Source organism: Mesorhizobium sp. M7A.F.Ca.CA.001.04.2.1, assembly GCF_003998485.1.
GTDB lineage: Bacteria > Pseudomonadota > Alphaproteobacteria > Rhizobiales > Rhizobiaceae > Mesorhizobium > Mesorhizobium ciceri.
The window spans coordinates 57,672-115,342 of record NZ_RZQT01000003.1; the positions used below are offsets into that span (position 1 = coordinate 57,672).

Annotated in this window: 50 protein-coding genes (2 of these 50 cut by a window edge); 21 read left to right on the forward strand and 29 right to left on the reverse strand. The window is 63.1% G+C overall.

Translation table 11 applies throughout. From position 1 onward, the window contains the following. The 3 genes in view from EN955_RS01865 to EN955_RS01875 are tightly spaced (at most 8 nt apart) and all read left to right on the forward strand, a layout consistent with a single transcriptional unit that may run on beyond the window. A protein-coding gene (locus tag EN955_RS01865; RefSeq protein WP_024501837.1) for a lasso peptide isopeptide bond-forming cyclase crosses the window boundary here: on the forward strand, positions 1–26 show its final stretch. It extends 1,897 nt beyond the left edge of the window; only the last 26 of its 1,923 coding nucleotides appear in the window; its start codon lies beyond the left edge, outside the window; its stop codon occupies positions 24–26. Continuing rightward, positions 23–1,009, forward strand: coding sequence for a serine kinase (locus tag EN955_RS01870; protein WP_024501838.1), 987 nt, complete (start codon positions 23–25; stop codon positions 1,007–1,009). The genes EN955_RS01865 and EN955_RS01870 overlap by 4 nt, the downstream gene beginning before the upstream one ends. A gap of 8 nt (positions 1,010–1,017) precedes the next feature. Next, positions 1,018–2,862, forward strand: a complete 1,845-nt coding sequence (locus tag EN955_RS01875; protein WP_024501839.1) for an ABC transporter ATP-binding protein — start codon at positions 1,018–1,020, stop codon at positions 2,860–2,862. Positions 2,863–2,970: 108 nt separating this feature from the next. Here the strand turns inward: EN955_RS01875 and EN955_RS01880 are convergent, their stop codons facing one another. Beyond that, positions 2,971–3,246: an exopolysaccharide production repressor ExoX protein gene (locus tag EN955_RS01880; protein ID WP_013528119.1), complete on the reverse strand. Its 276-nt coding sequence runs from the start codon at positions 3,244–3,246 to the stop codon at positions 2,971–2,973. 601 nt (positions 3,247–3,847) lie between these two features. Between EN955_RS01880 and EN955_RS01885 the strand changes: the two genes are divergently transcribed. Both EN955_RS01885 and EN955_RS01890 read left to right on the forward strand, forming a co-directional pair. After that, positions 3,848–4,525 (forward strand): sugar transferase, encoded by a 678-nt coding sequence (locus EN955_RS01885; protein ID WP_013528120.1) that lies wholly within the window; start codon positions 3,848–3,850, stop codon positions 4,523–4,525. A gap of 100 nt (positions 4,526–4,625) precedes the next feature. Beyond that, positions 4,626–5,891 (forward strand): polysaccharide biosynthesis/export family protein, encoded by a 1,266-nt coding sequence (locus EN955_RS01890; protein WP_024501840.1) that lies wholly within the window; start codon positions 4,626–4,628, stop codon positions 5,889–5,891. Positions 5,892–6,012: 121 nt separating this feature from the next. Here the strand turns inward: EN955_RS01890 and EN955_RS01895 are convergent, their stop codons facing one another. From EN955_RS01895 to EN955_RS01925, 7 genes are all read right to left on the reverse strand, one after another. Further along, positions 6,013–7,323 carry an O-antigen ligase gene (locus EN955_RS01895; RefSeq protein WP_024501841.1) on the reverse strand — a complete coding sequence of 437 codons (1,311 nt, stop codon included), beginning with the start codon at positions 7,321–7,323 and terminating at the stop codon, positions 6,013–6,015. 255 nt (positions 7,324–7,578) lie between these two features. Further along, entirely contained in the window at positions 7,579–8,685 is a 1,107-nt protein-coding gene (locus EN955_RS01900) for an acyltransferase (protein ID WP_024501842.1), read from the reverse strand. Further along, positions 8,682–9,752, reverse strand: a complete 1,071-nt coding sequence (locus tag EN955_RS01905; RefSeq protein WP_081714202.1) for an SGNH/GDSL hydrolase family protein — start codon at positions 9,750–9,752, stop codon at positions 8,682–8,684. Before EN955_RS01905 ends, EN955_RS01900 begins: the two co-directional genes overlap by 4 nt. 226 nt (positions 9,753–9,978) lie before the next feature. Next, entirely contained in the window at positions 9,979–10,806 is an 828-nt protein-coding gene (locus tag EN955_RS01910) for an SDR family NAD(P)-dependent oxidoreductase (RefSeq protein WP_024501844.1), read from the reverse strand. 87 nt (positions 10,807–10,893) lie between these two features. Continuing rightward, complete coding sequence (locus EN955_RS01915) at positions 10,894–11,388, reverse strand: acetone carboxylase subunit gamma (RefSeq protein WP_024501845.1); 495 nt, start codon at positions 11,386–11,388, stop codon at positions 10,894–10,896. After that, entirely contained in the window at positions 11,385–13,589 is a 2,205-nt protein-coding gene (locus EN955_RS01920; RefSeq protein WP_024501846.1) for a hydantoinase B/oxoprolinase family protein, read from the reverse strand. The genes EN955_RS01915 and EN955_RS01920 overlap by 4 nt, the downstream gene beginning before the upstream one ends. Positions 13,590–13,601: 12 nt before the next feature. Continuing rightward, positions 13,602–15,761: a hydantoinase/oxoprolinase family protein gene (locus tag EN955_RS01925; RefSeq protein WP_024501847.1), complete on the reverse strand. Its 2,160-nt coding sequence runs from the start codon at positions 15,759–15,761 to the stop codon at positions 13,602–13,604. A gap of 112 nt (positions 15,762–15,873) precedes the next feature. On the opposite strand from EN955_RS01925, the gene EN955_RS01930 reads away from it, so the two are divergent. Beyond that, positions 15,874–16,653 carry a LuxR C-terminal-related transcriptional regulator gene (locus EN955_RS01930; protein WP_024501848.1) on the forward strand — a complete coding sequence of 260 codons (780 nt, stop codon included), beginning with the start codon at positions 15,874–15,876 and terminating at the stop codon, positions 16,651–16,653. A 48-nt stretch (positions 16,654–16,701) separates the two neighbouring features. Here EN955_RS01930 and EN955_RS01935 read toward each other — a convergent pair whose 3' ends face one another. Next, the gene (locus EN955_RS01935) at positions 16,702–17,001 is read right to left on the reverse strand and encodes a type II toxin-antitoxin system RelE/ParE family toxin (RefSeq protein WP_024501849.1); all 300 of its coding nucleotides are present in this window, start codon (positions 16,999–17,001) and stop codon (positions 16,702–16,704) included. Then, positions 16,998–17,276: a type II toxin-antitoxin system ParD family antitoxin gene (locus EN955_RS01940; RefSeq protein ID WP_024501850.1), complete on the reverse strand. Its 279-nt coding sequence runs from the start codon at positions 17,274–17,276 to the stop codon at positions 16,998–17,000. Before EN955_RS01940 ends, EN955_RS01935 begins: the two co-directional genes overlap by 4 nt. 335 nt (positions 17,277–17,611) lie before the next feature. Between EN955_RS01940 and EN955_RS01945 the strand changes: the two genes are divergently transcribed. The 3 genes from EN955_RS01945 (at position 17,612) to EN955_RS01955 (ending at position 22,782) form a co-directional block, all read left to right on the forward strand. Beyond that, on the forward strand, positions 17,612–19,786 hold the full coding sequence (locus EN955_RS01945; protein ID WP_024501851.1) for an alpha-ketoacid dehydrogenase subunit alpha/beta: 2,175 nt from the start codon (positions 17,612–17,614) through the stop codon (positions 19,784–19,786). Between the two features lie 84 nt (positions 19,787–19,870). After that, positions 19,871–21,433 (forward strand): ABC transporter substrate-binding protein, encoded by a 1,563-nt coding sequence (locus EN955_RS01950; RefSeq protein WP_024501852.1) that lies wholly within the window; start codon positions 19,871–19,873, stop codon positions 21,431–21,433. A 119-nt stretch (positions 21,434–21,552) separates the two neighbouring features. Continuing rightward, entirely contained in the window at positions 21,553–22,782 is a 1,230-nt protein-coding gene (locus EN955_RS01955) for an aminotransferase class III-fold pyridoxal phosphate-dependent enzyme (RefSeq protein WP_081714203.1), read from the forward strand. Between the two features lie 33 nt (positions 22,783–22,815). Here EN955_RS01955 and EN955_RS01960 read toward each other — a convergent pair whose 3' ends face one another. After that, entirely contained in the window at positions 22,816–23,553 is a 738-nt protein-coding gene (locus tag EN955_RS01960) for a GntR family transcriptional regulator (RefSeq protein ID WP_024501854.1), read from the reverse strand. Positions 23,554–23,684: 131 nt separating this feature from the next. Between EN955_RS01960 and otnK the strand changes: the two genes are divergently transcribed. Both otnK and EN955_RS01970 read left to right on the forward strand, forming a co-directional pair. Next, positions 23,685–25,037 carry a 3-oxo-tetronate kinase gene (gene otnK / locus EN955_RS01965; RefSeq protein WP_024501855.1) on the forward strand — a complete coding sequence of 451 codons (1,353 nt, stop codon included), beginning with the start codon at positions 23,685–23,687 and terminating at the stop codon, positions 25,035–25,037. Then, on the forward strand, positions 25,037–25,675 hold the full coding sequence (locus EN955_RS01970) for a class II aldolase/adducin family protein (RefSeq protein WP_024501856.1): 639 nt from the start codon (positions 25,037–25,039) through the stop codon (positions 25,673–25,675). The genes otnK and EN955_RS01970 overlap by 1 nt, the downstream gene beginning before the upstream one ends. 163 nt (positions 25,676–25,838) lie before the next feature. Here EN955_RS01970 and EN955_RS01975 read toward each other — a convergent pair whose 3' ends face one another. From EN955_RS01975 to EN955_RS01995, 5 genes are read right to left on the reverse strand one after another with little or no spacing between them, the layout of a single operon-like run. Beyond that, entirely contained in the window at positions 25,839–27,110 is a 1,272-nt protein-coding gene (locus EN955_RS01975; protein WP_013528134.1) for a CaiB/BaiF CoA-transferase family protein, read from the reverse strand. Positions 27,111–27,145: 35 nt separating this feature from the next. After that, entirely contained in the window at positions 27,146–28,177 is a 1,032-nt protein-coding gene (locus tag EN955_RS01980; protein ID WP_024501857.1) for a dipeptide ABC transporter ATP-binding protein, read from the reverse strand. Beyond that, a complete protein-coding gene (locus EN955_RS01985) occupies positions 28,174–29,250 on the reverse strand; it encodes an ABC transporter ATP-binding protein (RefSeq protein WP_081714204.1) in 1,077 nt (358 codons plus the stop codon). The genes EN955_RS01980 and EN955_RS01985 overlap by 4 nt, the downstream gene beginning before the upstream one ends. 3 nt (positions 29,251–29,253) lie before the next feature. After that, positions 29,254–30,099, reverse strand: coding sequence for an ABC transporter permease (locus EN955_RS01990; protein WP_024501859.1), 846 nt, complete (start codon positions 30,097–30,099; stop codon positions 29,254–29,256). Beyond that, on the reverse strand, positions 30,096–31,109 hold the full coding sequence (locus EN955_RS01995) for an ABC transporter permease (protein WP_024501860.1): 1,014 nt from the start codon (positions 31,107–31,109) through the stop codon (positions 30,096–30,098). Before EN955_RS01995 ends, EN955_RS01990 begins: the two co-directional genes overlap by 4 nt. 186 nt (positions 31,110–31,295) lie before the next feature. Here EN955_RS01995 and EN955_RS02000 point away from each other — a divergent pair, with 186 nt between their 5' ends. The 4 genes from EN955_RS02000 (at position 31,296) to EN955_RS02015 (ending at position 36,009) form a co-directional block, all read left to right on the forward strand. After that, entirely contained in the window at positions 31,296–32,105 is an 810-nt protein-coding gene (locus EN955_RS02000) for an IclR family transcriptional regulator (RefSeq protein ID WP_024501861.1), read from the forward strand. A gap of 136 nt (positions 32,106–32,241) precedes the next feature. Next, the gene (locus EN955_RS02005) at positions 32,242–32,994 is read left to right on the forward strand and encodes an SDR family NAD(P)-dependent oxidoreductase (protein WP_024501862.1); all 753 of its coding nucleotides are present in this window, start codon (positions 32,242–32,244) and stop codon (positions 32,992–32,994) included. A gap of 143 nt (positions 32,995–33,137) precedes the next feature. Then, positions 33,138–34,487, forward strand: a complete 1,350-nt coding sequence (locus EN955_RS02010; RefSeq protein WP_024501863.1) for a glucoamylase family protein — start codon at positions 33,138–33,140, stop codon at positions 34,485–34,487. Continuing rightward, positions 34,477–36,009, forward strand: coding sequence for a mercuric reductase (locus EN955_RS02015; protein WP_024501864.1), 1,533 nt, complete (start codon positions 34,477–34,479; stop codon positions 36,007–36,009). The genes EN955_RS02010 and EN955_RS02015 overlap by 11 nt, the downstream gene beginning before the upstream one ends. A 185-nt stretch (positions 36,010–36,194) precedes the next feature. Here the strand turns inward: EN955_RS02015 and EN955_RS02025 are convergent, their stop codons facing one another. The 3 genes from EN955_RS02025 to EN955_RS02035 form a co-directional block, all read right to left on the reverse strand. Continuing rightward, positions 36,195–37,169, reverse strand: coding sequence for a hypothetical protein (locus tag EN955_RS02025; RefSeq protein ID WP_024501865.1), 975 nt, complete (start codon positions 37,167–37,169; stop codon positions 36,195–36,197). A 211-nt stretch (positions 37,170–37,380) separates the two neighbouring features. Next, complete coding sequence (locus tag EN955_RS02030; protein ID WP_013528144.1) at positions 37,381–37,956, reverse strand: DUF1349 domain-containing protein; 576 nt, start codon at positions 37,954–37,956, stop codon at positions 37,381–37,383. A 91-nt stretch (positions 37,957–38,047) separates the two neighbouring features. Further along, positions 38,048–39,487 (reverse strand): aldehyde dehydrogenase family protein, encoded by a 1,440-nt coding sequence (locus EN955_RS02035; protein ID WP_024501866.1) that lies wholly within the window; start codon positions 39,485–39,487, stop codon positions 38,048–38,050. A gap of 269 nt (positions 39,488–39,756) precedes the next feature. Between EN955_RS02035 and EN955_RS02040 the strand changes: the two genes are divergently transcribed. The 6 genes from EN955_RS02040 to EN955_RS02065 all read left to right on the forward strand — a co-directional run bounded on the left by EN955_RS02040 (position 39,757) and on the right by EN955_RS02065 (position 48,116). Then, entirely contained in the window at positions 39,757–40,416 is a 660-nt protein-coding gene (locus EN955_RS02040; protein ID WP_024501867.1) for a TetR/AcrR family transcriptional regulator, read from the forward strand. A 210-nt stretch (positions 40,417–40,626) separates the two neighbouring features. Further along, a complete protein-coding gene (locus tag EN955_RS02045; RefSeq protein ID WP_024501868.1) occupies positions 40,627–43,080 on the forward strand; it encodes an FAD-dependent oxidoreductase in 2,454 nt (817 codons plus the stop codon). Positions 43,081–43,120: 40 nt separating this feature from the next. After that, a complete protein-coding gene (locus tag EN955_RS02050) occupies positions 43,121–44,374 on the forward strand; it encodes a sarcosine oxidase subunit beta family protein (protein ID WP_024501869.1) in 1,254 nt (417 codons plus the stop codon). Between the two features lie 70 nt (positions 44,375–44,444). Continuing rightward, positions 44,445–44,711, forward strand: coding sequence for a sarcosine oxidase subunit delta (locus EN955_RS02055; protein ID WP_024501870.1), 267 nt, complete (start codon positions 44,445–44,447; stop codon positions 44,709–44,711). Continuing rightward, a complete protein-coding gene (locus tag EN955_RS02060; protein WP_024501871.1) occupies positions 44,708–47,584 on the forward strand; it encodes a sarcosine oxidase subunit alpha family protein in 2,877 nt (958 codons plus the stop codon). The genes EN955_RS02055 and EN955_RS02060 overlap by 4 nt, the downstream gene beginning before the upstream one ends. After that, entirely contained in the window at positions 47,577–48,116 is a 540-nt protein-coding gene (locus EN955_RS02065; RefSeq protein WP_024501872.1) for a hypothetical protein, read from the forward strand. The genes EN955_RS02060 and EN955_RS02065 overlap by 8 nt, the downstream gene beginning before the upstream one ends. A gap of 14 nt (positions 48,117–48,130) precedes the next feature. On the opposite strand, the gene EN955_RS02070 is transcribed toward EN955_RS02065, so the two are convergent. The 10 genes from EN955_RS02070 to EN955_RS02115 form a co-directional block, all read right to left on the reverse strand. Further along, positions 48,131–48,616 carry a hypothetical protein gene (locus tag EN955_RS02070; protein WP_024501873.1) on the reverse strand — a complete coding sequence of 162 codons (486 nt, stop codon included), beginning with the start codon at positions 48,614–48,616 and terminating at the stop codon, positions 48,131–48,133. Between the two features lie 118 nt (positions 48,617–48,734). After that, complete coding sequence (msuE, locus tag EN955_RS02075) at positions 48,735–49,295, reverse strand: FMN reductase (protein ID WP_024501874.1); 561 nt, start codon at positions 49,293–49,295, stop codon at positions 48,735–48,737. Between the two features lie 63 nt (positions 49,296–49,358). Beyond that, entirely contained in the window at positions 49,359–50,606 is a 1,248-nt protein-coding gene (locus tag EN955_RS02080; protein ID WP_024501875.1) for an SfnB family sulfur acquisition oxidoreductase, read from the reverse strand. Positions 50,607–50,630: 24 nt separating this feature from the next. Then, positions 50,631–51,437 carry an ABC transporter ATP-binding protein gene (locus EN955_RS02085; RefSeq protein ID WP_024501876.1) on the reverse strand — a complete coding sequence of 269 codons (807 nt, stop codon included), beginning with the start codon at positions 51,435–51,437 and terminating at the stop codon, positions 50,631–50,633. Positions 51,438–51,516: 79 nt separating this feature from the next. Next, positions 51,517–52,854: an ABC transporter substrate-binding protein gene (locus EN955_RS02090; RefSeq protein WP_024501877.1), complete on the reverse strand. Its 1,338-nt coding sequence runs from the start codon at positions 52,852–52,854 to the stop codon at positions 51,517–51,519. A 64-nt stretch (positions 52,855–52,918) separates the two neighbouring features. Further along, entirely contained in the window at positions 52,919–53,959 is a 1,041-nt protein-coding gene (locus EN955_RS02095) for a branched-chain amino acid ABC transporter permease (protein WP_024501878.1), read from the reverse strand. Positions 53,960–53,962: 3 nt separating this feature from the next. Beyond that, positions 53,963–54,862, reverse strand: coding sequence for a branched-chain amino acid ABC transporter permease (locus tag EN955_RS02100; protein ID WP_032898718.1), 900 nt, complete (start codon positions 54,860–54,862; stop codon positions 53,963–53,965). After that, positions 54,859–55,794 (reverse strand): ABC transporter ATP-binding protein, encoded by a 936-nt coding sequence (locus EN955_RS02105; RefSeq protein WP_024501880.1) that lies wholly within the window; start codon positions 55,792–55,794, stop codon positions 54,859–54,861. The genes EN955_RS02100 and EN955_RS02105 overlap by 4 nt, the downstream gene beginning before the upstream one ends. Before the next feature lie 112 nt (positions 55,795–55,906). Continuing rightward, entirely contained in the window at positions 55,907–57,007 is a 1,101-nt protein-coding gene (sfnG, locus tag EN955_RS02110; RefSeq protein WP_013528160.1) for a dimethylsulfone monooxygenase SfnG, read from the reverse strand. Between the two features lie 160 nt (positions 57,008–57,167). Next, positions 57,168–57,671, reverse strand: the 3' end of a protein-coding gene (locus EN955_RS02115) for an FAD/NAD(P)-binding protein (protein ID WP_024501881.1). It continues 957 nt past the right edge of the window; 504 of the gene's 1,461 nt are visible here — the last part of the coding sequence; its start codon lies off the right edge, out of view; it ends in the stop codon at positions 57,168–57,170.

A 57,671-nucleotide genomic window follows, 5' to 3' on the forward strand; every position in this document is an offset into this window, starting at 1 on the left:
TCCAGCATGGCGGGAGCCCCGCATGATGCCGCGCAACGAGCCGCTCGCTCTATGCAATGATGATGCCTTTTCGCATGGCCGGGCCAAGCGAGAACGCCGCTTCTACCGGGCCTACGGCCTGACCATCGCGTCGGAGGTGACGTTGCCCGAACTGCAGCCGGCGGCGCCGGGGGCGGCGGATGTCGTGATTGCCGTCGGCGCGATCGACCTGCCAAAGCCCTCGCCCGAAGCCGCGACCGACTTTCGCTTCGAGCCGGACCGGCAATATCTGGCGTGGCATGCCGTGGGCGCGTTCCTGATCACCGATTCCAGCCGTATCGACATCGAACCGGCGCCCGGCGTCGACGACGCGCTGCTCGCGTTTCCGCTGCTTGGTCCGGTCATGGCGCTGCTCTTGCACCGGCGCGGCCTGCTTGTCCTGCATGCCAGTGCCATCGCCGCCGCCGGCACGAGCGCCATCTTCATGGGTGATAAGGGAGCCGGCAAGTCGACGACCGCAAGTGCGATGATCCGGGCCGGGCATCGACTGCTTACCGATGACGTGGTGGCGCTGGACCTCGCCAATCCGAGTGAGCCAATGACCGTTCCGGGCTTTCCGCAGATCAAGCTGGCGGCCGACGCCGCGGCGGCGATCTCGCTTGGGGAAGCGGAAGTGCGGCCGCAAGTGCATGCGGCGATCGACAAGATGCAGCATCGCCTGAACGGTGGCTTTTCGGGCGACGAGGTGCCGGCGACCAGGATCTATATCCTCGAGCGCGGCGAAAGGGCTGACATCACGCCCTTGCCCGCCATTGCCGCCCTGCCGGCCATCATCAAATTCTCCTATGTGACGCGCTTCGGCCGCGCGGCCCTGCCCGGCGACTTCGCGACGGCGCATCTTCGGCAATGTTCATGGATTGCCAACCACATCGGCGTGTACCGGCTGGAAGTCCCGACGGGCCTGGACAGGATCGGCGAAGCCGTGGAACTGATCGAAAAGGATCTGTCGGCTGGCAGCCGGCGGTTGTGAGCGCAACCATGTCGAAGCCCCCAATCCTTCGCCTGTCGCTGTTTCGAGAAATTGCCGCCTTCGGCGCCACCATTGCCCGGATCGGCGGCCGGCGAACGTGGACGGCGCTGTTCTTCCTCATCCTCGGCAGCCTGACCGAGGGCATTTCGATCCTGCTGCTCGTCCCGCTGCTGCATCTGGTCGGACGTGCCGACCAGGATTTCGCTGTTCGGCTGCCCAACGATGATTTCGTGCGCTGGCTGGTGCCTGATGGCACGCTGCAACTGACGACCGTGCTTTGCGCGCTGGTCGGGCTTGTTGCGGCGCAGGCGGCGTTCAATCGCTTCAAGTCGGTCTACATGGCCAAATTGCTGTTCGATTTCATCAATCGCGTTCGCATGAACCTGTTCGAAAGCATCGGCAAGGCGCGCTGGGGCGTTTTTACACGCATGCGCAGTTCCGATCTCGATCATGCCCTGACCGGCGACATCGACCGCGTCCAGGGCGCGGCTTTCTCACTGCTGATGCTGGTGCAGATCGCCGTTCTTCTGGCCGGCTATCTCCTGGTTTCCGTGTTTATCTCGCCGGTCATGACGCTGTTTGCCGTGGTCATCGGCATCCTGATGTTCGTGGCGCTGCGGCCCTTCCGGGCACGGGCCACTGCCTTCGGCCGTGTGCTGACCGCCAATCGCCAGGACCAGTACCGGACAGTCTCGGAATTTCTCGGCGGCATCAAGGTGGCCAAGAGCCTGAACGTCGAGGACAGCTATTTCGCGCAGCTGCGGTCGACGCTTGAGAGGATGAAGGCCGACAACATCGACTATGTGCGCAACAGCACCATCGGCACTGCTGTATTCCAGGTGGCGAGCGTCGTGGGCCTGAGCCTGTTCATCTATGTGGCTTTGGTCCGCTTCAACCTGTCGCTGGCCGAGATCGTCGTCCTGCTCCTGGTCTTCATGCGTATCGCGCCGCGCTTCATGGACATGCAGACGCAGGCCCAGCAAGTGCTGATCAACCTGCCCGCCTTTACGGCAATGCGCAGCCTGCAGGCACGTTTCGACGCCGAACGCGAACCCGGCCATACCGAGTTCGCCGACGCCGGGACACTCTCCCTCAATACGGGATTGAATATTCGCGGCGTGTCCTTCGCCTACGGAGATGCTGTCGACAAGGCGGTGGTGAGCGGCATTACCTTCGGCCTGCCGGCCGGCAAGGTCACCGCCCTGATCGGGCCGTCCGGATCGGGCAAGAGCACGATCGCCGACATGCTGCTTGGCCTGCTGGAGCCCACCACTGGCAAGATGCTTGTCGATGGCGTCGAGATCGATGCCAGCAATCGCCGTCGCTGGCGCGACCAGGTGGCCTATGTGCCGCAGGACGTGTTCCTCCTGCACGACACGATCGCGGCGAACCTGCGCCTCGCCGCGCCACGGGCCAGCGATGGCGATCTGTGGGCCGCGCTGCGTCAGGCGCACGCCGGCGAGTTTGTCGAACGGCTCGACCTCAGGCTCGAGACGGTGGTCGGCGATCGCGGCGTGCGGCTCTCGGGCGGCGAACGTCAGCGCATCGCGCTCGCGCGCGCGCTGCTGCGCAAGCCGTCGCTGCTCATCCTCGACGAGGCGACCAGCGCGCTCGACTGGCAGAACCAGTCGCTGATCGCCAGGTCGATCGACGGATTACGCGGTACGATGACGATCCTGACCATCGCGCACCGGCCGTCGATGATCGCCTTCGCCGACTGGGTGGTGGCGATGGAAAACGGCCGTATCGTCGAGGTCGGCCAATATCAGCGGCTGAAGGAAAAAACCGGCAGCCGGTTGTCGAGGATGCTGTTGGGGGAACAGTCGGAGAGCGAACCCGCTGATGTGGCGTGAGCCGGCGGCCAGGACGCGTCGCGCCGAAACGGATTCACGCGGCGCTTTGGTCCCTTTGTCTCGAAGCATGTCGTTGCCGCCAAACCGGCCACGTTTGAGCAGTCTGCATCAATGCAGGCCGCGCCTGGCACCGCCCAGCTTCTCGCTTTCGGCGACCTCGGGTGCGTTCAGTTTGCGCTCGGCGTCACGAGCTATATCGGCAGGCGTCGGCGCGCTCCTGGCGATCATGGTGTAGATGAGCACGAAATAGCCGGCCTGAATGGTCACGGCGCAGATGATGACACGCACCAATATCGTGCCTATCGACGCACCGCCCAGCCAGGACCAGCCGACGACGATCGCCAGAGCGAAAATCATCCCGAGGATGAATTTTGGAAGTGCCATACCCAACAGCCCATAAACCGGCTCGGGTATTATCGCGATTGCCCCACCCGAGCGCCGTCCCTTGTCATGTGGGCTTGTTAAGGTCGCCCACTCTCGACCGGTTGCTTCCGGCCTTTTCCACCTGTCGTCACCGTGACAGGTATAATTTGCAATTCTATTAAGGCGAGCAATAGGCGGCAAGGGCAACTTCGGTTATTTTTGATCGAGCTTTTGCGATCGACTCTGCCATGTTGCAATGCACGCAACGGGAGCTAGGCCGATATCCTCTCGTCGATATTTTTCAGTAAAATGGCCAATATTAAGTAGTATTTTATATGGTTTTGACCAAGCATCACGGCATGATGAAGCACTAGTTTGTACCTCGCCTTGGCAAATAGGTAGGTCCGCCTAAAAACCGCCCCACAAAGGCCTCTATTTTTTCGGCTGTGCCCATTTATTGTCACAAATGTGCTAAATATGCCGAAATTTGTGCATGGCAAGCTTATTATTTAGTCATTTCATGACGTGACTATTTCAACGGGGTGGTAAATTGTGTGTTGCGCTGCAACATTTTTTTGGTATCGTGTGGTGAACCATTCGTTCAACGCATGGAGTTTACGGCATGAGGGACGTTGCCAAGTCAGCCACCGCGAGCTTTTCGCAGGCTGACATCGATTTTCCGCCGCCGATCGGCGGCCTGCTCAAACGCAGCTTCGATATCACCGGTTCACTGATTGGCTTGATCGCCCTCAGCCCGCTATTTGTCATGATAGCGCTGCTCGTCAAGTTTTCCGACGGCGGCTCGATTTTCTACGGCCACAGGCGAATCGGGCGGGGCGGACGGATTTTTCCGTGCCTGAAGTTCCGCACCATGGTTCCGGACGGCGACAAGGTGCTGGCAGCCTATCTCGCCACCAACCCGGACGCCAACGCGGAATGGATCGCGACCCGCAAGCTGAAGAACGACCCGCGCGTCACCCGCGTTGGAGCAGTGCTGAGGAAACTCAGCCTCGATGAGTTGCCGCAGATCATCAACATCCTGCAGGGCGATATGAGCCTTGTCGGTCCGCGTCCGGTTGTGCGCGACGAACTAGAGATCTATGGCACATCCGCCGTCTACTATCTGAAATCGCGTCCGGGCCTGACCGGCCTGTGGCAGGTCAGCGGCCGCAACGATGTGTCCTATGACAGCCGCGTCGCCTTCGACCGTCACTATGTTGAGAACTGGTCGCTGTTCGAGGACGTTCGCATCATCATCAAGACCGTCCCGGCCGTCTGGATGTCGCGCGGTTCTTACTGACCGGCCGGTGGCCAATGCCAGACATTGGCGTCGGCCATTCGACGCAAGCTCATCGGGCGATGGGGCTATAGCGGATCGGAACGTTGAGTTGAAAACAGATTTGTTCGAAGCCTTTCGCGGCGGCCCGGTTTCCGGCCGCCTGCGGCGGGCGCGTTTGCTGGCCACATGCCTTGCCATGGCCCTCGTCGTCCCGCACATCGCCGCCGCCGGCGACTATCGCCTCGGCTCGCAGGACAAGCTCACCATCCGCGTCGCCGAATGGCAGACCGTGGAAGGCACATTCCGTGACTGGTCGGCGGTGAATGGCGAGTACACGGTCGGTCCATCCGGCACGCTGTCGGTGCCGTTCGCCGGCGAACTGCCGGCCTCCGGCAAGACCACGTCCGAAATCGCAACGGCGATCGGCGAGGCTTTGCAGAAAAAACTCGCTTTGTCAGACAGACCGGAAGCCTCGGTCGAGATGGCGCAGTTCCGGCCATTCTACATTTCGGGCGAAGTCCAGAACCCCGGCCAGTTTCCATATGTGCCTGACCTGACAGTGTTGAAGGCCATCAGCGTCGCCGGAGGCATCCGGCGAAACGCCGACTACGGACCTCAACTCGGCAAGGACTTGGTTACCGCCAAGGGCAATTTCGATGTCTCCGACGACCAGCGCATTCGGCTGATCGTCAGGCGCGCCCGCATCGACGCGGACATGGCCGGCAAGGCCAGTTTCGACGTGCCTAAGGAGGTCGAGGGCGATCCGAGACTGCCAGCCATCGTCGCGGACGAAATGACTATCCTGACAGCGGACCAAAAGGCGCTGAAGCTGAAGCTTGAAGCGCTCGACGATCTCAAAGGGGTTTTGGAATCCGAGATCGAATCGCTGCAGAAGAAGATCGTCAACCAGCAGCAGCAGGTCGACTTGGCGCAGCAGCAGCTCGCCAGCATCGGCCCGCTAGCGCAGAAAGGCCTGATCGCCAACGCCCGACTGCTGGATTCGCGCCAGTCGGTTGCCGACCTGCAGGGCAAGATCCTGGACTACGAAACCGCCATCCTCACCGCCAAGCAGTCGATCAGCAAGGCGAAGCAGGACGCCATCGATGCCCAGAACACCTTGAGTTCAAACCTCGCTACCGCCCGGCAGCAGACCGAAGCCGACCTGAACGAAGCCGCGCTGAAGGCGAATATGCAGAAAGGCCTGATAGCCCAGGCTACCGATCCCGCGACTGTGGCCGCCATGACAAATGATCAGCAGCCCGCCCTGCTTTATTCACTGGTGCGCAATGTCGACGGCAAGACCAGCGAAATCGCCGCCAAGGAAGACACACTCGTGCTGCCTGGCGATGTGATCAAGGTCAAGCTGGCGCCGCTGGCCAGCCAGTAGCCCACAGCCCGATACCATCCAGCATCTCAATCCGTCCCGTGAGGGGCGGATTTTTGCTGAGCACCATGCTTGCCAGGCGAAGGCTTCCCGCTGCCCTGACTTCAACCCGCGAGTTGATTGCTTATGACGACCCAGCGGCCGCCGGACGGCCGGCATGCCGGGGCCAATCAGCTTCACCCGTGGCCGCATCCGCCGGCGCCTGCGACCGCCGCGTGCGGGTAGTAACGGGCAGCCGCGCCAGCTTGAAGAAACTGTAGTACATCAAGAAGGAACCCGTAAAATAGGGGTTGAGTATCTCGACCTCGACGAAGGAACGAATCAGCAGCAGCACCATCACGCCGGCGAGGATCACCGGCTCGGCCCGCCATGTCTTGAAGACCACCGCCGACACGTGGCCGTAGAGCGTGCGCAGCACGATCAGCGATACCAGCGTCGCTCCGACGAAGCCGAGTTCGACAAGAGCCTCGATATAGGTGTTGTGGAAGTGGAAGCCGGTGCGGGTGGTGATGTAGAACTCGTTCCACAGCCGCTCGGCTTCGGCGAAGCCCTGCACCCAATAGGCGGCATAGCCGACGCCGAGAATCGGCGATTTCTGCACGGCATTCCAGCCCTGCTCCCACAGATAGGTCCGTCCGGTGAGCGTCGAATCCTTGCCGAAGAGGCCGAGGACGAAGTCCATCAGCCCGAGATTCAAGGCGACAAAGGCAGTCACGACCAGCAGACCGGCGCCGATCAGGAAAATCACCCGGCGGTAGCGCCGTGACAAAATTTTGCTCATCGCAAGAAGCGTCACCAGCGCCAGAACCGCCGGTATCGAGGCCATCGAGGTGGCGGAATGCGAGACGAACAGCAGATAGGCCGACAGCAGAATGAGAGGCGCTGTAAGCATGAGGCTCAGCCGGCCGCGCCTGTAAAAGGCAAGGAACACCACGCTGAAATATATGCCGAGCGAGGCGACAAAACCGAGCTGGTTCTTGGAGGCAAACGCGCCGACGAAATTGTAGGTGCCGTCGAGAACATCGTCGGAATAATTGCCGACCCGCAACGAATACAGCAGGATGAAGAAAATCCCGACCAGGGCGCCTATCGTCAATGCGCGCACGCTGACGGTGCGCGCCGCGATATAGGCACAAGCGATATGAGAGAGATATTGGAACGCCGTCCTTGCCGTGATGCCCGGCGCAACCGACCAGAAAATCGAGAAGCAGACATAGGCGGCAAACAGCAGCGGCAGCCAGGCGCTGGACAGATGCCGCAGAAACCGCCGGTAGTCGACCAGGACGAGTGGAAGCCAGACCGCGTAGTAGGCCAGGATCAGCACCTGGCCGAAAATGAACGAATAGGAAAACGCCCAGATCGAGACGGCTACGGCAAAGGCGCCATAGACCGAGTTCTTCTCGGGATCGACCAGCAGGGACTTTGGAATCTTCATCTCAGAGTCCCGCCGACACGACCCAGTGCCGGCAAGCCATGAGCCGGCCGGATTTTTCGCAGACATGGGCGTGCAATAAACGGCTTCTCCATTGTGCAGTGCAATATAACCTATCGCGCCCGGCGCTCAATGGCAAATCCGGTCAACTTATCTTACGCGAATTGGCCAAGCGGCGGATACCGAGTCGTCGCACCTTGGAACAGGGGCGATCCGTCACAAATCCAGAGGCAGTGGGCGGCCTGTTCCCATCGCGAGTCAGATATGATTTTCGGTTTTCCTGAGCGTCGAGGAGGCTTGCCTACGGGCTGCCAAGCCATTGAAGAGAGCCTGCGCGGGTCGCTCGATCATTGTATAAAGGACAATGGATACCGCTATGGACAGCGCGCATGCCACGATGCCGGCCAGCCCCTGCGCCATCAGCCCCGACTGATGCGGTAGCAGTTTGCTCGCCAGCTGGATCACATAGGGGTGCGAGAGGTAGAGCGAGTATGATGCATCTCCGAGCAAAACCAGAAATGTTATCGCGCGCGTCCGGGGGGGCGACCAAGACAAAGCGGCGGCGGTTAAAACCACGGCAGGGACGCCGTTCGCCAGAAGCCAGGGCAAATCAGGTATCATTTGCCGAATGGCTATTGTCGCCACGAAAATCGCAAGCATAAGCCACGTACGTCCCACGAAAAGCTTCGCACTATGCACATATGCCAGGTAAAGTAAGATGCCAAAAACAAATTCCAGCATCAGCGGATTTGTATAAAAGCGCCAAGCGACGTTTTCACTCTGGATGAATTGACCCATCGCCACGAGAACTACTATGAACATGGATGGCGACAGTGGGCCGCGCAGGCCGCAAGCTATGCACGCAGCATATATTGCATAGAAGAACATCTCATAATTGAGGCTCCAGCCGAGAAAGAGCAGCGGCTGAATCGAACCGTCGACCTTTTCGAACGGGATGAAGAACAGTGATTTCAGGATCGTTTCGCCGCTCACGACGGTCGAATTCAGCAGACCGGGTTTCATCAGCGCAATCAACACGATACCTGCCGTCAGCGTCCAATAGAGCGGAACGATACGAACTATGCGGCGGCGACAGAATTGCCAGGCGCCTTTGGCCTCATCGGTGGTGTAAGCGATTATAAATCCACTGATTACGAAGAATATATCAACGCCTGACGCTCCGAACCCAAAGATATTTTCCTTAAGACCAAACTCTATTTGAAAACCGCTTCCAATATGGAACAATACCACCGCAAAAGCGGCGACGAACCTTAGAACTTGGAGCCCGAGCAGCTTGCGACGAACATTGGTGCTGTCCGGCAGCACCGTTGGTGATTCTACGCCAACCGTCGAAGCTACAGTCATTTTGTCTCTTCCCAGCCAAGGTCCGCTTTCACACGGGCCTCAAGTTCATCGGCCATATGACCCTGGCCGATTTCATTTGGATGCGAGTCGCAGCCGCGTGAAGCAACTCCTCCTGGACTGTCGAATCGTATCAGAGCAATTTTTCTTTCACCCGCGGCACGACGGACCGCCACGGCCTTGTTCACGGCCGACACCGCGGCATCGAGGTCGGCGCCCCAAAGCATCGGGCCGATACCGGCATAGATCATTGCGCCAGGCGCGTTGGCGCGCAATTGGGCAAGCAAGTCCGCGTAGCGTGCGACAAAATCCGGCGGCCGCGCGCCACCACTGAAATCGTTGCTGCCGAGATGCACGACAATGACATTGGTATCAGGCAGTTGCTCCCGGTCAGGACGTGACGGCATCAGTCGCGTGTAGAGGTCGCGCATCGTTGCGTTGGTGCTGCCATCATAATTGCGGACAAGGCCCTTCCCGGATGCTGCAAGCGTCGTAACGTCTGCTCCAAAGCGGCGCGCCACGACTGCGGCAAAGGTCAAGTACTGGTTCTCGGTATCGGCGCTAAACCGGCATTTGGCGTCCTTGCCCTCGACGCCGTAACCCGCCGAGATGGAGTCGCCGATGACTAAAAAGCTGCGGGTTTTCGGCTGCGGCGGCAGAAAAGATCCGTCGGTCCGGATATCCTTGAGAACAGTCGCGCCGAATGACGCTTCGGTTCGGCGGACAAGACGCACGGCGTGCCGGGCGGCCACCGTATCCGATACGACTCTGTAGGTGTGTTCGCCCTTCTTCAAGTCAAGGCGGGATACAGCACCGTCAACATCAACGACCATGCTGTTGCGGCCTGTGTCGTCAAGCACTACGTCGAGCCATGCCCCTTGGAATTCAACCTCGATGGCAGTTCCCGGCCATTCAAATGTGGCTTGGGTTCCGGTCGCCAAAAAGCGACCAACCAGCCGGGCGCTGTGCAACTCCGATTCCCCGGCAAGCGCACAGCGATCAGTGAGCCCATTTAACCCAGCTGCCGCCAACACTGCTATCAGGAATGGCCGAAGACCGGCTACTTTCATCTAGAGTCAGCCTGTGAGAATGGCGAGTGCTACAAGAGCAGTAAACACCTTTTCTCGCAGATGCGAAAGAACTTTTCGCACATGCGAGATGCAGGGCGCGTGCGAAAAATCCGTCCTAAGGCGGTCGTCGCAAGCGGAAGCGCCCCGCCTGATGCCGGCGCCTTTTTAGACACTGGTCCTTTTCAGTCCCCGTCAGTTGGACTTTCGCAAGCACCCCGCTGGAGCGCTACCAAAGCGCTCCGCCGGTGATCTGGATGTTTTCCATGGTGATGCCCTTGGCGAGATCCGAGCACAGGAAGACGGCCAGTGCGGCGATCTCCTGCGGCTGCAGCAGGCGCTGCTGCGGGTTGCCCCTGGCGATCTCGGCCATCGCTTCCTCTGGCGTGCGCCCCTTGCCTTCGCGCTCCACGACCTGCGCCACATTGCGGCGCATCAGTTCGGTCTCGACCCAGGTCGGGCTGATCATAACGCAGGTGACGCCATGCGCCGCCCCTTCCAGCGCCACGCAGCGAGTGAGACCCAGCAGGCCGGCCTTGGACGCGCAGTAGGCCGGGTTGTCCTTCCACCCGACCAAGGCGGCCGTCGAGCCAATGTTGACGATGCGGCCCCAGCCGCGCTCGATCATACCCGGCAGCACGGCACGCGTGACGCGGAAGGCGCCGGTCAGGTTGGTGTCGACGATCTTGTCCCAAAGCGCGTCGGAATGGCCGCAGACCGGCTGCTCGGCGGTGGTGCCGGCGGCGTTGACCAGAATGTCGGCGGGGCCGATGGCCGTCTCGGCATCAGCCGCGAAACGGTTGGTGACGTCGCTGTCGCGAACGTCAAGGTGTGCGGCGTGAATTTTCGTTCCATGGGCGGCAAGGGCCGAGCGCACGCGCTCGATCTCGTCGGCGGCCGGATAGTAGGCGGCATCGGATCTGTCGGCGCCGGCAGGCGCGATGTAGGAGCCGACGGCGACATTGGCCCCAGCCTCGGCCAAAGCCGTGGCAATGGCGAAGCCCATGCCCGAGAAACCGCCGGTCACGATGGCGCTACGGCCGGAAAGGTTGTTCATGGCGCACGGTCTCCGCTTCGTTTGGGTAGGCAATCAGTCCTGACCGGATTTGGCAATCACAGCGGCGCAGCCTCCATCGACGAGCGTTCAGGACACCTGAAGCGGTCTGCCCAGCCATTCGCGATAAAAGCCTTCGAGGTCAGGTTCGAAATCATGCACGATGGGATAACCGGGTGCCGCCGCCTCGACCTCATGCAGCGTCCCGCACTCCGGGCAGATGAACTCCCGGATTTCCATCCATTCGGGATCAGGGAGATCGCTGTTGGGATAGATCTCGCGCAAAGCCTCCTCGGTGTTGCGCACGTTAATCACGGCGTTGAGCTTCCAGTTCTTCCGATAGTCGCCGAAGGAGTGGCCGCATTCGCAGCGGGTAATGCGCTCATCGCCACTCTGGCAGATGAACAGATGGTCCGAGACCGGCAGCAGGATCGGGTCCTTCCAGGCGACACGATCCTGATAGACGGCAACCATCTTGAAGAAACGGTCGTCATCCTTGTAGGCACTCATGATGCGCCTTGTCTGCGGCCAGGGCAGCTTGCCGGCGGCCAGATCGCCCAGAACTTCCTTGCTGTATGAGGTCATGGCTTGGCTCCCGGCGTGAAGATCGATTTGGCGTCGACGTTCCAGAAATCGCTGAATTCCTTGGTGAAGCGCGACGACAGCTTGATCGCGCTGGCGTACATTTTCTTCACTTCGGGCGCGAAGTCGGCCTTTCCGACGCGGCCACGCTCCTTGGCGATCCAATCCGTCACCGGGATCGCCTTAGCCAGGCGCTCTTTGCGCATGGCGGCGCGGCGTTCGACCGTGGCGTCGATATCGGCGACGGGATAACCGTCTTCATCGTCCTTCAGCACAATTCCGAAAACCTGGTCCGCCGCTTCACGGGTGAGAAAGCCGTTCTCGACATCCCATGCCGTCTTGATCGGATCGCGCTCCAGCACGTCGCCATAGCCGCCGCCGCCATTGTAGGAATGGCTGAAGATGTCGCCGGATTTGTGCGGCGAGGTGATGTAGGGGCCTTCGACCACGACATGGTCGCCGCCGATGTTCTTCTCGTAGTCGGAGACGTCAGGGTCGATGCCGGGCGAATGCGCCAGCGGTTCGCCTTTTGCCGCCAGTTCGTGAATGTCTGAGTTGCGCACCGCGCGATGCTTCTGGCAGGTCGGCGCCGGATAACCACCGCACATGCCGCCATTGTCGAACACGCGCGAGGAGTGCTCGGAGGTGTGGAGCCGCAGATGTGAGGTCTTGTTGATCAGCCAGGTCGAGACGAAGGAACAGCCACCGCGATATTTACCGGCGCCGCCGGAATTCGGCACGATCGAACGGCCGATATAGACCATCGGCATCGACTGTTCCCAGACCTCGATGTTGCCCATGTCGGATTCCGGGTTCCAGCCGACATAGGCGGTGTCGAGACCGTCCTTGATGGCGAGCGCACCGGACCCGGCGGCAGCGCACTCGAAATGCGCCATGCCGAACGGCGTGCCGTATTGGCTTTCGCCGCCCATCTCGATCATCGGGCTGTTGACCTGGCCGACAAAGGCCTCCTCGACGAAGCCGCGCGCGACAAAACTGCGCGACAAAAGCCGCTGGAAAACGCCGTAGGCCGGCAGCAGCAGCGCCCAAGAGGTGGCGGTGGCCACCATCTCGTTGTCGGGGTTGGTCCAGGTGCCGTGCGGCAGTTTCAGTTCGGTCGCCATCCAGGCACCGTCATTGACCAGGCCTTCGAAATTCATGTGCTGGGTCAGCGTCACGAACATGCCGCCATCCATGCCGGCCGGCGTGCAGTTCATCGAATGGTAACCCCAGGGCTGCGTGCCCTCGAAGTCCATGGTGATCTTGCCGTCTGACGTGATCTCCATCTCGATCGGGATGTTGTAGAGCCAGTCGGGATCGCCGAGCAGCTGGAAGCCGGGCTTTCCCGCCGTGACATGGCCGTAGAACGTGTGGCCACGATAGATGCCGGGCACGGTGAGCTGGCGGGTGCGGGCGAGCTGGGCGCGGCGACCTTCCTCGATGAATTCCTTCGACACCTTCATCCAGTAGTCCAGGCCGATCTCCGAGATGAGCTGCTTGACGCTTTCGCGCATGTCGATGCAGGAGGCGACCTTGGCCTTCTCGTCGAGCACCCAGTAGATCGGCATGCGCAGATTGCGCTCGCAGCGTATGACGTAATCGCGCCGGATCTCGTCATTCTCGCCGATCTTCTCGGCGCAGACGAACAGGCCTTCGGTGAAGCGCTCCTGCGCCATGCAGACATCGCCGCCCGGCGTGATGCCGCCGGCTTCCAGTTCGTGGCAGACGGCACCGGCCCAGCCGACCAGCGTGCCTTCATGGAAGATCGGCACCACATCCATGACATCAGGCACCTGCACGGTGCCGATGAAGGCGTCGTTGTTGGCGAAGATATCGCCTTCACGGATCTTCGGGTTTTCCTCGTAATTGTTCTTGATCATCCATTTGATGAAGCGGCTCATCGTATGGACATGCACCATGATGCCGTTGGAGAGCGCGATGGCGTCGCCTTCGGGCGTATAGATGGCGACCACCATCTCGCCGACTTCGCGCACGCCGGGCGAGGCCGAGATGCGGCGGGCCATTTCGCGAGCCGAGACGCAATAGGCGCGCAGCTTGGTGTGCAGCGTCTCGAACTTCAGCGGATCCTGGTTGCGCAGCATGAGTTCCGTGATGCCGTCATAGCAGCCGGTCTCTTCCATCAGCCGCTCGGAATCGAGCAGTCTTTCGCGAAGGCGCAGGGTCGAGGCAGGTTTGTCCAACATGGCGATGCCCTCTCAAGCGTGGGTGTAGTGCAGCAGCGTCCATTCATCGACATGGACGCGGTCCTGCGGATGAACGACGAGCGTGGTGGCGGGGTGTTCGATGATGGCCGGGCCGATCACTTCGTGACCGGGCTGCAGCAGGTCCATCTCATAGAGATTGGCCTTGTGCCAGCGTCCGCCGATATAGGCCTCGCGCACGCCCTTGTGCGCGGAAGCCGGATCCGACTTGCCAAGCGGACGCTTGAGCAGCACCGGTTTGACCTTGTCGGCGGTGGCGATCAGCCCGAGTTCGGTGATGGTGAAGCCGGCCTCGCCGTAGCGCGACACGCGATGATTGACCTTGGCGTAGACCGCCTCGAACTCGTCGATAACCCTGCGCATGTCGTCGGCCGAGTTGACCTCAGCCAGCGGCGCCATGACTTCGACATCCTCGAGCTGGCCGGTGTAGCGCATCATCAGGAACGGCACGGTCCTGATCTTCTCGCGCGCATGGCCGTCGGCGATCATCTCGTCGACCGCGGCCTTGGTCAGGTCGTTCCAGACCGTGGTGACCTTGACGCCGAAGGCGGCCAGCGTCGCCTCATCGGCGCGTGACGGGATGTCGTGCTGCGTCGACACCGAATGCCGGCGCATGAAATCAGCCGTGGTGCAGCCGAAGGCGGAGAAGGCGGCCGCAAACTGGAAGGTGATGATGTCCTTGAAGCCGATGCCCCTGGAACAGCCGGCCAGGTGCAGCGGGCCAGAGCCGCCATAGGACAGCAGCGTGAACTCGGAGGGATGGATGCCCTGGCCCGAAATGACGCGGCGCAGCGCGTTGTTGGCGTCGGCCTCCAGCATGTCGATCATGCCTTCGGCGGCTTCCTCCAGACCGACGCCCAGGATGTCGGAGCATTTCTCCTGGAAGGCGCGGCGGGCCTTTTCGACCTGCAGCACGACCTTGCCGCCGAGGAAATAGTGCGGGTTGAGCCGGCCGAGAATTGCATCGCAATCGGCAATGGTCGGTTCGGTGCCGCCCCTGGCGAAGCAAATCGGACCTGGATCGGAGCCGGCGCTTTCCGGTCCAAGCGAGACTTTCTTGGTCAGCGGATCGACCTTGAGGATCATGCCGGCGCCGGCACCGATCGTATCGAGGTGCAGCGTCGGCACGTTGAGCTTGAAGCGATCCATCAGCGGCTCGTTCTCGATCCGCGTCTGGCCGCGCGTGATAACGCCCATGTCGAAGGAGGTGCCGCCCATGTCCGAGCAGATCAGCGAATCATTGCCGATCAGCTTGCCTACATAGGCAGCACCGAGGATGCCGCCGATCGGGCCGGAGATCATGGTTTCATGCAGGCGCGGATGGTTGATCGAGGTCAGGCCGCCGAAGGAGAGCAGCGTCTGCACGCCATATTTGAAGCCGTATTTCTTCGAGACGTCCTCGATACCCCTAAGCTGCTTGCGGCCGCGCGAGGTCGCGTAGGCCTCGATCAGGACCGAGTTCAGCCGCGACTGCTCGCGGATGACCGGGCGGACCTCGTGGCTGGTGTAGACGATGATGTCGGCGCCGGCCTTGTCGACCTCTTCGCGGCAGATTTCCGCGATGCGCTTCTCGTGCACCGGATTGACGTGCGAGAAGATGGTCATGATGCAGATCGCTTCGACCTTGTCGGCGATCAGTTTTTTGGCGGCTGCAGAAACCTCGTGCTCATAGAGCGGCAGCACGACGTCGCCGAACTGGTCGATGCGCTCGGTGACCCCATGGGTGCGGCGGCGCGGCACCAGCGGATCGGGATGATGGTGGGTGACCGCATGCAGCCGGTCGGCATAGGAATAGTCGGCCCAGGCCTGCAGACCGCGGCCCATCAGGATCATGTCCTCGAGGCCCTTGGTGGTAATCAGGCCGAGCCGGCGGCCGGTGCGCGACAACAGCGTGTTCAGCATGCCGGTGCCGGAATAGAGCACGACGTTGACGCCTGAAAACAATGATTCCAGCGAGATGCCCCAGGCATCCGCCGCGTCCTCGGCCGAGGCCAGGAAACCCTCGGCTTCGTTCTTCGGCGTGGTCGCCGACTTGCCGATCTTGAAGTGGCCGTCCTGATCGACAAGGATCGTGTCGGTCATGGTGCCGCCGGCGTCGATGCCGATGACGATTGGGTTGCCGACAATGGGGGCGGTGAGATTGGGTTGGGTCACGGTCGCCTCGGGATCTGGTCTAGGTTGACGCTAGGCTAGATTCATTCGATGGCCTCGCGCCATATGCCTAAAGACACAATGACGGTTGGGCTGACATCGCCGAGAAAAGGGCATGCGCATGGGCAATATCTGGGCGCCGCTCGCCAAAGCGATCGCCGCCATCGGCACGGACAGGCATGTCGACTGCCTGATCGACCTGATCGGCGCCGACATCGACCACGACCTCGTCACGGTGACGCGCTATTCGGCGACGCAGACACCCGAATTCATCAAGCACCGGCGCTTCTCGGATGAGATGGTCCGGCGCTATCTCCACAATTACTACGTGTTCGACCCGTTCTATGCCTCGTGGCGGCGCGAGCGCAGGTTGGGCATCATGCCGCTGAAACGGCTCGCCGACGACGAGGCCAAGCGCGGCCAGTACATTGCCGGCTTCCTGGCGCAGTCGGAGATCTGCGACGAGGTCGGCATCATGCTGGCGGATGGCGGCGACTGGTGCCTCGGCATCTTCCTCGACCGTTCGACCACCTCATTCAAGGACAGCGAGATCACCCTGCTGGACGAGCGGTTGCCTGTATTCGAGGCGCTGCATGCGCTCGACATCAAGGCGCACGGAACCAAGTTCTCCCGCACGTCGGCGCCGACAGGCCCCGGCGCCTCGCCCCGGCAGGAGCCGACGATCCCGGCCAGTCTGTGGCCGGAGCTGTCGCTGCGCGAGCGGGAATTGGTTCAGCTAATCCTCGCCGGCCACCCGACAGCCAACATCGCCGAGCGCCTCGGCATCACCGTGGGCACGGTCAAGAACCATCGCCGGCGCATCTACGAGAAGCTCGACATCACCACGGAGCGGGAATTGTTTTTGCAGTTTTTTCAGCACCGAGCGGAGCGGTAGGCGAGTTTCAGGCAGCAATCCGGTTCAACGGGCTCTTCCCGTTGCAAATTACAACTCCTCCTCCCAATTGGTCCCGCCGTAAAACACACGCAATATCACCACCTGTTCTGGTTCCACGATGAACGCAATGGTGACGCGGCGCTCAAATCCGGTGACGCGAAGCCCTGGCAGCAGATCGTCCCGACGAGAGCCGCGCTCGGAGCCGTAGTCGAGGCGTTCGCAGAATGCCCTGATCCGTTGGTCGTAGCCGTCAGCTGTGACTGCGCTGCTAGCCTCCGCGACGGTCTCGTAAATCCAGTCGAGATCGTCGCCGGCCTTGGGTGTATAGATGACAGCCCGTTGCTTCACGCATCCCTCTGCAAGCGCGCCTCGTGACGTTTGCGCGACCGCTCGGCCATCTCCTCCGTGGAAATGCCCTTAGGATCTGCCTTCCATCTGTCGTAGGTCGGCACGACTTCCTCGCGGAGCCAACGTTCTACGGCCGCGTCGCGCTCTTGCAGGGCGCGAAGCCCGGCGCGGATCACTTCGCTGCTGGTCGCGTAGGTTCCCGATTTCACGAGATGATCAATGAAAGCAGCCTGCTCTGCTGGGAGGCTGAAGGTGCGTTTTTCGGTAGCGGCCATGATTTCTCCTATAACGTCGGTGTGATTATATCATACCGACGCGAGGCTGCACCTGAAATCTGCCGCCGTCATACGGCGACGGCTGCCGACATGCTGGATGTTGCTCTCGCCGCAATCCGCCATCCTCTTTCAAGATTGGAATGGCCAAAGCGCGCCTCAAAATTCCTCTTGCGGAATGGCGGCGTCCCAGCTTAGTCTCGGCTCTGTCAGAAAATGAAATTTAATTCCATTATGTGGCGCCGGCCAGCCAGAGCGCCATACCCAGGGAAAAGTGACCGGCCCAATCGACTGAGAAAATATTTGATATATCATCTACCAGAACGGAACTAGCTGACATGGTCCAGCAGACATCGATCCAGCCATCGGCGCCCTGGTTGCGGCTAGACGTCGATGATTCGGACTGGGACGATGCCGAGGTTTCGAGCCTGGTGCGCTGGTATCACCAGATGCTGCTCATCCGCCGTTTCGAGGAAAAAGTGCTCGACCTCGCCAATGCCGGGCTGGTGCATGGTCCGGCACACGCCAGCATCGGCCAGGAGGCGACGGCGGTCGGCGCCATGTCCGTGCTCGGTACGGGCGACCGCATCAACGGCACCCACCGCGCCCATCACCAGGTCTTGGCCAAGCTTGTCAACGCGCAGACGCCCGGCGGATTCGACCCGTTGCATGACGCTTTCAACCCGGACATGCAGGGCTCGGTACGCGGCCTGATGGCCGAGATCATGGGCCTCAAGTCAGGTTATTGCGGCGGCCGTGGCGGCTCGATGCATATGCGCGACGATGCTTCCGGCATACCGGGCACCAGCGCCATTATCGGTGGCAACCTGCCGCATGCGGCCGGCTATGCGCTGGCCGACAAGCTGCTCGACACCGGCAACATCTCGGTCGCCTTCTTCGGCGACGGCACGATGATGGCGGGGCCGGCCTATGAGGCGATGAACATCGCCGCGCTCTACCGGCTGCCGGTGATCTTTTTCGCCGAAAACAATCTCTATGCCGTCTCCACGCACATCAACGAGCAGACGCGCGAGACGCGGCTGGCCTCGCGCGGACCTATGCTCGGCTTTCGTGGCATCGAATGCGACGGCATGGATGTGGTGGCGGTCCACCATGCCATGCGCGAGGCGCGCCGGACGATCGAGGAAGACGGTGGCCCGGTGCTGGTCGAGGCGCTCTGCTACCGCTTCCTGCACCAGAGCGGCGCCCGCCCGGGCAGCGAATTCGGCTACCGCACGCGCGCCGAGGAAGACGTCTGGAAAGCGCGCGATCCACTGGTCACGATGGCCGCTCGTCTGAAGACGATGGGCATTTTGAACACTTCCGACCTCGGCACACTCGACCAGCGCGTCATGGAGGTGGTCAACAGTGCTGCCGATTCGCTCACCGAAATGAGCGGCAACGCGCTGCGCATTCCCGACCATCTGTGGCCAGACCCAGGCGGCGTCGACAACCAGATACGCGGTGATCTTTCCGAACTGAAGGGCGAGCGCTTCCTCGAGATCGAGGACGTGCCGCCTGCCGACACCAGGCCGGTCAAGTTCATGGTTGCCGCGTCCGAGGTCATCGCGCGCGCCATGGAGCAGGACCCGCGCATCATCATCATGGGCGAGGATGTGCACCGGCTGCGCGGCGGCGTTTCGGGCGCCACAAAGGGTGCGCTGGAACGCTGGCCGGAGCGTGTACTGGCAATGCCCATCGCCGAGAACGGTTTTGTCGGCGTGGCGCTGGGTGCAGCGCTTTGCGGCCTGCGACCGGTCGTCGAGATCATGTTCGGCGACTTCTGCCTGGTGGCCGCCGACCAGCTGTTCAACGCAGTCAGCAAGGTGCGCCACATGTTCGGCGGCGGCTTTCCGGTGCCGATCGTGGTCAGGGTGCGCGTCTCGCCGCACACCGGCTACGGCTCGCAGCATTCGGGCGATCCGTCCGGGCTTTTCGCCCTGTTTCCCGGCTGGCGCATCGTCGCCCCGACGACGCCCTTCGACTATATCGGCTTGATGAATTCAGCACTGAAATGCGACGATCCGGTGGTCGTCATCGAGCACGTCGAACTGTTCCCGAGCGAGGGTCCTGTTCCAACCGACGACCGTGACTATTGCGTGCGGCTCGGCAAGGCGAAGATCGTCAGGCCGGGCAGCGCCTGCACACTGCTCGCCAGCGCCAGCATGGTTGCTGTCGCCAGAGAGGTGGTCGAGGAGACCGGCGTCGATGCCGAGATCATCGACCTGCGCAGCCTCGACCCGACCGGGCTCGACTGGCCGCTGGTGGAAGCTTCGATCCGCAAGACCAACCGGGTGGCCGTCATCGAGCAGGTGCAGCGTGGGCTGTCGCTTGGCGGACGACTGACACAAGAGATTCAGGATCGCGTGTTCGATTATCTCGATCACGAGATCCTGCATGTGACGGGAAGCCTTTCGGCTCCCGTCGTATCGGCCCCGCTCAACCGCGCCGCACTGGGCGGCGCTGAAAAGCTCAAGGCCGCGCTTCAATCCCTCACTGCCGTGGGTGGATAGAGCGAACGCATTGCCACAAAGATCCGACAAGAAAATGGGAGAACTGACATGACCATCCTACCGAGAAACAAGACCAGGGCGACGATGCTGGCAGCGATGTTGCTGGCCACCAGCGCCTTCTGGGCACCGGCCACCTTCGCGCAGGACAGCAAGCCGCTGGTTATCGCGCGCAACATCGACCTCAACTCGCTCGATCCGCACCGCGCCTTCTGCGACACCTGCCAGATCTACAATTCCAGCGTCTATGAATCGCTGCTGACGCTGGACAAGGACAACAAGCTGATCCCGCTGCTCGCCTCGAAGTGGGAAGGCAATGCCGACCAGAGCAGCTTCACCTTCACGCTCGACCCGGCCGCCAAATTCTCGGACGGTTCGCCGGTCGAAGCCAAGGACGTGAAATGGTCCTGGGAGCGGCTGAAGAACCTCAAGGGCAGCGCCTCGTTCCTGATGGACAATGTCGCCTCGATCGAGACCCCGGACGCGCATACGGTCGTCGTCAAGATGGTCGCGCCGAGCTCCGAATTCCTCAACATCGCGGCAGCACCCTACGCGGCGGTCGTCAACAGCAAGGTCGCTTCCGAAGCCGGCGCCAAGGCCGATGCGGATGCTTCGACGACAGACAATGCCGAGGCCTGGTTCCTGGCGCATTCGGCCGGCAGCGCGCCGTTCGTGCTGAAATCCTATGAGCCCAATTCGGAACTGCGGCTGGCGCGCAACGACAAGTACTGGCGCACGGCGCCGGCGCTGAGCGAAGTCGTCATCCGCCAGACCAAGGATGCGGTGGCGCAGGCGCAGATGCTGCAGAGCGGCACCGCCGACATCGCCATGCAGATCGATCCGGACACGGCCAAGACGATGACCGGCAGCGACGTGAAAATCGAGACCGTGCCGTCCTACAATTTCATCTATGTGGCGCTGTCGCCCGGCGCCAAGGCCAACAAGGTTCCGCTGACGCCCGAAGTGCGCGAGGCCATTTCGCTCGGTCTCGACCGTCCGAGCATCCTCGATTTCACCATCGGCTCCGAGGGCCAGCTGATCAGCGCGCCGATCCCGCTTGGCTTCCCCGGCGGTTCGGGCTTCGAGGCGCAGCCCTATGACGTCGCCAAGGCAAAGGAACTTCTGGCCAAGGCCGGCCATGCCGACGGCTTCGAGATGGAAGCGGCGTTCCCCGGCATGAACGTCTATGGCGTCGATCTGTCGCTTCTGATGCAGAAGGTCCAGCAGGATCTGGCCAAGATCAACATCAAGCTCGACCTGCAGCCGATCCCCTTCGCCAATTGGCGCGAGCGCGTCAATGGCGACGGCATCCCAATGACGGCGGTGTTCTACGCGCCGGACTATTACGGCACCTCGCAATACATCGACTATTTCGCCATGACGAAGGGCAGCCCTTGGTCGCGCCGTGCCGGCGCGGAGCGCGACCCGTCGGTGCTCAACCCGAAGGAAGCGGATATCTACAAGGCAGCCCTTGCGGCAAGCGGCGACGAGGCCGCCAGGCTGTGGCACCAGGCCGGCGAGGAGATGATCAAGGACAGGATCATCCTGCCGCTGATCAGCCCGAACCTGATCCTGGCCTACAAGTCGGACGTCAAGGGCGTGCGCTACAGCGCCTGCTGCAACCTGCCGCTGGCAGAACTCAGCCACTGAGCAAAACAATACAGGGAGGCGACAGTCGCCTCCCTGTTCTCCATCCCGGAAGGCCAGCAAATCCTGTTCTTCCAACATCACATTCAATATATGATATATCAATGAGCGGAGACCTCGTCATGCCTTCCCTGATCAACTCCAAGGACCAGTTGCTGCGCGAGCGTGCGGCCTCGGTGATTCCGGGCGGCATGTGGGGACACATGGCGACGCGCTATCTCGGCTCCGCCTATCCACAATTCTTCGAACGCGCCGACGGCTGCCGGGTCTGGGACGTCGACGGGCACGAATACATCGACCTGATGTGCAGTTGGGGGCCCAACATTCTCGGCCACCATCATCAAGCAGTCGAAGAGGCTGCCGCCCGGCAGCGTCGCCTCGGCGATGCGATGAACGGCCCCGGCGAGGTATTGGTCGAACTGGCGGAGCTGCTGGTCAAGACGGTCGCGCATGCCGACTGGGCAATGCTGCAGAAGAACGGCACCGACGCCACCACGGCCTGCGTGACGATCGCGCGCGCCGGCACCGGCCGACGCAAGGTGCTGGTCGCGCGCGGCTCTTATCACGGCGCCGTGCCGTGGTGCACGCCATCGCTGGCCGGCGTCACCGCCGAGGACCGCGCCCATCTGATCCATTTCGACTATAATGACGTCGCCAGCCTCGAAGCGGCCGTCGAGCAGGCCGGCAACGATCTCGCTGCTGTCGTCGTCACTGCCTTCCGGCACGACATCGCCCGCGACCAGGAACTGCCGACCGCCGCCTTCGCCAAACGGGCGCGCGAACTCACCACCGCTGCCGATGCGGCATTGATCGTCGACGATGTGCGCGCCGGCTTCCGCATCGACCTCGCCGGTAGCTGGGAGCCGCTCGGCGTACGGCCGGACCTGTCCGCCTTCTCGAAGGCGATCGCCAATGGCTATCCGCTGGCCGCCATCGCAGGCACCGACCGGTTTCGCGAAGCCGCGACCAAGGTCTATGTGACGGGTTCTTTCTGGTACGGCGCCGTCGCAATGGCCGCGGCGATCGCCACCATCAGCACGCTGCGCGATACCGACGCCGTCACCCACATGACACAGGCCGGCGACAGGCTGCGCTCAGGCCTCGATGCTGCAGCGAAGAAGCATGGTCTTTCGCTGCGACAGACAGGTCCGGTGTCGATGCCGATGGTGCTGTTCGACGGCGATGCCGAATTCAAGCTAGCCAACGCATTCTGCTCGGCCGCCTTGCGCGAAGGCGCTTATTTCCATCCCCGGCACAACATGTTCCTGAGTGCTGCGCACACCTCAAAAGATATAGATCTCGCCCTGCAGGCTGCCGATGCGGGCATGGCCGCCGCGGCGCAGGTGGCGTGACCGGCGCCAATGCGGTGGAAAGGAACAAACTGTTCAGCCGGTGGCCGACACCAGTCGGCCGTTCTGCGCAGCGCGGCGCAGTTCCTCCGGCGTGACCGCGCCGTCGTTCAGCCGTTCGAGAACGTTGACCAGCAGGCGGCCGCCTTCGATCATGTCCTGCTGAATGCCCTTGCGCACACCGTTCTCGTCGCGCGCCCGCAGCGCCTCAAGAATGTCGAGATGCCGGTGGCGGCCGTCATAGGTCGGCCGGGCGTGCGGGTACTGGTAGTTCACCAGCGGTCCGTTGCGCAGCCAGATTCCCTCGATGATGGCCAGCAGCTCCGGCATTTGCGCCGCCTGGTAGATCGAGTGATGGAATTCCCAATTGTCGCGGACGGCTTCGAACCAGCGGCCATTGTCCTCGTTGGCAATGAGTTTCTCATGCACCGCCGCCAGACGGTCGATCTCGCGCGGCTCGATGCGCGTCGTTGCCGCGGCACCCGCCATGCCTTCGAGATGCAGCCTGATGCTGCGCAGTTCCAGATACTGAGCCAGCGACAGCTGGGCGACAGTGATCGAACGGCCAGCCTCCATCTCCAGGCCTTTTTCGCGCACCAACTGCATCAGCGCCTCGCGCACCGGCGTCTCAGACACCTGAAGGCTGGCGGCAAGGTCGCGGATCTTGAAGCGATGGCCCGGCCAGAAACGGCCTTCCATCATGGCACGGCGAAGCTCCTCATAGACACGCGTCGTCAGATTGTCGCGCGCGATCGGCGCGATAGAAGCAGTCACATCCGCTCTCCGTTCTTGCAACAGCGCAGGCGTCGCCTGCGTCGCGTGGCTTGTGTATATGATACCACGAATGGCCTGACCACCGACATGAGACAAGCCGCCCCGAAACCGGCAGACATGAGACGGGCCGCATGACCGCGTCGATGCCTTCCTTGCTGTTCGGCGCCATTGCCGACGATCTGACCGGCGGCACCGAGCTGGCGTCGATGCTGGTCGCGCGCGGCATTCCGACGGGATGCACGGTCGGGCTGGACGCGCCGATCCCATCAGGCAATCTTGCCCATGTGATCCTGCTGAAGACCCGCGTCATCGCAGCCAGCGATGCGGTGCGCCAGGTGCTGGAGGCCGCGGACCGGCTGGTCGAAGCTGGCGCGCGGCAGATCTTCTTCAAATATTGCGCCACCTTCGATTCGACGCCCGCGGGCAATATCGGTCCTTGCGCCGAAGCGCTGCTCGAGCGCCTTGGCGGCGGCGTCACACTGTTCGCCCCTGCGCTGTGTGAGACTGGGCGTACCGTCTATCAGGGGCATATGTTCGGCGGTCCCCAGCTGCTTGCTGAGTCGCCCAAGCGCTTCGATCCGCTGACGCCGATGACCGATTCCAATCTGGTTCGCGTGCTGCAGGCGCAGAGCAGGGGCAAGGTCGGGCTGGTGCCCTATCTCGTCGTCGATGCCGGCGCTGGAGCCATCCGAAGCGCTATAGGAGAGCAAAGCAGGCGCGGCGAGACGCTGCTGGTCACCGACACCATCCGCGAGCGCGATCTGGCGGCGATCGCGGAAGCCACCTTCGACCTGCCGCTGATGACCGGCAATTCCTCAGTCGCCGCGCATCTGCCACCGGCCTGGCTCACGCATGGGCTGCTGGATACAGGCGATCTCGTTGCCGCCAGCCTGCCGGCCGTCGAAGGGCCGGCAGCGGTGCTGGCCGGCAGCGTCGCCGACCGCACCATCGAACAGCTCGAGCGTTTTGCGCAAAACAATCCACTGCTGACGATTGACCTTGCCAGCGCCTTTGCTGGCGCCGATGTCATGGCCGAAGCGCGTACCTTCGCCCAACGGCATTTGCCCGGCGCGATGATCGCCATTGCTACGACAGCGCCGCAAGCGACCGTCGAAGCGCTGCAGCAGGCGCACGGCCGCGATATGGTGGCGGCAAGGGCGGAAGAGATCCTGGCCGGGATTGCCCAGATTCTGGTGCGCGAACTCGGTGTCCGCCGGCTCGTCGTCGCCGGCGGCGAGACCGCCGGTTCGGTGGTGAAGGCGCTCGGCATCGACCGGATCGCCATGGGCGCCTATGAGGGCCCCGGACTGTCGCGCGCCATCGCTCACCTCCCCGGCCGGCCTTCCGATCCGCTGGCGCTGATGCTGAAATCGGGAAAGCTCGGCGGCCCCGATATCTTCACCGACGTTCTGCAAGACATGACACGGCCGAGCACTATTGCGCCGGCGATCGACACATGGCCACCGGCAAGGAGAGCATCGTGATGGAACTCGAAATCGAACGCACGAGCCTGGTCACCGCGACGCAGACGCTGGACGCCAGCGGGATGAATGTCGGCACCACCGGAAACATCAGCGTGCGCACGACAGGCGGCATGCTGATCACGCCGACGGGAATAGCCACAAGCGCCTTGCGGCCGGAGCAAATGGTGGCGATGCAGCTCGATGGATCCTGGGACGCTGCGTTCCGGCCGTCGAGCGAATGGGAGATGCACGCCGAAATCTACAAGGCGTTTCCCGAGGCCGGCGCCGTCGTGCATGCCCATCCCGACCATTGCGTGGCGCTGTCGTGCCTGCGTGAACCGCTGCCACTGTTCCACTACATGGTGGCGGGTTTCGGCGGCGATGATGTGCGCTGCTCGGACTATGCGCTTTTCGCGTCAAGCGAACTGGCCAAGGTTGCCGTCGTCGCGCTCAAGGACCGCACGGCTTGCCTGCTCGCCAATCATGGCATGATCGCCTTCGGCGGCGATCTCGACACGGCGCTCATCCGCACCATCAAGCTGGAAACCCTGGCGCGGCAGTACCTTTTGGCGCGCAGCGCCGGCACGCCGGTGCTCATCGAGGGCAGCGAGATCCCCGCCATTCGCGGGCGCTACAAGAATTACGGCCAGCAGAAGTAGCCGGCCGAGCAATTCCAGAAAAGGTGAAGCGGTTTCCCGGGAAAAGCGCATAGCGCTTTCTCCAGGGAATTGCGCCAAAACAAGGAACGGCTCTTCGCCCTCTTGAAGAACCATTCAGTCGACCTGCAAATGCGAGACGAAGGCCCGTCAGGCTCCATGAAGATCAGGCGGGGATCGGTTCGGCGGCCGGCGTATAGACGCCGATGGCGCCGGTGCCGATCAGCTGGTCGATGATCTCGGCGCTATAGCCGAGCACGTCGGCCAGCACGGCAGCTGTGTCCTGGCCCAGCATCGGCGGCGCGGTGAAGTCCGCGGTCAGCTGCGCGGCAAGTCCCTGCGCCGGGCGCACCATGGCGACGGAGCCGAGATGCGGATGCGGCAAGGTCTGGACGAGGCCACGCTCGCGCACATTGGAACTGTCGAAGACTTCCGGTATCGATTTTACCGTGCCGGCCGGCACGCTGGCGGCGGCACAGGTGGCCATCCAGTGGTCACGTGGCTTGGTCTTGAAGACGGCGGCTAGTTGCGGGATCAGCGCCTCACGGTTGGTGGCGCGCGCCCCTGCTTTGATGAAGCGCGCATCCCCAGCCAGATGTGGCAGATCAACGACCTTCTCGCACAGCGCCGCGAACTGGCGGTCATTGCCGACCGCCAGCGCAAAGCTGCCATCGGAGGCTTCGAATATCTGATAGGGAACGACCGTCGGATGGGCATTGCCGTAGCGGGCGACCTCTTGGCCGGTGTTAAGGTAACCGCTGCCGACATTGATCAGCAGGCTGAGCGCGCAGTCGATCAGCGACAGGTCGAGGAACTGGCCCTTGCCGGTCGTCGCGCGCTCGTAAAGCGCCGCCAGGATCGACTGCGTGGCGACCATGCCGCAGACGATATCGGTGATGGCGACGCCGACACGCATCGGTTCGCCATTGCTCTCGCCGGTGATGGCCATGAGGCCGCTTTCGGCCTGCATGACGAAATCATAGCCGGGCCGTCCGGCATCGGGCCCGGTCTGGCCGTAGCCGGAGATCGAACAGTAGATCAGCCGCGGATTTGACGCGCTGAGCTCCTTGAAACCGACGCCGAGGCGGTCGGCGGTGCCGGAGCGGAAATTCTCGACGACGATGTCGGCCTTGGCCGCCAGCTCGCGCACGATGGCCAGCCCCTGCGGGCTTTTCATGTCGAGCGCGATGCTCTGCTTGCCGCGATTGGCGCAGAGATAGTAGGTCGAGACACCCTTGTAGCTCGGCACCGACCACGCCCTGGTGTCGTCGCCGCCGTCGATGTTCTCGATCTTCCAGATCTCGGCGCCGAGATCGGCAAGGCTCATCGTTGCCCACGGCCCGGCCAGCACACGCGAGAGGTCGAGAACCTTGATGCCTTCGAGCGGCAAGCGCGCGGGTTCTGCCGTACCGGCATTCGCGGAATGGTCCTCAGTCACGATCAAAATTCCTTCGGGTGAATTCGGCAGGCCACTCAGACAGCCCTGAAAGTGTTGACCGGCTCCGGGAAATGGCAGGCGACGCGATGCGAACCACCGGCCGGATCGAGCGGCGGTTCGACGGCAGCGCAGATCGCCTGCGCCTTGAAGCAGCGCGTGCGGAAGCGGCAGCCGGATGGCGGGTTGAGCGGGCTCGGCACATCGCCGCTCAGCACGATGCGCTCGCGCTTGCGCTCCTTCTCGGGATTGGCGAGCGGCACCGCCGACAGCAGCGCCTGGGTGTAGGGATGCAGCGCCCTCGAATAGAGTTCGGCCGCCGGCGCGATCTCGACGATCTTGCCGAGATACATCACCGCCACCTGATGCGAGATGTGGCGCACGACGGACAGATCATGCGCGATGAACAGATAGGAGGTGCCGAAGGATTGCTGGATGTCCTTGAGCAAATTGAGCACGCCGGCCTGCACCGAAACGTCGAGGGCCGAAACCGGCTCGTCGAGGATCACCACTTGCGGATTGAGTGCCAGCGCGCGGGCGATGACGACACGCTGGCGCTGGCCGCCGGACAGTTCGTGCGGATAGCGCTTGCCATGCTCGGGATTGAGCCGCACCAGTTCGAGCAATTCGGCGACGCGCGCGCGGCGGTCGGCCGCCGACATGTCGCTCATGCGCAGCGGCTCGGCGATGTTGTCGGCAATGCGCATGCGCGGATGCAGCGACCCGTAGGGATCCTGGAAGACGAGCTGGATGTAGCGCCGCATCAGGCGCATGTCTTCGTGATTGAGCGCGAGCAGGTTCTGGCCACGGAACCAGCTTTCGCCGCTGGTCGGCTCGATCAGCCGCATCAGGCAGCGCCCGAGGGTCGACTTGCCGCAACCGGATTCACCGACCAGACCCAGCGTTTCGCCTGGTGCTACGTCGAACGAGACATCGGCGACCGCACGGACATGGGCAACGGCACGGTCGAAGACGAGGCCGCCGCGAACCGGAAAGTCCTTGACGAGATGGCGAACAGAAAGCGCAACCGCCGGTTTGGTTTCCGCCTGGAGTTGCTCCGCTGCGCTCATGGGGCCACGTCTCCACTGTCCAGGCTCGCCGCCGCCAGCACAGCACTGTGGAAGGGCGGCAAGGTCGTCGCGAAATGACAGGCCGAGAACCGGCCGCCGACATCGTGCAAAGGCGGGTCCTCGGTCCGGCAGCGTGCCGCGGCATAAATGCAGCGCGGATGGAAGGCGCAGCCGCCCGGCAAGCGCCCAAGTGCGGGCGGCGAACCGTCGATCGAGAACAGCCGCTCGCGGCTTTCCTCGAGGTTGGGGATCGAGGCGATCAGGCCACGCGTGTAAGGATGGCGCGGATCGGCGAACAGCTCGGATACGCCTGCCTGTTCGACGACACGGCCGGAATAGACGACCGCGACGCGGTCGGCATGGCCGGCGACGACGCCGAGATCATGGGTGATCAGCACCAGGCCGAGGCCGAGCCGTTCCTGCAGCGAGCGCAGCACGGCCAGGATCTGTGCCTGCACCGTGACATCGAGCGCCGTGGTCGGTTCGTCGGCAATCAACAGGTCAGGATCGTTGGCGACGGCCATGGCGATAACCGCGCGTTGGCGCATGCCGCCGGAGAATTCATGCGGATACTGGTTGACCCGGCGCTCCGGCTGCGGGATCGCCACCAGATGGAGCAATTCGACCGCGCGCGCCATCGCCTGTTTGCGTGTCACGCGCTGATGCAGCCTGACCGCCTCGGCAATCTGGGCGCCGACGGTCATCACCGGATTGAGCGAGGACAGCGGGTCCTGAAAAATCATGGCGACGCGCGCGCCCCTGATCTTGCGCATCTCGCGCGCCGGTTTGCCGACCAGTTCGTCGCCGTTGAAGCGGACCGAGCCGGTGACCACCGCGTTCTTTGACGTGAGGCCGAGCGCGGCGAGCATGCCGACGGACTTGCCCGAGCCGGACTCACCGACAATGCCGACCACTTCGCCCTTGGCGACGTCGAGGTCGATCCCGCGAACCGCTTCGAACTGACTGCCGGCCTTGCGGAACCCGACCCGCAGACCGCGTATGGACAGCAGCGGCTCGCGCTCCTCCACCTTGTCGACTGCGCCCGGTGGCGCTGAGGAAATCTGTGCGCTCATCGCCTAGTCCGACCTTGGATCGAGAATGTCGCGCAAGCCGTCGCCTATGAAGTTAAAGCCGAGCACGATGGTGAGGATGGCGACGCCGGGACCGAAGGCGATCCACCATTGATAGAAATGAACGGCGCCATCGGAGATCATCGAGCCCCATTCGGGTGTCGGCGGCGTGGCGCCGAGGCCGATGAAGCTGAGCGACGCGGCAAGCAGCACGACCTGGCCGAGATCCATGGTTGCGCTGATCAGCACCGGGGTCCAGCAAAGCGGCAATATGTGCGTGAACAGCACGCGCCGCGGCCTGGCGCCGGCGGCGATTGCCGCCTCGACATGCTCGCGCTCCTTCACCTCCAATACCTGCGCCCGCATCAGCCGGGCGTAGACGGGCCACCAGACGAGCACCATGGCTATGGCGGCATTGCCGAGGCCTGGTCCGAGCGACGCCGCGACGGCCATGGCCAGCAGCATCGGCGGAAAGGACAGAGTGACGTCGACAAGCCGCATGATCGCCGCGCCGGTCAATCCGCCGACGAAGCCGGAAATGGCGCCGAGCAGCGAGCCTATGATCACTGCAGAGACGACGACCAGAACCGCGATCGGCAGCGAATGCGCGGCCCCGTGCAGAGTGCGGGCCAGCACATCGCGGCCGAGTGCGTCGGTACCCAGCCAATGCGCCCAGCTTGGCGCCTGAAGCCGGCGTGCGACCATTTCGAGCGGATCGAACTGCACGACCAGGTTGGCGAATACGGTCATGAACAGCCAGAACAGGATGACGACCGTGCCGATGACCAATGGCGCGGTCAGCCATTCGGGAACCGTCGAGGAGCGGGACTTGGTGACGACGACTGCCATCAGCTCAACCTCACGCGCGGATTGGCCACGACATAGAGTATGTCGGTGATAAGGTTGGTGACCAGGAAGGCGAGACCACCGACGATGGTGACGCCGATGATCGCCGGGAAGTCGAGCGCACGCGCTGCCTCCACGGCATAGGATCCCATGCCCGGCCAGGAGAAGATGGATTCGGTCAGCACCGCGCCGGTGATCAGATAGGCGAAGGAATAGCCGATGACGGTCAGGGTCGGCACCATGGTGTTGCGCAGCGCATGGACGATGACGACGCGGAATTCGCTCGCCCCCTTGGCGCGCGCGGTGAGCACGAACTCGCGGCTCATCACATCAAGCATGTTGGCGCGCACCAGCCGCGATATGGTGCCCGAAACCGTCCAGCCGAGGACGAAGGCCGGCAGAAGCAGGTGCCAGAGCGCGTCCTTGAGGACGGTCCAGTCGCCAGCCAGAAGCGAATCGATGGTCAGGAAGCCGGTGATGCCGGGCGGCAATGCCAAGCGGGCATCGACCCTGCCCGGCCCCGGCAGCCAGTTCAGCATGACGGAGAAGATGAACAACAGGCCGAGCCCCGACCAGAACACCGGCAGCGAAGAGCCGAACAAGGCGAACAGCCGCGCGCCATGGTCGATCAGGCTGTTGCGGAAATAGGCGGCCAGCACACCAAGCACGATGCCGAGCGTGGTGCCGAAGATCATCGCGGCGAAAACCAGTTCGAGCGTTGCCGGCAAGCGGTAGAGAATGTCGGTGCCGACATTGCGCTTGGTGATGAAAGAGGTGCCAAGATCGCCGCTCAGCAGATTACCAAGATATATCATATAGCGTTCCGGCAAAGGACGATCAAGACCCCAACGCGTCTTGGCGGCGGCCACCACATCGGGATTGCTCATCTGCTGTTCGGCGACGATCGCGGTCAGCGGATCCCCCTTGGTCACCGTGGTGATCAGGAAGGCGATGGTGACGATGCCGAGCACCAGAAACGGCATTGCGATAAGCCGGCGCAAAATATAGCGAGACACGTGGCTACCTTCACAAGGAGGGGCTTCGTAAGATGGCACAAGGCGCTGGGACATGCCATCGACGGAAACATATTGACAGCCCGCGAAAGCCGCTGTCAATATAAATGGAATTTAATTTCATTTTTGATCGACAGTGCCGACGTCACCGGCCCGACAGGCGGACGACGACGCCAGAAAGACCTCAGCGTGCGCAAGCGAGCGACCAGGGACGAGACGGAGCTTGAAGGCGAAGGCGCACAGCTTTCGTCGTCGCTGGTGCGCGGGCTCGGCATCCTGCGCGCCTTCCGGCCGGGCGACGCCTCGCTCGGCAACCAGGACATCATTGCCCGCACCGGCCTGCCCAAAGCCACGGTGTCGCGCATCACCTATACGCTGAGCGCGCTCGGCTACCTCCTGTACGACAAGGATCTCGGCCGCTACAGCTTGGGGTCGGCTACCGTGGCGCTCGGCTATTCGGCGCTCAGTTCAAGCGCCGTCGTGCACGTCGCCCGGCCGCTGATGCAGCCGCTGGCCGATTTGACGGGGGCGGCGGTGGCGCTCGGCACGCGCGACAGCCTCAACATGGTGTATCTCGCCAATTGCCGGTCGGAGAGCCTTGTCACGCTGCGGCTCAACCCGGGCTCCTATCTGCCGATCTGGAAGACATCGATGGGGCTGGCCTATGCGGCGGCCCTTTCACCCGAGGAGCGCGTCAGCCTTGTACGGGCTTTGCAGGAGGCGGAGCCGGACAAGGCAGCGATGATCGCGGCGGCGATCGACGATGCGATCGCCCAATATGCACGCCAGGGCTATGTGACGTCGTTCGGCGCCTGGCACAGCTACATCCATGCAGTCGGCGTGCCGTTCCGCCCGCGTGACGGCTCGCCGCTGGTTGCCATCACCTGCGGCGGCATCGGCGAGATCATTACCGAGGACCGCGCGCATGCCGAGATCGGACCAGCGCTGGTGGAGATGGTGAAAGCACTGGGCGACCAGCTCGAGGGAATTCCCGTGTAATCCGCGGCACGGGATTGGCCCAGACGATCGGGCTGCATGCCGGCTTGAACTTGCCTGGTGAGGGCAGCACAGTCGCCGCCGATGGCATGGCGCTCGCGTGTCAGTCCATCGGGTTCAGGTGACGGGGGGAGATCGGATGCCGATGAATTTTGCAGGACGGTTCAGCGATCGGGTGGCGGTCATCACCGGTGGCGCATCGGGCATTGGTCTGGCGGTGGCGCAGAGGATTGTCGAAGAAGGCGGACGGGTTTCGGTCTGGGATCGCGATCCCGCCCAGATCGAACAGGCCAAGGCCGTCATCCCCAGTCTTCACGGCATCGCTATCGACGTTGCCGATGCCGCAGGCGTGGAGCGCGCTGCCCGGTCAACGCTCGAAGCGCTTGGCGGTGTCGATATCCTGGTCACCAGCGCGGCGATCACCGGGCCGAACATGACGACCTGGAACTATTCGGCGGAAGATTGGCAGAAGGTCATCGACATCAACATCAACGGCGTCTTCTACTGCAACAAGGCGCTCGTGCCGCACATGCTCGGGCGCAACTATGGCCGCATCGTCAACATCGCCTCGATCGCCGGCAAGGAAGGCAATCCCAACGCCTCCGCCTACAGCACGTCCAAGGCCGCGGTGATCGGCCTGACCAAGTCGCTCGGCAAGGAACTGGCCAAGACCGGGGTGACGGTCAATTGCGTCACGCCGGCGGCCGTGCGCACCGCGATCTTCAAGCAGATGAGCCAGGAGCACATCGACTTCATGCTGTCCAAGATACCGATGGCGCGCTTTGGCGAGGTCGACGAGGTGGCGGCGCTGATCTGCTGGATCGCCTCGGAAGAGTGTTCGTTCACGACGGCCGCCGTGTTCGACGTTTCCGGCGGCCGCGCCACCTACTGAGGCAGAACGAATCTCAATTCCACGTGACGGTGCAACGGACGGAGCATGCGGGCGTATAGTTGGACGCCTCGAATCGACAAGTCGCGACAAGGTAGCGGGAACCATGACACGGAATGCAGCCGTCAGGCGGGAGTTTGCTACTTTTGCTTAGAGCCGAATCTGCCGCACTGTCCGACGATGAGCTTCTGGACCGCTATCAGCGCGCCGCCTTCGATTATTTCCTCGATAACGTGAACCCCGAAAACGGACTGGTCGCGGACACATCGCGGCCGAATTCGCCGGCCAGCATCGCTGTCGTCGGCTTCGCGCTGTCCAGCTATCCGATCGGCGTCGAGCGCGGCTGGATGACGCGCGATGCCGCCGCGAAGCTGACGCTGGCCGCGCTGCGTTTCTTCTCGACCAGCCGGCAAGGCAATAGCGACAACGTCACCGGCCATAAGGGTTTCTACTACCATTTCCTCGATATGCGGACCGGCCTGCGCGTCTGGCGCTGCGAACTGTCGATGGTGGATACGGCGTTGCTGATATCAGGCATGCTGGTGGCGAGCGCTTATTTCTCCGGTGACGATGACGAGGAAGCCGAAATCCGCCAACTGGCCGAGGCGCTCTACCGGCGCGTCGACTGGCGGTGGGCACAAGGTTCAAGCCCGACCCTGCGGCAAGGCTGGAAGCCAAAGAGCGGCTTTCTGCACTATGGCTGGGAGGGCTACAACGAAGCGACGATCCTCTACGTGCTGTCGATGGCCTCGCCTGACAGTCCAACCTCGGATAACAGCTACGAGGGCTGGACGGCGACCTATCAGTGGGAAAACATCTACGGCTACGACGTGCTGTATGGCGGCCCATTGTTCATGCACCAGTTCTCGCATGCCTGGATCGATTTCGCCGGCATCCGCGACGCCTTCATGCGCGAGAAGAACTCGGACTATTTCGAAAACAGCCGCCGCTCGACCTATCTGCATCGCGACTATGCGCGCCACAACCCTTACGGCTATGACGGCTATGAAGAGAACCTTTGGGGACTTTCGGCGGGCGACGGGCCGGGCGGCTTCCGCACCAGCGTGGAGCGACAGCGCCGGCGGTTTTCCGGCTATGCCGCGCGCGGCGCTCCGTTCGGGCCCGATGACGGGACGATCGCCCCTTGGTCCTATCCGGCATCACTGCCTTTCGCGCCGGAGATCTGCCTGGCGGCGCTGCGCCATCTCGGCGATCGCTACCCCGAGGTGATCGACAATTTCCGGCTGCCGAGCGGCTTCAATCCGACATTGGCGAACCGGCGTAAATTCGGGAGGCACGGCTGGGTGTCGGAAGGCCACTATGGGCTGGATCAGGGTATCGTGGTGATGATGATCGAGAACCATCGGTCAGGGCTGATCTGGAAGCTGATGCGGTCCAATCAGCATATCCGTCGCGGCCTGCACAAGGCCGGATTCAATGGCGGCTGGCTGTCTCAGCCGGCAAGCCCGGCGTCAGGTGGCGGCAATGTCGCGTGACCGGACCAGGACCACCGCCTTCCCCGTCGACAGCAACGACATCAGTCTGATCGCGAGCGCCCATCCGCCGCACTGGAAGAACCCGCAGCCGGACGGTCCCTACAACCTCGTCGTCATCGGTGCCGGGCCGGCTGGGCTGACTGCCGCCTACGAAGCGGCCGGCCTCGGCGCAAAGGTCGCGCTCATCGAGCGCAATCTGATCGGCGGAACTTGCGTCAATGTCGGTTGCATCCCGTCCAAGTCGATCATCCGCACCGCAAGGCTTTATGCCGACATGCGCGATGCCGAGAATTTCGGCGGCGACATGCCGGACCGTCTTCACGTCGACTTTCCGCGCGCCATGACGCGGATGCGGCAGATCCGGCAGCGGATCAGCCGCGCGGATGCCGCCGATAGGCTGGTTTCCGAAGGCATCGACCTTTATTTCGGCGAAGCGCTGTTTTCCGGACCGGACGCTGTCACGGTCGCCGGACAAACCTTGCGTTTCAGGAAGGCGCTGATCGCGACAGGCGCGCGCCCGAGGCTGCCGACGATTCCAGGCCTTGCCGAGGCCGGCTATCTCAGCAACGAGACCATGTTCGAGCTCACGGAGTGCCCGAAGCGGCTTCTGGTCATTGGCGGCGGACCGCTCGGCTGCGAGGCGGCGCAGGCCTTCTGCCTGCTCGGTGCCAAGGTCATCCTGGCGCAACGGGAACCGATGTTCCTGCCCGGCGAGGAACGCGACGCCGCCCAGATCCTTTCGGACGCGCTGGCGCGCGAAGGTGTCGAGGTTCGCCTCAACACCGAGGTGGTAGCGGTGCGAACGGAAGGCGGCAAGAAGCTCGCCGATCTGGTGTGCGACGACATCACGACAACGATTTCCGTCGACGAGATCATCACCGGCATCGGCCGATCGCCCAACGTCGACGGCCTCGACCTGGAAAACGCCGGGGTGGCATACGATGCCGACGGTATCAAGGTGGACGATTATCTCCGCACCACAAATCCGCACATCTATGCGGCGGGCGATGTCTGCCTCGCCTACAAATTCACCCACACCGCCGAGGCCACAGCTCGCATGGTCGTGCGCAATGCCCTGTTTCTCGGACGCAGGAAACTGAGCGAGCTGGTCATTCCGTGGTGCACCTACACCGATCCGGAGATCGCCCATGTCGGCCTCTATCCGGCGGAGGCGCGCCAGAACGGCATCCCGGTCAAGACTTATACGGTGCTGATGCACGATGTCGCCCGGGCGGTCATGGACGGCGAGGAGGAGGGTTTCGTCAAAATCCACGTCAGGGAAGGGTCCGACCGCATCCTGGGCGCCACGGTCGTCGCCAGCCATGCCGGTGAGATGATCAATGCGGTGTCGCTGGCCATCAAATCGGGCATGGGATTGCGTGCGCTGGCCGACGTCATCCATCCCTTCCCGACGCAGGCGCTAGGCATAAAGATGGCCGGCGACGCCTATCGGCGGACAAGGCTCACCTCATCATGGAAGCATCTGGCGGGCCGCTGGTTGGCGTGGTCCAGGCGATGGTGACATTCCGGCAGCCTGCCGCAGCTGGTGCGTCGGACATTCGGCGACGATGCGGCGCTTGACGAAAGCCTCGTCGACCATCTCGGATATCCGCCAAACGTCGGTGCCATCCAGAGGTTAGCCGGCTCTATATTTCCGCGGATCCTGCGGGCCCTGCCGACCGCGACTCCAATTTCGTGGCTGCCCTGTCAGGGTGCGTGCAGAAGTTCTTGCCGAATGGGCTCGAGATAGGTTTGCGGATGCAAGCGTCCCCAAACATGGTCGCGCTCGGTCAGGTGCTTAACCTGCTCTATCCAGCGCCTCGGCGCATCAGGGTCCCTGACCTCATGCCAGTCGTCGACGATAATGACCGGCAGACCCTGATAGAGCGGGTCGAGCGGCGAGGTCTTGGTGACGACGATGCAGCCGAGATAAAACAGCTCCCATGTCCTATGGCAGTCCAGGCCGTTGCCTTCGGTGGACAGCACAAGCGGGTATTGCGAGTACAGTTGCCAGATCGAGCGCTGCGAGACGCGTTTCGCCAGGAAATCGACATGCGGACATCCGCGCAGGGCATCAAGCAGTTCCCGGCGCTGTCTCGAGCCATTGCTGATGCTGAAATCAGAGAACAGTCTGGGCGGGCGGCGGTCCACGTGATCCTGCCGGGCGCGTATGATTTCCAGTTGCTTCACAAGCCCTTCCGGCGTGGCGAAGGACCGAGGCGTGTGAAGATCGAGCCCGATCGGGAAAGGCTTGACCCTGGGGTGACTGCCGTCACAATTCTGGCTGTACCAGGAGACCAGGAAGGGGTTGGCGAGAAGCTGGTCGACGGTGTCCTTCGCCAGATCAGACGGCACCGAAGCATCGCCATCGGTCGTCAGCAGCGTGAACGGTGCCGTGATCGTCGGCAACACGATCCTGACGAACGTGTCGAGATCACAGGTTTGCGCATCCCTGGACAAGGTGCTCAGACGCAGCCAGACGATGCCATGTGCGCCGCTGTAATGCTGGCGGAAAAATGCCTCGCTCTGTGTCGATGCGGTTGACGCGTTGCGATACCAGCGCGGCCCGGCGAAATCGCAGAAATGTCCGATCCCTTGCGACCAAAGCACGGGCGGAACGCCAAGAAATCTCAGCGCCCTGGAATAGACGGCTCTTTTGACTGCCCTTCGCAACCTGCCCATGGGCAACTCCTAGCGCGGATGCCAATACCGTTGCAACGTGCTGCCCGACATATTCGCCTTGAGCGGAACAAAGGCCAAAAGTTTCCCCGCAATACCCCTTCCGGCTCCGGAGAACCCAACTTACGACAGGCGCAGCCGCCGGCGAGGCTCGATCTACAGACTTGATTATGACAAAGTCGAAGGGCTTGCGGTCGGCGCAAGGCCGCACGTCTCAATCGTGCAATTCCCGCGATATCGGCGGCCCCACCGAAAAGCCGGAGAATGTGACCTCGAAGCCCTCGCGTTGCGGCGAACAGCACATCATGCCGACATCCACCGTCCTGGAGATCGGAAAGTAGGCAAGCCGCACAGGCTTCCAGTGGCCGTCGGAAGCATCGAGATACTGGACACGGATCGTTTCGGCGTAACGGGTCAACCGGATCCTGACGCCGCCCGGACCGGCATGAATTGCGACCAGCGACCAGTCTGACGTGTCGTTGGTGACCACGACGGAGAAATAGGCAAGGCCGTCGGTGTACTCGATGCCGGCCTTGATCCAATGGGTTTCGCTGAGCCGGACCATCAGCCCCGCCTGATCATAAAGCACCTCGTAGTCGCCTTTGACGGTGACCTCGGCGGTGAAATCGCCTTCGACGGGCCGGTGCAGGAAGTGGCCATTGTCGCGCCAGAAACCGTAGAAGGTCTCGCGCCAGAAATCGGTCTCCTTGCCGGTGCGCACACGAACGCTGTCGCCGTCGATAGAATGGTGCGGCGGCGGGTTAAGCCAGGTCAGGTCCTGCACTGTCATCCTTCGCGCCGCTCCAATCCAGATGTTCATGGCGGGGTTGCCGGCGTGGTCGGCAGTGACCGATCAGCCCGGCTGATCGGTCGACGGCCGATCAGCCTGCGAATGTATAGGCCGTCTTCACCGTGGTGTAGAACTCCGCCGCATAGCGGCCCTGCTCGCGCGGCCCATAGCTCGAACCCTTGCGGCCGCCGAAGGGAACATGGAAATCGACACCCGCCGTCGGCAGGTTGACCATCACCATGCCGGCCTCCGAATTGCGCTTGAAGTGCGTGGCATGCTTGAGGCTCGAGGTGCAGATGCCGGAGGTCAAGCCGAACGGCGTGTCGTTGGCAACGGAAAGCGCCTCGTCATAGTCCTTGACGCGAATGACGCTGGCGACAGGCCCGAAAATCTCCTCGCGCGAACTGCGCATGGCGTTGGTCGCCTCGGTCAGCAACGCCGGCTGCAGGTAGAAGCCCGGCGTCTTGCGGTCGAGCCGCTCGCCACCGAAGGCGAGCGTGGCACCTTCCCTGACGCCGATGGCGATATAGTCCTCGTCCTGCTTCAGCTGCGTCGCGTCGACGACAGGACCGATCTGGGTCTGCGCGTCGAGCGCATCGCCGATGACCAGTTTGCTCATGCGATCCTTGAGGGCGTCGACGAAGCGGTCGTGAATGCCGTCAGCCACAATCAGCCTGGACGAGGCGGTGCAGCGCTGGCCGGTCGAGAAGAAGGCACCATTGAGCGCGCAATCGACGGCGATCGCGAGGTCGGCATCGTCGAGCACGACCAGCGGGTTCTTGCCGCCCATTTCAAGCTGGAACTTGCGCATGTGTTCGATGCTTGCCGCAGCGACGCGCTTGCCGGTGAAGACCGAGCCGGTGAAGCTGATGGCGTTGACATCGGGACTGTCGAGCATCGCCTGACCGACGACCGAGCCCTTGCCCATGACGAGATTGAGCACGCCCTTCGGCAGGCCGGCGCGATGCAGGATGTCGACGATGGTCCAGGCGCTCTCGGGAACCAGTTCCGCCGGCTTGAAGACGACGGTGTTGCCGTGTGTCAGCGCCGGGGCGATCTTCCAGGCCGGAATAGCGATCGGAAAATTCCACGGCGTGATGATGCCGACCACGCCGACCGCCTCGCGCGTCATCTCGACGCCGACGCCCGGCCGCACGCTCGGCACGACCTCTCCGGTCAAACGCAACGTTTCGCCGGCAAAGAAGTCGAATATCTGGGCGGCGCGAATTGTCTCGCCGATGCCTTCGGCCAGCGTCTTGCCTTCCTCTCGCGCCAGATTGCGGCCGATCTCGTCCTTGCGCGCCAGAATCTCGTCGGAGGCCTTTTTCAACACCGCGTGACGCGCCAGCGGACCGGAGCGGGACCAAGCCGGGAACGCTGCCTTGGCCGCAGCGATCGCCTGCTGGGCCTGTTCGACACCCGCCGAGGCATAGTCGCCGACGACGTCGCCGGTATCCGAGGGGTTGATGTTGCGCGAACCGGGATCGCCGACCCACTCGCCATCGATGAGGTTCTTGCGAAACAGCGTCATATCGTGTGTTCCTGCTTGTTGGCCGCGCGGGCATCTGTCTGAACTGGTATTTGCCAGACAATTGCCTCGCGGGAAAGCAAACAGTGAACCGCCAGCCGCGACAAAAATCCCCGTGCCTGCGCCGCGCCGATGGCGGGCGACGACGATTCCCCATCGAGCCTCGATGCAGCCAACCTCCATCATGCATCAATCGGCTTGGGCCGATTCATCCTGTACACTTATGTCCATAGCCTTGATTTGCCTGAAGCAGCATGTCATGCGTCGTGTCGATGGCAGCTCTCGAAACGACGATTCAGCGCGCCGGCGCCACCGGCAACATCAAGGCCACTCGCGAAGACTGGCTGAAGCTTGCGCTTGAAACGTTGATCTCTGACGGAGTCGAACGCGTCCGCGTGCTGACGCTTGGCCAGAAGCTCGATGTGTCGCGCTCCAGCTTCTACTGGTATTTCAAGAGCCGGCAGGATCTGCTCGACCAGTTGCTGGATTACTGGCGGCAGACGAATACCAAATTCATCGTGGAACGCGCCAGGCGGCCTTCCGCCACCGTCATACGCGGGGTGATGAGCATTTTCGAATGCTGGGTGGACGAAAGGCTGTTCGACCCCCAGCTGGATTTCGCGATCAGGGCCTGGGCCCGTCGCTCGCCCGCCATCAGGCGCGCGTTAGACGAGGCCGACGAGGAGCGTGTCAACGCCATACGCGACATGTTCATGCGTCACGGCTACGACGAGGAGGATGCCTTCGTGCGGGCCCGCGTGCTGTATTTCATGCAGATCGGCTATTACTCGCTTGAGCTCAACGAGCCGATGAGCAGCCGCCTGCCTCACGTCGCCGGTTATCTGCGCAGCTTCACGGGCCAGGAGCCTCCGGCGGAGGATGTCGAGGACTTCTCGCGCTATGTCGAGAAGACGCTTTCGCGCAACCGATAGTACGGCCCGCCCGGTCGCCGCGGCCTGACGATTTCGCTTCGTGCATCGGCCCAATGGCAAGCACGGTTGCTGCCGACAGCAGCAGAGGAGCCCTCTGCCGTATCGGCGCAGAGCGGCGCACGGGCGCTCATTCCGCTGTCCGCCAACCTCTAGACACATATGTACAATACCGATAGGGTACGCCACACTGGCTGGGTGGAGTGCGACAGGATGAAATCCCAATATCGGGCGATCGTCATTGGCGGCGGCGTGGTTGGAGCCTCGGTGCTCTATCACCTGGCGAAGTTCGGCTGGAGCGACGTCGCGCTGATCGAACGCGAGGTGCTGACCGCAGGGTCGAGTTGGCATGCGGCCGGCGGGTTCCATGCGCTGAACGCCGATCCCAATATCGCCGCCCTGCAGGCCTACACGATCGACCTGCTCTCCGAGGTCGAGAAGGAATCGGGCCAGAGCATCGGCATGCACATGACCGGCGGTATTTCGGTCGCCTCCGCGCCGGAGCGCTGGGAATGGCTCAAGGCTTCCTACCGCATCTTCCAGACCATGGGCATCGACGATGTCCACCTGGTCGGAGTCGATGAGATCAAGCAGCGCTGCCCGATCCTCAACACCGACGGCATGCTGGGTGGACTCTATGCTGCGCGCGAAGGCCATATCGATCCCTCGGGCGTCGTGCACGCCTATGCCAAGGCAGCCAGGCTGCGCGGCGCCGATATCATCGAGCACAACCGCGTGCTGGCACTCAACCGCCGCGCGGACGGCGGCTGGGACGTAGTCACCGAGAAGGGCACGGTCATTGCCGAACACGTCGTCAATGCCGGCGGGCTGTGGGCCAAGCAGGTCGGCCGGATGGCCGGCATCGACCTGCCGGTGTCGCCGATGGAGCACCATTATCTCGTCACCGAGGCGCTGCCCGAAATCCAGGCGCTGGACAAGGAATTGCCGCTGATCGTCGATCTCGAAGGCTTCACCTACATGCGCCAGGAACAGAAGGGCCTGCTGCTCGGCATCTACGAGATCAACCACAAGCACTGGAACATGGATGGGGCGCCGTGGGATTACGGCATTGAACTGATCCAGGAAGACACCGACCGCATCGCCGACGAGTTGGCCCTCGGCTTCAGCCGATACCCCTGCCTGGAGAATGCCGGCATCAAGCGCTGGGTGAACGGCGCCTTCACCTTCTCGCCGGACGGCAATCCGCTGGTCGGCCCGGTGCGCGGGGTTCCCAACTACTGGGTGGCGTGCGGCGTCATGGCCGGTTTCCTGCAAGGCGGCGGGGTCGGCAAGTCGCTTGCCGAATGGATGATCCATGGCGAGCCGGAAGCCGATGTCTACGGCATGGACATCGCCCGCTATGGCGATTTCGCCTCCAACCGCGAATACATCAGGCAGACCACCGGGCAGTTCTATTCGCGCCGCTTTGTCATGAGCTATCCCAACGAGCAGTTGCCGGCGGGGCGGGCCTTGAAGACAGCCGGCGCGCATGACGCGATGGATGCCGCCGGCGCGCGCTGGGGCAATTCATGGGGCATGGAAGTGCCGCTCTATTTCGCGCCGCATGGCTTCGTCGAGACACCGACGCTGAAGCGCTCCAACGCCTTCGACATCGTCGCACAGGAGTGCCGCAAGGTGCGCGAGGGCGTCGGTCTGCTCGATATCACTGCCTTCTCGCGCTACGAAATCGCCGGGCCGCAGGCGGAAGCTTGGCTCGACCGGTTGCTTGCCTGTGCGCTGCCCAAGCCGGGTCGCGCCAAGCTCGCGCCTATGCTCGGCGAAAACGGCAAGCTCAAGGGCGACCTCACCGTCTTCAACTGGGGCGATGGCTCCTGGTGGATCATGGGATCCTACTATCTGCGGCAGTGGCATATGCGCTGGTTCGAGCAGCATATGAGCGACGGCGTCACCGTCCGCGACATTTCAGACGCGGTCGTCGGTTTCTCGCTGGCTGGTCCCAATGCGCGAATGCTGCTTGAGCGCCTCACACATCAGGACGTTTCGCACGAGGCCTTTGGCTTTCTAGCCTGCAAGACATTGGATGTCGGGCTGGTGCGGGCCAAGGTCGGGCGGCTCTCGGTCATCGGCGAACTCGGCTACGAGATCCATTGCCAGGCCAATGAGCACGCGGGCCTGCGCCGCGCGCTGCTTGCCGCAGGCAGCGATCTGAGCGTCACCGAATACGGCTTCGGCGCGGTCAATTCGCTGCGGCTCGAAAAGAGCTTTGGTATCTGGTCGCGCGAGTTCACGCAGGACTATACGCCCGATGAGACCGGGATGGACCGCTGGATCGCTTTCGACAAGGGCGATTTCATCGGCCGCGAGGCGGCCCGGAAGGAGCTGAAGGCTTCATCGAGGCGCACGCTGGTGACGCTCGAAATCGACGCGGTGGACGCCGATGCCAGCGGTTACGAGCCGGTCTGGTATAGAGGCAAGCTTGCTGGCTTCGTCACCTCGGGCGGCTACGGCCATACGGTCGGCAAGAGCCTCGCCATGGCGCTGGTCGAGCGCGAGGTGGCTGATATCGATACGCAGTTGACAACCCACATCGTCGGCGTCGAAAGAGGTGCGCGCGTCATCGCCTCGTCGCCATACGATCCGCTGGGCAAGGCGATGCGGGCACGACCGATCGAACCGGTGACGGCGGTGCGGAAGACCATGCGATGATCCACGTTTCTTTCCGAAAATCAGGCCTGTCCGGCACGTCATGACCACACGCTATTCCGCCTTTTCGCTGTTCAAGGAGGGCCTGGCCGGCCAAACCGGCTGGCAACCGGCGTGGCGCTCGCCCGAGCCGAAACTGTCCTATGATGCGATCGTCATCGGTGGCGGCGGCCATGGGCTGGCAACGGCCTATTACCTGGCCAAGAACCACAACATCACCAGCGTAGCGGTGCTGGAAAAAGGCTGGATCGGCGGCGGCAACACCGGCCGCAACACCACCGTGGTGCGCTCCAACTACTATTATCCGGAGAGCGTCGAGCTCTACGGGCTGGCGCACCGGCTCTATGAGGAATTGTCGAAAGAGCTCAACTACAACGTCATGCTGTCGCAACGCGGCATGGTCAATCTCTGCCACTCGACCGGCGAGATGGAGATCGGCGCCCGCACCGTCAACGCCATGCAGATCAACGGCATCGATGCGGAGCTGTTTTCGCCTGACGATGTGCGCCGGGTGGCGCCGATCTACAATTTTTCACCGGACGCACGCTTCCCGGTGTTCGGCGGTATCTGGCAAGGCAGGGCCGGAACGGCACGCCATGACGCGGTCGCCTGGGGCTATGCGCGGGCCGCAAGCCGACTCGGCGTCGACATCATCCAGAACTGCGAGATCACCGATTTCATCATCGAGGGCGGCCGCTGCCGTGGCGTCCAGACCTCGCGTGGCGCGATCCGTGCCGAGCGTATCGGCATGGCGGTGGCCGGGCATTCTTCGGTGCTGGCGGCCAAGGCCGGCTTCCGCCTGCCGATCAATTCCTATGCGCTGCAGGCCTGCGTTTCCGAGCCGGTCAAGCCGATCCTCGACACGGTGGTGCTGTCGCCCGGCTGCGGCGTCTATGTCAGCCAGTCGGACAAGGGCGAGATCGTCATCGGCGGCGGGCTCGACCGCATCCCCTCCTACGCGCAGCGCGGCAATCTGCCGACGCTGGAGGGGGTGATCGCCGGCCTTTTGGAGATGTTCCCGATCTTCGGCCAGCTCAAGCTGATGCGGCAATGGGCTGGGATCGTCGATGTCGTGCCGGACTCCTCGCCGATCATCGGCCCCTCGTCGCTGCCCGGCCTGTTCCTCAATTGCGGCTGGGGCACGGGCGGCTTCAAGGCCATTCCCGCAGGCGGCACGCTGCTGGCGAACCTGCTGGCGACTGGCGAACACAACCACATCAGCCGTCCATTCGACCTTGATCGCTTCGCCAGCGGGCGGCTGATCGACGAAGCGGCCGGCTCCGGCATCGCGCACTGATGCATGTCGCCCAAAAGTACGCAGCGGTTTTGGGAGAACGACATGCATAAAGACGAAGATTGAGGATCCTATGCAGCTCTTTCCTTGCCCATTCTGTGGTCCGCGCGACGAAACCGAATTCCACTATGGCGGCGATGCCGGCAACATCAGGCCGGATGGCGCCGACGTGCAGATCGATCGCTGGGCAAACTATCTCTATCTGCGCACCAATCCGAAAGGCGCGGCGCGCGAGATCTGGGTCCACATGATTTGCGGCGAGTTCTTCGTCATGGAGCGGGACACCATCACCCACAAGGTGCTGTCTTCGGCCGCTCTCGATGGGGAGCATGCCGCGTGACCGCCTCACGTCTTGCCACCGGCGGCAGCGCCATCGACCGCTCGCGCCCGATCCGCTTCAGCTTCGACGGCACCATCGTGCAAGGCTTTGCCGGCGACACCATCGCCTCGGCGCTGCTGGCGGGTGACGTCGCGGTCGTCGGCCGCAGCTTCAAATATCACCGGCCGCGCGGCATATGGGGCGCCGGCGTCGAGGAGCCAAATGCGCTGGTCGATCTCGGCGGCACGCGGGCGACGCCGAACACCCGCGCCACGACCGAGCCGGCGCGGGACGGACTGGTGGCGAAAAGCGTCAACGCCGCGCCCAGCGCACTGGCCGACCGCAACGCCTTCCTGGACCGTTTTGCGCGCTTCATCCCGGCCGCGTTCTACTACAAGACCTTCATGTGGCCGGACTGGCACAGGTTCGAGCCGCGCATCCGCGCCATGGCGGGGCTGGGCACAGTCGATGCTGACTGGACCTCGCCCGGCATGGCCGACCAGATCAACCATCATTGCGACGTGCTGGTGGTGGGCGCGGGGCCGGCAGGGCTGGCGGCGGCAAGACTGGCGTCCGGTGCTGGCCTGACCGTCGCACTGGTCGACGACCAGCAGAGCCCCGGCGGATCGCTCGGCCATCGTGCCGCGGAGATCGACGGCAAGCCGGCGGCCGTATGGGTCAAGGAGACGATTGCCGAGCTTGCGGCTGGCGGTCACCTCATCCTGCCTTCGACCACCGCCTTCGGCATTTACGACCACAATCTGGTCGGGCTGAACCAGCGTCATCTCGACGGCCGGCCGGATACGCTGTGGCGCGTCAGGCCGCGCCAGATCGTGCTGGCGACCGGCGCCATAGAGCGACCGCTGCCTTTCGCCAACAACGATCTGCCGGGCATCATGTCGGCGGATGCGGCGTTCGCCTATCTCCGGCGCCACGCTGTGCTGGTCGGCCGCCGCATCATCGTCGCCACCAACAATGACAGCGCCTATGAGGTGGCGGGGGCGCTTGCCGAGGTCGGCGCCGAAGTCAGGCTTGTCGATATCCGGCGTGACGGCACGCCTGCGGCGGCGGCCAATGTCCGGCTGATCAAGGGGCGTTCTCTCGCATCCGCCAGCGGCAAGCTGCGCGTCGACGGGGTGACGCTCGACGACGGCACGAGGTTCGATGCCGATTGCGTTGTGGTCTCGGGCGGCTGGACGCCGACCATTCATCTCTTCGGCCAGGCCAAGGGCAAGCTCGCCTGGAGCGATGCGCGCGCGGCCTTCCTGCCGGGCGAACCGGTCGGCGGTATCGCCGTGGTCGGCGCCGCAGCCGGCGCGGTCTCCTTGTCGGAGGTGTTTGCCGGCGTGGAAAAGGCATTCGCCGGCAAGGAGAACGCGGCAACACCACGCAGCACCGGGCCGGAGGCGACGGACGGCATTCTCCCGGCCTGGCCGATGCCGGGCTCGAAAGGCCGCATCTGGATCGACTACCAGAACGACGTGACGGTGAAGGACGTCGAGCTGGCCGCACGCGAAAACTTCGTCTCGGTCGAACATCTGAAGCGCTACACCACGCTCGGCATGGCGACCGACCAGGGCAAGACCTCCAACCTGCCCGGGCTGGCGCTGATGGCAGGGATTACCGGCCGCACGGTGCCGGAGGTCGGCACCACCACCTACCGGCCGCCGTTCACGCCGGTGCCGCTGGCAAGCTTTGCCGGCGCGCGCGTCGGTGAATTGATGGCGCCGGTACGGCGGCTGCCGCTCGAAAACGTCCATCGCGCCAGCGGCGCTGTCTTCCAGGAATATGGCGGCTGGCTGCGGCCTGCCCACTATGGCGGCAACGCGGACGCGGAACGTTCGATCGCGGACGAGGCGCGACGTGCGCGCCAGTCGGTTGCGCTGTTCGATGGTTCGACGCTCGGCAAGATCGAGGTGATCGGGCCGCAGGCGGCGGCGTTCGTCGATTTCCTCTACTACAACACCATGTCAACATTGAAACCGGGCCGCTGCCGCTATGGCTTCATGCTGTCTGAGAACGGCGTGGTCTTCGACGACGGCGTGCTGGTGCGGCTGGACGAGCATCGCTTCGTCGTGTCGTGCTCGTCCTCGCATGTCGCCGCCGTCCATGCGCGGCTGGAGGAATGGCGCCAGGACCGTTTTGGCCGCGGCGCCGTCTACATCCACAACGCCACACCGGACATGGCGACACTGACCGTTTCGGGGCCAAATGCCCGCAAGCTGCTGGAAAAGCTGCATCTTGGCCTCTCGCTCGACGATGCCGACCTGCCGCACATGGCGATCGGTCATGGCACTTATGCCGGCGACGAAGTCCGCATCGCCCGCGTCAGTTTCACCGGCGACAGGAGCTACGAGATTTCGATCCGGGCCGACCACGCCGAGCCGCTATGGGCGCATCTGCGCGAGGCCGGCCAGGCGCTCGACGCCATCGTCATCGGCCTGGAGGCGCTGATGATCCTGCGTGCCGAAAAGGGTTTTATCGTCATCGGCAAGGACACCGACGGCACCACATTGCCGCATGATCTCGGCGTCCACGGTCCGCGGGCGAAACGCAAGACCGAGTTCGTCGGCCGCCGCTCATTGTTCACCGAGGAGGCGTCGCGTGACAATCGCATGCAGCTTGTCGGGCTGGCGGTGCCGCAAGGCGAAGCACCGCTGCCGACCGGCGCGCATGGCATCAAACGGATCGACGGCAGATTGCGCAGCCAGGGCTTTGTCACCTCGAGCTACCAGAGCCCGACGCTTGGCCGCCCGGTTGCGCTTGGGCTGATAGAGCGCGGCGAGACGCGGCACGGCGAGACGATCGACATCCAGTATCTCGGCAAGATCAGCAAGGCGACAATTACCGCCCCTTGCGCCTTCGACCCGGCAGGAGACCGGCTGCATGCGTGATCTCGCGGAAAAATGGTCCGTTGCACCGGACTGGCAATCGGCGGTGATCAAGGTGCCCGGCCTTGTGGTACGCGCGGTCTGCGGCCTCAACCAGTTGCTGGTCAGCGGCGACCTCGACGCGTGGGCGCGGGCTTCGAGCGCCGACGGGAACGGAGTCGGAGCCTTTGACACCGCACAAGGTGACCGCTATGCGGCGCGACTGGCGCGCGACCGGCTGCTCGTCGTCTCGAACAGCCCGCTTGCCATCGCCTCGGGCTGGCACATAGACGGGTTCGCGGTGACGGCGATCAGCGCCGGGTTGCAAATGTTCGAGGCCGAGGGCACGGCGCTCGACGCTTTCATCGCGCGTGGAACGACGCTCGATCCCAGCCAAGCGAGCGCCAGTGCAGCGCTGTCCTTCGCCGACATCAGCGCCGTCGTCTATCGCCATGACGCCAAGCTGCGCATCCATGTCGATCGCGGTCTTGCCGCCTATCTCTGGACATGGATGGAAATTGCCGCCGGCAACATCGCCGCAGGATCAGCGAAGTAGCCGGTTACGGCTGGTCAGAGTGTGAACGACCAGAACAGGCAGGCCAGCGTCGCGGCGGCAAAGACGGCGAAGAACAGGCTGCGCAGCAGCACGTTGCGGCGCAGCTCGTTCATGACGAAGTGACAACCGGCGATCGCCGCGGCAAACAGGAACCGCCAGTTCAGCAATGTCCACACGGCGCTGCCCTGCCCGAACGCCCATCTGGCGACCAGACAGCCGACGATGGTCGCAAACAGTGCGATCACGGTCCAGAAAAGGGCATCGGCGGCATGGGTCAGGACGATACCGGCCGCCCTTATCGGCAGGATCATCATCAGCATCGCGCTGAAGAAATAGACGGCGGCAATCGGGATGAACACGCCGGCGTCGGCAATGCCGTCAAGGCGCCTGACGCCGATCGCGCCATAGGGATAGCCGTGCCTGGCGACAGCCAGGCTCAACGCCATGAGCAAGGCGGTCAGCACGGCGACCAATGCGAAGGATGTGAGGGCTTTGCTCATGACGTTCCTGTCCCAGACGAATCAGACAGGAACGGTTTTAGCGGTCGGTCGTAAATTGCGCGTAAGCGGGGGCGCTGCCCTCACGGATTTCGTTCAGTTCAATCTGGCTGACGACAGGCTATTCAGCGGCGATCCGGCCTGCCGAACGATTGGCCAGCACAAAGCCGACCTCGTCGACCGCCTGCGCCGCACGCTTAAGGATCGCCTCGGAGCGCAGCACGCCGTCGGTGAAATCCTTGTCGGTGGCGTAGACGGCGGTGGGCAGCGCAAAGGCCTCGAAGAAGCCGAACAGCGGCCGCAGCTGATGCTCGACGATCAAGGCATGGCGCTCGCCACCGCCGGTCGCCGTCAGCACGATGGGCTTTCCCCGCAATGCCGCCGGATCGATCAGGTCGAAGAAATGCTTGAAAAGGCCGGTATAGCTGCCCTTGTAGGTCGGCGAGCCCACGACAAGCACGTCGGCGGCGAGGATTTGTTCCAGGATCGCGTGCGCCTGGCCGTCGAGATCGCGGGCCCATTTCGCCGTTCCCAGCGACGGCCCGAGATCCTCGATATCATAGGTGCTCGCCGATAGGCCGTGGCTGGCGGCGATGTCCCTGGCGATCAGATCGACGAAGGCGCGCGTCTTTGACGGCCTGGTGATGTTGCCGGAAAAGCCGACGACTGTTGGATTTGACATGGCAGTGGCCTCTTGGATGGTCGAAGGTTTGACGTGGCGGGCCGCCAGCCCGCCGGTGGGAAATCAGCTCCAGGCGTGCAGCGGCGGATTTTCGCCGTTGAGGAAATATTTGCCGAGGATCGAGTATTTCCAGCGCACCGGATCGTGCAGCGTGTGCGTGCGCGCGTTGCGCCAATGCCGGTCGAGATTGTGCTCGGCCAGGGTTGAGCGGGTCCCTGCCAGTTCGAACAGCTTGTTGGTGGCGGCGATGGCGATCTCTGTCGACAATATCTTGGCTTCAGCAGTGACGATCTGGGCGTGCGCCACCGTCTCGGCTGTCGGCTCGGCCACTGCCCGGTCGATTGCATGACCGGCCTTTTCGAGCAGCGCCTGCGCCGCGTGCAGGCGCAGCGTCAGGTCGCCGATGGCCTGAATGGTGTAGGGATCGTCCCAGGCGTTGTCGACGCCGCTGTCGATCCAGGCGCGGCTTTTGGTCCTGACGAAATCGACCGTCTCGTCGATCGCCGCCTGGGCGATGCCGGTGTCCACGGCCACCTGGATGATCTGGAAGATGGCGCCGTCGGCGGTCGGTTTGTCGTAGCCCTTGTAGCCGGGTACCAGATGCGTCTTCGGCACCTTGACGTTGTCGATGATGACGGTGCCGGACAGGGTAGTGCGCTGGCCGAAGCTCGACCAGTCGTCGATGACGGTCAGGCCGGGTGCGCCGCGGTCGGCGATCGCATACCAGGCGCGGCCCTCGTCATCGAGCGCCACGATCGGCACCAGATGGGCGAGCAGCGCGCCGGACGAATAGAATTTCCGGCCGTTGACGACCACATGATCGCCGGCATCGGTGAAGCGGGTCTCAAAATCGGCGGCGCGCTTGGAGCCGAACTCGGAAAAGGCGTTGCCGAACCGGGTGCCCTTCAGCGCTTCGGCGAACAGCAGCTTCTGCTGGTCCGCGTCGGAGACGGTGCGGATGGCAGCGACGACGCCGAGATGGTTCTGCGCAACCTGGCCGATCGAGGAATCCGCCGCCGAGATGATCTCGATCACCTTCGCCAGCGTCGCATAGGACACCTCCGGCCCACCGAATGCCTTGGGTACATTGATCGACCACAGGCCGCTTTGCGAAAAGGCATCGAGTTCGGCGACCGGCCAGATCCGTTCACGGTCGCGCCGGGAGGAGTTCTTAACGAATTCGGCGGCGAGCGCATGGGCAACCGCAATCGCCTCGGCGTCGTCCTTGATGATGTGCGCCGGGGCGGTCGGCCTTGCGACTGGCGGCACGGCGGCGGAAGCCTTGTCGGTCTTGACGGTCGAAACGGTCATTTCACTGCTCCTTGGGATTTCGATTCAGGCAACGGCGTGGAGATGGGCGGGCTTGGTGGCGGGTGACGCCTGTTGCCCGGGGTTCGATTGACCGAGATAGAAGGCCCTGATGTCCTCGCGCTGGCGAAGCTCGGGGGCCGCGCCGGCGAGAACGGAAACGCCGTTCTCCAGCACCGTGGCATGGTCGGCATATCGCAGCGCCACTGCGGAGTTCTGCTCGGCGACCAGGATGGATAGGCCAGTCTCGCGGTTGAGTTTTTTCAAGCTCTGGAAGATGTCCTGGACGATGATTGGCGCGAGCCCCATCGACGGTTCGTCCAGGACGAGCAGCCGCGGCCGCGACATCAGCGCCCTGCCGATGGCGGTCATCTGCTGTTCGCCGCCGGAGGTCAGGCCGGACAATGTCCGGCGTTTTTCCCGAAGCCTCGGGAAATAGCCGTAGATCCGTTCGAGATCCCCGTTGATCTCGGCGCGGCTGCCGCTGCGGCCGATGCCGCCGGCGATCAGATTCTCCTCGACGGTGAGGCTTTTGAAGCAGTGGCGGCCTTCCAGCACCTGAACCAGCCCGGCGCGCACCAGATCACCCGGTTTGCGGCGCGAGACATCCGAGCCGTCATAGCGGATGGTGCCGGCATTGACCTGGCCGCGTTCGGCCGGCAGCAGGTTGGAGACGGCCTTCAGCGTCGTGGTCTTGCCAGCGCCATTGGCACCGAGCAATGCCAGTATCTGGCCGCGCCTGAGCTCGAAACTGACGCCATGCAGCGCCGTGATGGCGTGGTTGTAGGTGGCATGGACCGTGTCCACAGCAAGAATGACGTCATCGTTCGGCATAGGCTGTTCTTTCGCGGTTCGAAAACCGAACAGGTCGGGCGCCACGGAAACTTGGTCCGCGACGCCCGGCACTGACTGATCAGTTGGTGGTCACAGCATTGGCATCGTCGGCGGTGCGCAGCTTGATGCCCTTCTCGGCGGCGTAGGCCTCGGCGGACTTCTCGATGATTGGCCGCAGCAGCGCCCAGTCCGGCGCGATCCAGTCGGAGACGACGTTCCACTTCTTGCCGTCCCACTGCTGGAAGGTCACGTAGCCTTCGCCTTCATGGTTGTCCCAGCTGACATTGATCGAGTGGAACAGGTCCTTGGCGCCGAGCGCCTCGACCTTGGCCGGATCAAGCTTGAGATGCTCGAAGCCCCAGCGGACCTCGTCGCCGGTCAGCGTGCGGTGGCCGAACTTCTCCTGCGCGATCCGGATCGCCTCGACATTGAGGATGCCGTTGACGATGCCGAGATTGTGGTAGACCGAGCCGATGCGCGCCTTGTCTTCAAGGTTACCCTTGCCGGCGCCGTAGACCGTCTTCACGATCTCCTGAACCACCGGGTAGGAGTTGCCGGAAGCCTGCGTGGTGATGGCGGTGTAACCCTTGGCGGCGTCGCCGGCAGGGATGACATCCTCTTCAGAATTCGACCAGACATTGCCGACGATGTGATCGACGGGATAGCCGACCTTGACCGCCGTCTTCAGCGCCACCGGGTTCATCACACCCCAGCCGCGCAGGACGACGAAATCCGGCTTGGCGCGGCGGATGGTCAGCCACTGCGACTGCTGCTCGTTGCCGGGATGCGGCACCTCGATCTGCTGCACGGTGAAGCCGTATTTCTGCGCCAGCAGCTCATAGATCGGGATGGTCTCCTTGCCGTAGGGCGAGCCGTGATAGAGCACGACGATCTTCTTGCCCTTCAGCTTGTCGATGCCGCCTTCCTTGGAGGCGATGTAGTTCACGATGCCTGATGTCTCGCTGTAGGGATTGAGCAGCAGCGGGAAGACGTAGGGGAAGACACGCCCGTCGGTGGAATCGGTGCGGCCGTGGTTGACGGTGATCAGCGGCACCTTGTCGGCGGTGATGCGGTCAATCATGGCATAGGCGATGCCGACCGAGAGCGGGTTCCAGGCAGCGGCGCCGGCATGGCTCTTCTGCCGCTCATAGCATTCGACGCCGCGCTCGACCTCGTACTGGGTCTCGCATTCGTCCCAGGTCAGCTTGACGCCGTTGACGCCGCCGTCACGGATGTTGGTGAGGTTGAGATAGTCGATGAAGCCGCCGAAGAAGCCGGTGCCGCCGGCCGCGTAAGGCCCGACGCGATAGCTCTGCAGCGGAAAATATTGTTCGTCGGCGTGCGCGGCGGGCAAGGCCACCGACACGATCATCGCCGCGGACAACGCCGCCGCCTTGATTGTGCTGAGGAAAGTCATGGTCGAGGTACTCCCGGTATGGGCCGTCTTGTTCGGCCCCTTGTTCATTTTCGGATGCGTCAGCTCAGGTCGACTGCCAGGCGAACAGGAGCCGTCTTCGGACCCTGTCCCACAGCGCCACCAGCCCGTCGGGTTCAAGGATCAGAAACAGGATGATGAGCGCGCCCAGAACGATGCGCTGGCTCATGTCGAGCACGCCCGAATCGAAGAGATCGCCGAACAGGAAGCCGCCGAGGCGCGACAGAGCGAGCGGGAAAACCACGATGAGGGCGGCGCCGAAAAACGCGCCGCGGATCGAAGCCAGCCCGCCGATGATGATGATGAACAGGATCTGGAACGACCGATCGAGATCGAAGCCGTCCGGCTCGACGGTCCTCAGATAGGCGAAGGCCCAGATGACGCCTGCGACGCCGATGATGAAGGACGAGATGGCGAAGGCCAGCAGCTTGGTCCTCAGCACCGGAATGCCGATGATGCGGGCGGCGGTTTCATTGTCGCGGATGGCGATGAAGTTGCGACCGGTCTGCGACGAGACCAGCCTGTAGGCAAGGAAGGTCAGCACAGTGACGATTGTCAGCGCGAAGAGATAGCGACCGATGGCGCCGTCGAGCGCGAAACCTGAAATCGACAGTCTCGGCGCGTCGATGACGCCTGACGCCGAGTTGTTGGAGAACCAGCTGAACTTGGTCAGCGCCCATTGCACGAAGAACTGCGCGGCAAGCGTCGATACTGCGAGATAAAAACCCCTCAGCCGCAGGCTGGGCAGGCCGAAAACGATGCCGATCGCGGCGGCGACGATGCCGGCCAGGAAGATGCTGCCGATCAGCGGCAGGCCCTCGACGCGCAGGTTGAAATTATAGGCGGCGAAGGCGCCCGCCGCCATGAAGGCGGCACTGCCCAGCGAGACCTGGCCGGCATAGCCGGTGAGAATGTTCAAGCCCACGCCGGCGAGGCTGAGCGCCAGGAACGGCAGCAGGATGGCCTCTAACAGATAGCTTGAGCCGATCAGCGGCACGACACCATAGGCGAAGGCGAGCAGCAGGACCGGTACGACCCATTTCGGCAGCACCGGCGCGGCGACGAAATCGCTTGTTATCGCGGTCATCGTTCAGATCCTCTCAACGAGCTTCTGGCCGAACAGGCCGGAAGGGCGGATCAGCAGGAAGACGAGCGCGACGACATAGGCAAACCAGCTCTCGATGCCGCCGCCGAAATAATCGCCGATATAGACCTCGGCGAGCTTCTCACTGGCGCCGATCAGAAGCCCGCCGACGATGGCGCCGAGGATGGAATCGAAGCCGCCGAGCACCAGCACCGGCAGCGCCTTGAGCACCACCAGCGACAGCGAGAACTGCACGCCGAGGCGTGCGCCCCAGAGCAGTCCCGCCACCAGGGCGACAAGGCCGGCGGCAGCCCACACGGTGGCCCAGATCAAGGGCAGCCTGAGGCCGACCGCGAGGGCCGCGAACTGATCATCGGCAACGGCGCGGAAGGAGAGGCCGATGCGGGTGTAGCGGAAGAACAGCGACAGCAGGAGGACCATGCCGGCGGCAACCACCGCGGCAAAAATGTCGAACTGGCTGATCAGCACGCCGCCGATTTCCAGCGGCACGTCCTCGATGCCGAGATCGAGGCCATGGACCTGCGTGCCCCAGATCAGCTGGGCGGCGCCCTCGATGATGTAGGACAGGCCGAGCGTCGCCATGAACAGTGTGATCGGCGGCTTGTTGGTCAGTGGCCGCAGCACCGTGCGCTCGATGGCGACACCCATCGCAACCATGATGGCGAAGGTGACCGCCAGCGCCAGCGCGAACGGAATACCGCGCTCGACGAGGCTGACGAAGGTGAGTGCCGCAAACAGCAGCATCGCGCCTTGCGCGAAATTGAGCACGCCCGAGGTCTTGTAGATGAGCACGAAGCCGATCGCGACAAGCGAATACATGACGCCTGAGAGCAGGCCGCCGACGAGCACTTCGATGAAGAATTGGTAGTCGAAATCGGCGATCATATGCCTGCCCCGTCCTCATTGTCCGAGGCGACGCCGAGATAGGCATCGATGACGCGTTGGTCGTTCCTGACTTCATCGGGCGTGGCGTCGGCGATCTTGCGGCCGTAGTCGAGAACGGCGATGCGATCGGACAGACCCATGACGACGCCGACATCGTGCTCGATCAACACCGCGGTGGTGGCGAAACGATCGCGCGCGGCACGGACGAAAGACGCCATCTCGCTCTTTTCGCTCGCTGTCATGCCGGCCATCGGCTCGTCCAGCAAAAGCAGGCGCGGCTCGGCCACCAGCGCGCGGGCCAGTTCGACACGCTTCTGCAGGCCGTAAGGCAAGGTGCCGACAAGACGGTCGCGAATGGCGGTGAGATGGAGGAATTCAAGGATCTGTTCGGCACGGCTGCGTGAATCGCGCTGCTCGCCACGCGAGCGGCCGATGCCGAGCACCTGGCCGGCAAAGTTGGAGCGAACCTTGTAGGCGAGGCCAGAGGCGACATTGTCGAGGACGCTTAGGCCCTTGAACAGTGCGAGATTCTGGAAGGTTCTGGCGACGCCGAGATGGGCCAGCCGCTGCGTCGGGACCTGGGCATAGGAGGTACCGTCGAGCCGGACATGGCCGCGATCCGGCCGGTAGACGCCGCTGATGACGTTGATCAGCGAACTCTTGCCGGCGCCGTTCGGGCCGATGATGGCACGGATCTCGCCTTGGCGGACCGATAGGTCGATATCGGCCAGTGCCACGACGCCGCCAAAGGACAGGCTGATGCCCTGAAGCGAAAGCAATGCTGAGGCATCGCCGGCAACGGCCCCTGCCGGCTTGGCGACATCTTCGAACGACTGCTCCGGCCGTGGGCCTGACGGCAGGCCGCGCGCAAAGACCTCCGGTGCATAGGCGGAAGCCTCCATCACTCCGAGCGTATAACTGGGCAACGGCATTCCAATCGTCCTCGATTAGGCGCGCAAAATCCTGTTGCCGCCCGACGGATCAGCGCGCCGGGCAAGCTCCATGTGTGCAGGCCGGCGCGTGTCCGGCGTGCCTGTGGGGTGACTATTCCGCCGCCAGCGACGCCGCCGCCTCGGCGTCTTCCAGTTCGCGAACGAGCGGGATGACATGCTTGCCGAAATACTCGACCTCTTCCTGGAAGTGCAGGAAACCGAGCAGGATGAGATCCGCACCCGCGCGCTTCAGGTCGACGACGCGTTGAGCGACCTGCCTGGGGGTGCCGATCAGGTTCGAGCGGAAGCCGTCATTGTACTGGACCAGATCGTCGAAGGATGATTTCGCCCAATTGCCCTCACCTTCCGGCGAGGCCTTGCCGGCATTCTTGACCTCATGGCCAAAAGCATTGACCGCGTCGGGATTGGCCTCGGCGATGATTTCGGCGAGCACCGCCCTGGCCTCGTCCTCGGTCTCGCGAACGACCGCGAAGGCGTTGACGCCAACTTTGACGGAATGGTTATTGGCCTTCGCCTTGACTCTGATATCATCGACCTGCTTGGCGATCTCGGCCGGCGTGTTGCCGTTGGTGAAGTACCAGTCCGAGACGCGCGATGCCATGTCGCGCGCGGCGCGCGACGAGCCGCCCTGGAAGATTTCGGGTACTTGCGGCGGTTTCGGCTTCAGCGAATACTCATTGAAGCGGTAGAAATCGCCACGGAAGGTGAAGCTGTCTTCAGTCCATATTCCGCGCAGCGCACGGATGAATTCCTCCGAGCGGCGGTAGCGCTCGTCATGGTCGAGCCAATGCTCGCCGATGGCATGGAACTCGCCGCGGAACCAGCCGGAGACAAGGTTGATCGCGACGCGGCCGTTGGTCAGGTAGCTGATGGTGGCGATCTGCTTGGCCGCCAGCGCCGGGTTCCATGGTCCTGGCAGGATCGCCGCGATGACCTTGAGCGTCGTGGTCGCCGCCAGCAGATCATGGCTGAACGCCACCGATTCATGCTGTTCGTCGGCGCCGTAGCCGGCGGTGAAACGTATCTGGCTGAGCGCGTAATCGAAGCCGGCCTTCTCGGCGATCTGCGCCAGCTTGCGATTGTACTCGGCAGAATGGTTGGTGCGCTGCTCGATGTTGGAAATCACCAGGCCGCCCGAAACATTCGGCACCCAGTAGGCGAATTTGATCGGATCGGCTTCTGCATGTGCCATGAACTGTCTCCCATTCAGGCCGTGTCGTTGATCGCTCCGGTCGCGCCGGCTTGGATATTTATTATGTTTATAGAATTTATATACAAAGAAGGATTTTCCGTTTTTGGGGCGCTCTTGGGACGGAAATACCAATTTCGCTGCCGAACCCGGCCCGCAGGTGTCAGCCCACGCGTGGACGGTGCGCGGCATTGACGCCAATGGCCTGCGCTGACGGCAGCGTTACCAGCAGCCTGGCAATTTCAACCGCGACCGCCTGGGCATGGCGGGCGACTTCCGGCAGACCCATGAGCTCGCCGAAAGTCCCTCGTGCCAGCGGGCCGGCGACCAGGAGTGTCGCGACCGCCGCGCCGTCCCGGCCGATCGCGCGGCTGTCGAGACCTGTCTCGATGCCAAGCCCATATTGGTCCGTCCTGATCAAGCCGGCTTCCGCCAGCGAGCTTAGCGCCGGGTTCAGCTGCAGCGCCTGCCCATGGGCCGGACCGGTGGTGTTGATGACGGCAGCGAAGCGCATCGTCTCGATCCGGGTCTGCCCGCGCCGTTGAAAGCTGACAGCCAGGCTGCCGTCCTCGTCGTTCGACGCGACAAGCCTGGCGGCAATGGTGTCGACTGTACCGGCGGCATGACGCCGGTCGAGCACCGCGGCGACCTGCGGCGCGATCCTGAA

Excerpts from the sequence above, each read along its gene's own strand:
- EN955_RS02085 (WP_024501876.1), bottom strand. The coding sequence starts at position 51,437 with ATGCCGAACGATGACGTCATTCTTGCTGTGGACACGGTCCATGCCACC.
- EN955_RS02015 (WP_024501864.1), top strand. The coding sequence starts at position 34,477 with ATGTCGCGTGACCGGACCAGGACCACCGCCTTCCCCGTCGACAGCAAC.
- EN955_RS01945 (WP_024501851.1), top strand. The coding sequence starts at position 17,612 with ATGGTCCAGCAGACATCGATCCAGCCATCGGCGCCCTGGTTGCGGCTA.
- EN955_RS02080 (WP_024501875.1), bottom strand. The coding sequence starts at position 50,606 with ATGACCGTTTCGACCGTCAAGACCGACAAGGCTTCCGCCGCCGTGCCG.
- EN955_RS01895 (WP_024501841.1), bottom strand. The coding sequence starts at position 7,323 with ATGAAGATTCCAAAGTCCCTGCTGGTCGATCCCGAGAAGAACTCGGTC.
- sfnG (WP_013528160.1), bottom strand. The coding sequence starts at position 57,007 with ATGGCACATGCAGAAGCCGATCCGATCAAATTCGCCTACTGGGTGCCG.
- EN955_RS01970 (WP_024501856.1), top strand. The coding sequence starts at position 25,037 with ATGGAACTCGAAATCGAACGCACGAGCCTGGTCACCGCGACGCAGACG.
- EN955_RS01920 (WP_024501846.1), bottom strand. The coding sequence starts at position 13,589 with ATGTTGGACAAACCTGCCTCGACCCTGCGCCTTCGCGAAAGACTGCTC.
- EN955_RS01875 (WP_024501839.1), top strand. The coding sequence starts at position 1,018 with ATGTCGAAGCCCCCAATCCTTCGCCTGTCGCTGTTTCGAGAAATTGCC.
- EN955_RS01905 (WP_081714202.1), bottom strand. The coding sequence starts at position 9,752 with ATGAAAGTAGCCGGTCTTCGGCCATTCCTGATAGCAGTGTTGGCGGCA.
- EN955_RS02045 (WP_024501868.1), top strand. The coding sequence starts at position 40,627 with ATGAAATCCCAATATCGGGCGATCGTCATTGGCGGCGGCGTGGTTGGA.
- EN955_RS02040 (WP_024501867.1), top strand. The coding sequence starts at position 39,757 with ATGGCAGCTCTCGAAACGACGATTCAGCGCGCCGGCGCCACCGGCAAC.
- EN955_RS01915 (WP_024501845.1), bottom strand. The coding sequence starts at position 11,388 with ATGACCTCATACAGCAAGGAAGTTCTGGGCGATCTGGCCGCCGGCAAG.
- EN955_RS02105 (WP_024501880.1), bottom strand. The coding sequence starts at position 55,794 with ATGCCGTTGCCCAGTTATACGCTCGGAGTGATGGAGGCTTCCGCCTAT.
- otnK (WP_024501855.1), top strand. The coding sequence starts at position 23,685 with ATGACCGCGTCGATGCCTTCCTTGCTGTTCGGCGCCATTGCCGACGAT.
- EN955_RS01900 (WP_024501842.1), bottom strand. The coding sequence starts at position 8,685 with ATGACTGTAGCTTCGACGGTTGGCGTAGAATCACCAACGGTGCTGCCG.
- EN955_RS02050 (WP_024501869.1), top strand. The coding sequence starts at position 43,121 with ATGACCACACGCTATTCCGCCTTTTCGCTGTTCAAGGAGGGCCTGGCC.
- EN955_RS02065 (WP_024501872.1), top strand. The coding sequence starts at position 47,577 with ATGCGTGATCTCGCGGAAAAATGGTCCGTTGCACCGGACTGGCAATCG.
- EN955_RS02090 (WP_024501877.1), bottom strand. The coding sequence starts at position 52,854 with ATGACTTTCCTCAGCACAATCAAGGCGGCGGCGTTGTCCGCGGCGATG.
- EN955_RS02055 (WP_024501870.1), top strand. The coding sequence starts at position 44,445 with ATGCAGCTCTTTCCTTGCCCATTCTGTGGTCCGCGCGACGAAACCGAA.
- EN955_RS01870 (WP_024501838.1), top strand. The coding sequence starts at position 23 with ATGATGCCGCGCAACGAGCCGCTCGCTCTATGCAATGATGATGCCTTT.
- EN955_RS01980 (WP_024501857.1), bottom strand. The coding sequence starts at position 28,177 with ATGAGCGCAGCGGAGCAACTCCAGGCGGAAACCAAACCGGCGGTTGCG.
- EN955_RS01985 (WP_081714204.1), bottom strand. The coding sequence starts at position 29,250 with ATGAGCGCACAGATTTCCTCAGCGCCACCGGGCGCAGTCGACAAGGTG.
- EN955_RS01880 (WP_013528119.1), bottom strand. The coding sequence starts at position 3,246 with ATGGCACTTCCAAAATTCATCCTCGGGATGATTTTCGCTCTGGCGATC.
- EN955_RS02095 (WP_024501878.1), bottom strand. The coding sequence starts at position 53,959 with ATGACCGCGATAACAAGCGATTTCGTCGCCGCGCCGGTGCTGCCGAAA.
- EN955_RS02100 (WP_032898718.1), bottom strand. The coding sequence starts at position 54,862 with ATGATCGCCGATTTCGACTACCAATTCTTCATCGAAGTGCTCGTCGGC.
- EN955_RS01930 (WP_024501848.1), top strand. The coding sequence starts at position 15,874 with ATGCGCATGGGCAATATCTGGGCGCCGCTCGCCAAAGCGATCGCCGCC.
- msuE (WP_024501874.1), bottom strand. The coding sequence starts at position 49,295 with ATGTCAAATCCAACAGTCGTCGGCTTTTCCGGCAACATCACCAGGCCG.
- EN955_RS02030 (WP_013528144.1), bottom strand. The coding sequence starts at position 37,956 with ATGACAGTGCAGGACCTGACCTGGCTTAACCCGCCGCCGCACCATTCT.
- EN955_RS02070 (WP_024501873.1), bottom strand. The coding sequence starts at position 48,616 with ATGAGCAAAGCCCTCACATCCTTCGCATTGGTCGCCGTGCTGACCGCC.
- EN955_RS02005 (WP_024501862.1), top strand. The coding sequence starts at position 32,242 with ATGCCGATGAATTTTGCAGGACGGTTCAGCGATCGGGTGGCGGTCATC.
- EN955_RS01885 (WP_013528120.1), top strand. The coding sequence starts at position 3,848 with ATGAGGGACGTTGCCAAGTCAGCCACCGCGAGCTTTTCGCAGGCTGAC.
- EN955_RS01955 (WP_081714203.1), top strand. The coding sequence starts at position 21,553 with ATGCCTTCCCTGATCAACTCCAAGGACCAGTTGCTGCGCGAGCGTGCG.
- EN955_RS01940 (WP_024501850.1), bottom strand. The coding sequence starts at position 17,276 with ATGGCCGCTACCGAAAAACGCACCTTCAGCCTCCCAGCAGAGCAGGCT.
- EN955_RS01950 (WP_024501852.1), top strand. The coding sequence starts at position 19,871 with ATGCTGGCAGCGATGTTGCTGGCCACCAGCGCCTTCTGGGCACCGGCC.
- EN955_RS02025 (WP_024501865.1), bottom strand. The coding sequence starts at position 37,169 with ATGGGCAGGTTGCGAAGGGCAGTCAAAAGAGCCGTCTATTCCAGGGCG.
- EN955_RS01910 (WP_024501844.1), bottom strand. The coding sequence starts at position 10,806 with ATGAACAACCTTTCCGGCCGTAGCGCCATCGTGACCGGCGGTTTCTCG.
- EN955_RS02035 (WP_024501866.1), bottom strand. The coding sequence starts at position 39,487 with ATGACGCTGTTTCGCAAGAACCTCATCGATGGCGAGTGGGTCGGCGAT.